Origin of the sequence: Vulcaniibacterium gelatinicum (genome assembly GCF_008033445.1) — a bacterium.
Classification (GTDB): domain Bacteria; phylum Pseudomonadota; class Gammaproteobacteria; order Xanthomonadales; family Xanthomonadaceae; genus Vulcaniibacterium_B; species Vulcaniibacterium_B gelatinicum.
Genome location: NZ_VNKO01000017.1, coordinates 1 through 55,608 on the forward strand (window position 1 = coordinate 1; position 55,608 = coordinate 55,608).

Annotated in this window: 53 protein-coding genes and 1 pseudogene (1 of these 54 only partly in view); 36 read left to right on the forward strand and 18 right to left on the reverse strand. The window is 71.9% G+C overall.

The features are described from left to right. The 3 genes from FPV26_RS12665 to cydB form a co-directional block, all read left to right on the forward strand. Window positions 1–667 (forward strand): XVIPCD domain-containing protein (locus FPV26_RS12665; RefSeq protein ID WP_181952626.1); only part of this gene is annotated, 667 nt, incomplete at its 5' end. 131 nt (window positions 668–798) lie between these two features. Continuing rightward, entirely contained in the window at window positions 799–2,202 is a 1,404-nt protein-coding gene (locus FPV26_RS10165) for a cytochrome ubiquinol oxidase subunit I (protein WP_147653771.1), read from the forward strand. A 3-nt stretch (window positions 2,203–2,205) separates the two neighbouring features. Beyond that, window positions 2,206–3,213 carry a cytochrome d ubiquinol oxidase subunit II gene (gene cydB, locus FPV26_RS10170; protein WP_147653772.1) on the forward strand — a complete coding sequence of 336 codons (1,008 nt, stop codon included), beginning with the start codon at window positions 2,206–2,208 and terminating at the stop codon, window positions 3,211–3,213. Between the two features lie 15 nt (window positions 3,214–3,228). On the opposite strand, the pseudogene FPV26_RS12670 reads toward cydB, so the two are convergent. The 4 genes and pseudogenes from FPV26_RS12670 to FPV26_RS10185 form a co-directional block, all read right to left on the reverse strand. Beyond that, window positions 3,229–3,420 (reverse strand): annotated as a pseudogene (locus tag FPV26_RS12670) (relaxation protein); the annotation flags it as partial. A 111-nt stretch (window positions 3,421–3,531) separates the two neighbouring features. After that, the gene (locus tag FPV26_RS10175; protein ID WP_147653773.1) at window positions 3,532–4,875 is read right to left on the reverse strand and encodes a Tle-like phospholipase domain-containing protein; all 1,344 of its coding nucleotides are present in this window, start codon (window positions 4,873–4,875) and stop codon (window positions 3,532–3,534) included. Beyond that, window positions 4,872–5,501, reverse strand: a complete 630-nt coding sequence (locus tag FPV26_RS10180) for a hypothetical protein (RefSeq protein ID WP_147653774.1) — start codon at window positions 5,499–5,501, stop codon at window positions 4,872–4,874. Before FPV26_RS10180 ends, FPV26_RS10175 begins: the two co-directional genes overlap by 4 nt. Then, window positions 5,498–5,803: a hypothetical protein gene (locus FPV26_RS10185; protein ID WP_147653775.1), complete on the reverse strand. Its 306-nt coding sequence runs from the start codon at window positions 5,801–5,803 to the stop codon at window positions 5,498–5,500. Before FPV26_RS10185 ends, FPV26_RS10180 begins: the two co-directional genes overlap by 4 nt. A gap of 290 nt (window positions 5,804–6,093) precedes the next feature. Between FPV26_RS10185 and FPV26_RS10190 the strand changes: the two genes are divergently transcribed. From FPV26_RS10190 to FPV26_RS10215, 7 genes are all read left to right on the forward strand, one after another. Further along, window positions 6,094–6,366 (forward strand): YcgL domain-containing protein, encoded by a 273-nt coding sequence (locus FPV26_RS10190; RefSeq protein ID WP_147653776.1) that lies wholly within the window; start codon window positions 6,094–6,096, stop codon window positions 6,364–6,366. Next, complete coding sequence (locus FPV26_RS10195; RefSeq protein WP_147653777.1) at window positions 6,359–9,649, forward strand: ankyrin repeat domain-containing protein; 3,291 nt, start codon at window positions 6,359–6,361, stop codon at window positions 9,647–9,649. Before FPV26_RS10190 ends, FPV26_RS10195 begins: the two co-directional genes overlap by 8 nt. Window positions 9,650–9,794: 145 nt before the next feature. After that, window positions 9,795–10,808, forward strand: a complete 1,014-nt coding sequence (locus FPV26_RS10200) for a 3-oxoacyl-ACP synthase III (RefSeq protein ID WP_147653778.1) — start codon at window positions 9,795–9,797, stop codon at window positions 10,806–10,808. Window positions 10,809–11,149: 341 nt separating this feature from the next. After that, the gene (locus FPV26_RS10205) at window positions 11,150–12,319 is read left to right on the forward strand and encodes a Fic family protein (protein WP_181952628.1); all 1,170 of its coding nucleotides are present in this window, start codon (window positions 11,150–11,152) and stop codon (window positions 12,317–12,319) included. Continuing rightward, window positions 12,316–12,489, forward strand: coding sequence for a type IIL restriction-modification enzyme MmeI (locus FPV26_RS13015; RefSeq protein ID WP_181952629.1), 174 nt, complete (start codon window positions 12,316–12,318; stop codon window positions 12,487–12,489). The genes FPV26_RS10205 and FPV26_RS13015 overlap by 4 nt, the downstream gene beginning before the upstream one ends. 6 nt (window positions 12,490–12,495) lie before the next feature. Continuing rightward, entirely contained in the window at window positions 12,496–12,846 is a 351-nt protein-coding gene (locus FPV26_RS10210) for a type IIL restriction-modification enzyme MmeI (protein ID WP_147653779.1), read from the forward strand. Beyond that, the gene (locus FPV26_RS10215; RefSeq protein WP_147653780.1) at window positions 12,843–13,751 is read left to right on the forward strand and encodes an alpha/beta fold hydrolase; all 909 of its coding nucleotides are present in this window, start codon (window positions 12,843–12,845) and stop codon (window positions 13,749–13,751) included. Before FPV26_RS10210 ends, FPV26_RS10215 begins: the two co-directional genes overlap by 4 nt. A 60-nt stretch (window positions 13,752–13,811) precedes the next feature. Here the strand turns inward: FPV26_RS10215 and FPV26_RS10220 are convergent, their stop codons facing one another. The 3 genes from FPV26_RS10220 to FPV26_RS10230 all read right to left on the reverse strand — a co-directional run bounded on the left by FPV26_RS10220 (window position 13,812) and on the right by FPV26_RS10230 (window position 14,993). Continuing rightward, window positions 13,812–14,042, reverse strand: a complete 231-nt coding sequence (locus FPV26_RS10220) for a helix-turn-helix domain-containing protein (RefSeq protein WP_147653781.1) — start codon at window positions 14,040–14,042, stop codon at window positions 13,812–13,814. Beyond that, window positions 14,039–14,467, reverse strand: coding sequence for a hypothetical protein (locus FPV26_RS10225; protein ID WP_147653782.1), 429 nt, complete (start codon window positions 14,465–14,467; stop codon window positions 14,039–14,041). Before FPV26_RS10225 ends, FPV26_RS10220 begins: the two co-directional genes overlap by 4 nt. Before the next feature lie 169 nt (window positions 14,468–14,636). Next, window positions 14,637–14,993, reverse strand: coding sequence for a YkgJ family cysteine cluster protein (locus tag FPV26_RS10230; protein ID WP_147653783.1), 357 nt, complete (start codon window positions 14,991–14,993; stop codon window positions 14,637–14,639). A gap of 213 nt (window positions 14,994–15,206) precedes the next feature. Between FPV26_RS10230 and oleC the strand changes: the two genes are divergently transcribed. The 11 genes from oleC to FPV26_RS10280 all read left to right on the forward strand — a co-directional run bounded on the left by oleC (window position 15,207) and on the right by FPV26_RS10280 (window position 26,059). Further along, a complete protein-coding gene (gene oleC / locus FPV26_RS10235; RefSeq protein WP_147653784.1) occupies window positions 15,207–16,859 on the forward strand; it encodes an olefin beta-lactone synthetase in 1,653 nt (550 codons plus the stop codon). Then, the gene (gene oleD / locus FPV26_RS10240) at window positions 16,856–17,866 is read left to right on the forward strand and encodes a 2-alkyl-3-oxoalkanoate reductase (RefSeq protein ID WP_147653785.1); all 1,011 of its coding nucleotides are present in this window, start codon (window positions 16,856–16,858) and stop codon (window positions 17,864–17,866) included. The genes oleC and oleD overlap by 4 nt, the downstream gene beginning before the upstream one ends. Continuing rightward, window positions 17,863–18,489, forward strand: coding sequence for a ubiquinone biosynthesis accessory factor UbiJ (locus tag FPV26_RS10245; RefSeq protein WP_147653786.1), 627 nt, complete (start codon window positions 17,863–17,865; stop codon window positions 18,487–18,489). The genes oleD and FPV26_RS10245 overlap by 4 nt, the downstream gene beginning before the upstream one ends. Beyond that, window positions 18,486–20,144 carry a ubiquinone biosynthesis regulatory protein kinase UbiB gene (gene ubiB, locus FPV26_RS10250; protein WP_147653787.1) on the forward strand — a complete coding sequence of 553 codons (1,659 nt, stop codon included), beginning with the start codon at window positions 18,486–18,488 and terminating at the stop codon, window positions 20,142–20,144. The genes FPV26_RS10245 and ubiB overlap by 4 nt, the downstream gene beginning before the upstream one ends. Continuing rightward, the gene (locus tag FPV26_RS10255) at window positions 20,141–20,869 is read left to right on the forward strand and encodes a pseudouridine synthase (RefSeq protein ID WP_147653788.1); all 729 of its coding nucleotides are present in this window, start codon (window positions 20,141–20,143) and stop codon (window positions 20,867–20,869) included. The genes ubiB and FPV26_RS10255 overlap by 4 nt, the downstream gene beginning before the upstream one ends. A gap of 196 nt (window positions 20,870–21,065) precedes the next feature. Continuing rightward, a complete protein-coding gene (gene arfB / locus FPV26_RS10260; protein WP_147653789.1) occupies window positions 21,066–21,482 on the forward strand; it encodes an alternative ribosome rescue aminoacyl-tRNA hydrolase ArfB in 417 nt (138 codons plus the stop codon). Between the two features lie 25 nt (window positions 21,483–21,507). Continuing rightward, complete coding sequence (locus tag FPV26_RS10265) at window positions 21,508–22,122, forward strand: lysophospholipid acyltransferase family protein (RefSeq protein ID WP_147653790.1); 615 nt, start codon at window positions 21,508–21,510, stop codon at window positions 22,120–22,122. Window positions 22,123–22,247: 125 nt separating this feature from the next. After that, window positions 22,248–23,276, forward strand: a complete 1,029-nt coding sequence (locus FPV26_RS10270) for an NAD-dependent epimerase/dehydratase family protein (protein ID WP_147653791.1) — start codon at window positions 22,248–22,250, stop codon at window positions 23,274–23,276. A gap of 13 nt (window positions 23,277–23,289) precedes the next feature. Beyond that, window positions 23,290–24,375, forward strand: a complete 1,086-nt coding sequence (locus FPV26_RS10275) for a glycosyltransferase family 2 protein (protein WP_246109263.1) — start codon at window positions 23,290–23,292, stop codon at window positions 24,373–24,375. Between the two features lie 5 nt (window positions 24,376–24,380). Continuing rightward, a complete protein-coding gene (locus tag FPV26_RS12865; RefSeq protein WP_246109264.1) occupies window positions 24,381–24,608 on the forward strand; it encodes a hypothetical protein in 228 nt (75 codons plus the stop codon). Continuing rightward, window positions 24,605–26,059 carry a tetratricopeptide repeat protein gene (locus FPV26_RS10280; RefSeq protein WP_246109265.1) on the forward strand — a complete coding sequence of 485 codons (1,455 nt, stop codon included), beginning with the start codon at window positions 24,605–24,607 and terminating at the stop codon, window positions 26,057–26,059. Before FPV26_RS12865 ends, FPV26_RS10280 begins: the two co-directional genes overlap by 4 nt. 13 nt (window positions 26,060–26,072) lie before the next feature. Here FPV26_RS10280 and FPV26_RS10285 read toward each other — a convergent pair whose 3' ends face one another. Then, the gene (locus FPV26_RS10285) at window positions 26,073–26,264 is read right to left on the reverse strand and encodes a hypothetical protein (protein WP_147653793.1); all 192 of its coding nucleotides are present in this window, start codon (window positions 26,262–26,264) and stop codon (window positions 26,073–26,075) included. A 61-nt stretch (window positions 26,265–26,325) separates the two neighbouring features. Further along, window positions 26,326–27,294, reverse strand: a complete 969-nt coding sequence (locus FPV26_RS10290) for a LysR family transcriptional regulator (RefSeq protein WP_147653794.1) — start codon at window positions 27,292–27,294, stop codon at window positions 26,326–26,328. 114 nt (window positions 27,295–27,408) lie between these two features. Here FPV26_RS10290 and aceB point away from each other — a divergent pair, with 114 nt between their 5' ends. From aceB to FPV26_RS10310, 4 genes are all read left to right on the forward strand, one after another. Further along, window positions 27,409–29,013, forward strand: a complete 1,605-nt coding sequence (aceB, locus tag FPV26_RS10295; RefSeq protein ID WP_147653795.1) for a malate synthase A — start codon at window positions 27,409–27,411, stop codon at window positions 29,011–29,013. A 212-nt stretch (window positions 29,014–29,225) separates the two neighbouring features. Then, window positions 29,226–30,518, forward strand: coding sequence for an isocitrate lyase (gene aceA, locus FPV26_RS10300; RefSeq protein ID WP_147653796.1), 1,293 nt, complete (start codon window positions 29,226–29,228; stop codon window positions 30,516–30,518). Window positions 30,519–30,625: 107 nt separating this feature from the next. Further along, window positions 30,626–31,654 carry a GGDEF domain-containing protein gene (locus tag FPV26_RS10305; protein ID WP_147653797.1) on the forward strand — a complete coding sequence of 343 codons (1,029 nt, stop codon included), beginning with the start codon at window positions 30,626–30,628 and terminating at the stop codon, window positions 31,652–31,654. Window positions 31,655–31,669: 15 nt separating this feature from the next. Continuing rightward, entirely contained in the window at window positions 31,670–34,303 is a 2,634-nt protein-coding gene (locus FPV26_RS10310) for a putative peptide modification system cyclase (RefSeq protein WP_147653798.1), read from the forward strand. Window positions 34,304–34,329: 26 nt separating this feature from the next. Here the strand turns inward: FPV26_RS10310 and FPV26_RS10315 are convergent, their stop codons facing one another. The 5 genes from FPV26_RS10315 to ubiK form a co-directional block, all read right to left on the reverse strand. After that, window positions 34,330–34,569 (reverse strand): NHLP-related RiPP peptide, encoded by a 240-nt coding sequence (locus FPV26_RS10315; protein WP_147653799.1) that lies wholly within the window; start codon window positions 34,567–34,569, stop codon window positions 34,330–34,332. Window positions 34,570–34,596: 27 nt separating this feature from the next. Beyond that, the gene (locus FPV26_RS10320; RefSeq protein WP_181952630.1) at window positions 34,597–35,811 is read right to left on the reverse strand and encodes a putative peptide maturation dehydrogenase; all 1,215 of its coding nucleotides are present in this window, start codon (window positions 35,809–35,811) and stop codon (window positions 34,597–34,599) included. Window positions 35,812–35,925: 114 nt separating this feature from the next. Continuing rightward, window positions 35,926–37,674, reverse strand: coding sequence for a potassium/proton antiporter (locus tag FPV26_RS10325; protein WP_181952631.1), 1,749 nt, complete (start codon window positions 37,672–37,674; stop codon window positions 35,926–35,928). 82 nt (window positions 37,675–37,756) lie between these two features. Next, the gene (locus FPV26_RS10330) at window positions 37,757–39,271 is read right to left on the reverse strand and encodes a YifB family Mg chelatase-like AAA ATPase (protein WP_147653802.1); all 1,515 of its coding nucleotides are present in this window, start codon (window positions 39,269–39,271) and stop codon (window positions 37,757–37,759) included. A gap of 10 nt (window positions 39,272–39,281) precedes the next feature. Then, on the reverse strand, window positions 39,282–39,560 hold the full coding sequence (gene ubiK / locus FPV26_RS10335; protein ID WP_147653803.1) for a ubiquinone biosynthesis accessory factor UbiK: 279 nt from the start codon (window positions 39,558–39,560) through the stop codon (window positions 39,282–39,284). 171 nt (window positions 39,561–39,731) lie between these two features. On the opposite strand from ubiK, the gene FPV26_RS10340 reads away from it, so the two are divergent. Then, on the forward strand, window positions 39,732–40,070 hold the full coding sequence (locus FPV26_RS10340; protein ID WP_147653804.1) for a P-II family nitrogen regulator: 339 nt from the start codon (window positions 39,732–39,734) through the stop codon (window positions 40,068–40,070). An 81-nt stretch (window positions 40,071–40,151) separates the two neighbouring features. Then, on the forward strand, window positions 40,152–40,628 hold the full coding sequence (locus FPV26_RS10345) for a hypothetical protein (protein ID WP_147653805.1): 477 nt from the start codon (window positions 40,152–40,154) through the stop codon (window positions 40,626–40,628). Here FPV26_RS10345 and FPV26_RS10350 read toward each other — a convergent pair. From FPV26_RS10350 to speE, 3 genes are all read right to left on the reverse strand, one after another. Then, entirely contained in the window at window positions 40,601–41,254 is a 654-nt protein-coding gene (locus FPV26_RS10350) for a protein kinase domain-containing protein (RefSeq protein WP_147653806.1), read from the reverse strand. The genes FPV26_RS10345 and FPV26_RS10350 overlap by 28 nt on opposite strands. A gap of 182 nt (window positions 41,255–41,436) precedes the next feature. Further along, complete coding sequence (locus tag FPV26_RS10355) at window positions 41,437–43,329, reverse strand: GGDEF domain-containing protein (protein WP_147653807.1); 1,893 nt, start codon at window positions 43,327–43,329, stop codon at window positions 41,437–41,439. Window positions 43,330–43,430: 101 nt separating this feature from the next. After that, window positions 43,431–44,288 (reverse strand): polyamine aminopropyltransferase, encoded by an 858-nt coding sequence (speE, locus tag FPV26_RS10360; protein WP_147653808.1) that lies wholly within the window; start codon window positions 44,286–44,288, stop codon window positions 43,431–43,433. Window positions 44,289–44,470: 182 nt separating this feature from the next. On the opposite strand from speE, the gene speA reads away from it, so the two are divergent. From speA to FPV26_RS10405, 9 genes are all read left to right on the forward strand, one after another. Further along, window positions 44,471–46,360 (forward strand): arginine decarboxylase, encoded by a 1,890-nt coding sequence (gene speA / locus FPV26_RS10365; RefSeq protein ID WP_147653809.1) that lies wholly within the window; start codon window positions 44,471–44,473, stop codon window positions 46,358–46,360. 47 nt (window positions 46,361–46,407) lie between these two features. Next, window positions 46,408–47,166: a bifunctional demethylmenaquinone methyltransferase/2-methoxy-6-polyprenyl-1,4-benzoquinol methylase UbiE gene (gene ubiE / locus FPV26_RS10370; protein ID WP_147653810.1), complete on the forward strand. Its 759-nt coding sequence runs from the start codon at window positions 46,408–46,410 to the stop codon at window positions 47,164–47,166. 211 nt (window positions 47,167–47,377) lie between these two features. Continuing rightward, on the forward strand, window positions 47,378–47,917 hold the full coding sequence (locus FPV26_RS10375; protein ID WP_147653811.1) for a hypothetical protein: 540 nt from the start codon (window positions 47,378–47,380) through the stop codon (window positions 47,915–47,917). A gap of 18 nt (window positions 47,918–47,935) precedes the next feature. Next, window positions 47,936–49,441, forward strand: coding sequence for an XVIPCD domain-containing protein (locus tag FPV26_RS10380; RefSeq protein ID WP_147653812.1), 1,506 nt, complete (start codon window positions 47,936–47,938; stop codon window positions 49,439–49,441). A 171-nt stretch (window positions 49,442–49,612) separates the two neighbouring features. Then, on the forward strand, window positions 49,613–51,547 hold the full coding sequence (locus FPV26_RS10385) for a M1 family metallopeptidase (RefSeq protein ID WP_147653813.1): 1,935 nt from the start codon (window positions 49,613–49,615) through the stop codon (window positions 51,545–51,547). A 132-nt stretch (window positions 51,548–51,679) separates the two neighbouring features. Further along, on the forward strand, window positions 51,680–52,051 hold the full coding sequence (locus FPV26_RS10390) for a VOC family protein (protein ID WP_147653814.1): 372 nt from the start codon (window positions 51,680–51,682) through the stop codon (window positions 52,049–52,051). A gap of 50 nt (window positions 52,052–52,101) precedes the next feature. Then, window positions 52,102–53,085, forward strand: a complete 984-nt coding sequence (locus tag FPV26_RS10395) for an alpha/beta fold hydrolase (protein WP_147653815.1) — start codon at window positions 52,102–52,104, stop codon at window positions 53,083–53,085. A gap of 41 nt (window positions 53,086–53,126) precedes the next feature. Then, window positions 53,127–53,852 (forward strand): hypothetical protein, encoded by a 726-nt coding sequence (locus tag FPV26_RS10400; RefSeq protein WP_425473090.1) that lies wholly within the window; start codon window positions 53,127–53,129, stop codon window positions 53,850–53,852. A 177-nt stretch (window positions 53,853–54,029) separates the two neighbouring features. Then, window positions 54,030–54,497 (forward strand): aminoacyl-tRNA deacylase, encoded by a 468-nt coding sequence (locus tag FPV26_RS10405; protein ID WP_147653816.1) that lies wholly within the window; start codon window positions 54,030–54,032, stop codon window positions 54,495–54,497. Window positions 54,498–54,697: 200 nt separating this feature from the next. Here the strand turns inward: FPV26_RS10405 and FPV26_RS10410 are convergent, their stop codons facing one another. Beyond that, a protein-coding gene (locus FPV26_RS10410; RefSeq protein WP_147653817.1) for a carbohydrate kinase family protein crosses the window boundary here: on the reverse strand, window positions 54,698–55,608 show its 3' portion. The gene runs 22 nt beyond the window's last position; 911 of the gene's 933 nt are visible here — the last part of the coding sequence; its start codon lies beyond the right edge, outside the window — the gene reads right to left on this strand; its stop codon occupies window positions 54,698–54,700.

The following is a 55,608-nucleotide window of genomic DNA, read 5'->3' on the forward strand; positions in this document are numbered from 1 at the left end:
GGCGCAGGTGCAGGCGATGGAGTCGCGGCACGGGGTGGCGCACGGGGCGCACAGCGAGCGGCTGGCGGCGGCGTTGCTGGTCGAGCTGGAGCGGGCGCGGGCGGGGACCGCGACGCGGGTCGAGCTGGATGGGGAGGGACGCGCGCACGCGGTGCTGCCGCGGTTCTACGCGGGCGAGGCGGAGCGGCGGGTGTCGGTGGAGGTGTCGCGTGCGCTCGCGGTGCCGGTGGAGGACAGCGCGGTGCAGTGGCGGCAGCTGCGCGCGCCGCCGCTGCCGGAGCCGCCGGCCGCGCCGCGCAGTGCGGAGCAGGCGCGGTTGCTGGAAGCGTTGCCGGAGGAGACGCGGGCGTTGTTCGCGACCCTGCGCGCGCGGTTTCCGCCGCAGGTGCCGGACGCGCAGGTGGCGCGTGCGATGCGGGCGGCGGAGCAGGGCGGGATCGTGCGTGCCGACCAGGTCGCGGGGGTTGTGGTCCGCGGGCACGAGGCATTCGTGGTGGGGCGCACGCCGGGGGTGCGGGTGGCGATGGACCTGGCGGCGCCGGCGCCGTCGCGGGAGCAGGGGTTGGCGCCAGGGGGCGGGGAGGAGCGCGGCGCGATGCAGCGGGTGCAGGATCCCGTGCACGGGCACGGCCTGCGGCATGGGGCGTTGCTGCGGCGTCCGGATTAGCGCCCGACGGCGCGCCGGGCACGGCGTTCCCGCGACCCGGTCCCGATCGCGCCGGCACTGGCCCGTATCGCCGGCGCGGCGCACAATGCCGGCCGCGGCGCGCGCCCCCACGCGCGTCCGGAGCGGTGCCCATGGATGCGTTGCTGCTGTCGCGGATCCAGTTCGGGTTCGTGATCTCGTTCCACATCCTGTTCCCGGCCTTCACCATCGGCCTGGCGAGCTGGCTGGCGTTCCTGGAATGGCGCTGGCTGCGCACCCGCGATGCGCTCTGGCGCGACCTGTACTTCTTCTGGCTGAAGATCTTCGCGATCTCGTTCGGCATGGGCGTGGTCAGCGGGATCGTGATGAGCTTCCAGTTCGGCACCAACTGGGCGGTGCTGAGCGAGAAGGCCGGCAACATCCTCGGCCCGCTGCTGTCGTACGAGGTGCTGACCGCGTTCTTCCTCGAGGCCACCTTCCTCGGGGTGATGCTGTTCGGCTGGACGCGGGTGCCGGAGCGGCTGCATTTCCTGTCCACCTGCATGGTCGCGCTCGGCACCCTGATCTCGACCTTCTGGATCATCTCGGCCAACAGCTGGATGCAGACGCCGCAGGGCTACACGCTCACCCCGGAGGGCGTGTTCGAGCCGGCGGACTGGTGGGCGATCATTTTCAACCCGTCGTTCCCGTACCGGCTGGCGCACATGGTGCTGGCGGCGTTCATCACCACCTGCTTCGTGATCGGGGGCGTGAGCGCGTGGTACCTGCGCCGCGGCGCGCACGGCGAGGCGGCGCGGCGGATGCTGCGGCTGTCGGTGCTGTTCGCGGCGATCACGGTGCCGGCGCAGGTGCTGGTCGGCGACCTGCACGGGCTGAACGTGCGCGACCACCAGCCGGTCAAGCTGGCGGCGATGGAGGGGCACTGGCGCAGCCACGGTCCCGGCGCGGGCGTGCCGCTGGTGCTGTTCGCGCTGCCGGACGAGGCCGCCGAACGCAACCGCTACGAAGTGGCGATCCCGCGCCTGGGCAGCCTGGTCCTGACCCACAGCTGGGACGGCGAGATCGCGCCGCTGACCGCGGTGCCGGCCGACCGACGCCCGCCGGTGGCGCCGGTGTTCTGGAGCTTCCGGGTGATGGTGGGGCTGGGCGTGCTGATGCTGCTGCTGGCGCTGGCTTCGCTGTGGGCGCTGCGGCGCGGGCGCCTGTACGACGCGCCGTGGCTGCTGCGCGGCTGGCAGTGGATGCTGCCGTCGGGCTTCGTCTGCATCCTGGCCGGCTGGTACGTGACCGAGATCGGGCGCCAGCCGTGGGTGGTGTACGGCGTGCTGCGCACCAGCGAGGCGCTGAGTCCCGGCGTGCACGGCGGCAGCGTGCTGGCCTCGCTGCTGGCGTTCGCGGCGGTGTATGCGGTCGTGTTCGGGGCCGGCATCTGGTACCTGGTGAAGCTGTTTCGCAAGGGCCCGCAGCCGCACGCACCGGTGCCGGAGCGCGTGCCCGGCGAGCGCACCCCGGCGCGGCCGCTGTCGGCCACGGACGAACCGCTCGAGGAGGGCTGAGCGATGGACACCGTGCTGCCGGTGGTGTGGTTCGCGGTGATCGGCTTCGGCGTGCTGATGTACGTGCTGCTCGACGGGTTCGTGCTCGGGCTGGGGATCCTGGCGCCGTTCGCCGAGGACGAGCACCAGCTCGACCACATGATGAACACCGCCGCGCCGATCTGGGACGGCAACGAGACCTGGCTGGTGCTCGGCGGCGCAGGGCTGCTGGCGGCGTTCCCGAAGGCCTATGCGCTGATCCTGTCGGCGCTGTACCTGCCGGTGCTGCTGATGCTGATCGCGCTGGTGTTCCGCGGGGTCGCGTTCGAATTCCGGTTCAAGGCCCGGCGCGGCAGGCGCTTCTGGGGCGCGGCGTTCTCGCTCGGCTCGATCTTCGCCGCGTTCGCGCAGGGCGTGATCCTGGGCGCGCTGGTGGAGGGCATGCCGGTGCAGGAGGGCAAGTACGTCGGCGGCGCGTTCGACTGGTTCAGCCCGTTCTCGATGCTCACCGGCGTGGCGCTGGTGTTCGGCTATGCGCTGCTCGGCTCGACCTGGCTGGTGCTCAAGACCGAAGGCCGGCTGCAGCAGGTGGCGCGCACCCTGACCCGGCCGCTGGTGCTGGTGACGGTGGCGTTCATGGGCCTGGTCAGCGCCTGGCTGCCGTTCCTGGACTCGCGGATCATGGCGCGCTGGTTCGAGGGCGGGAACTTCTGGTGGCTCTCGCCGGTGCCGCTGCTGGCGCTGCTCAACGCCTGGGCGCTGTGGCGTGCGGCGCTGCGCGAGGGCCGCGACGCGGCGCCGTTCGTGCTCGCGCTGACCTTCTTCGCGCTCGGCTTCGCCGGGCTGGTACTCGGGCTCTGGCCGTACCTGGTGCCGCCGGCGCTGACGATCTGGGACGCAGCCTCGCCGCCGTCGTCGCAGGGCTTCGTGCTGGTCGGGCTGGTCGTGCTGCTGCCGGCGATCCTGGCCTACACGTGGTGGTCGTACTCGGTGTTCCGCGGCAAGGTCGCGGCGGACGCGGGTTACCACTGAGCCGGCGCGACCGGTTCAGCGCGGGCGGACCGGCACGTACTGGCCGCGGTCGCCGTAGCGCGGGCCGTCGCGCTCGACGTTCGCGCACAGCCGCTCGCCGCACAGGGTCACGTCGGCGTAGTGCATCGCCGGCCAAGCGCCGCCGAGCAGCAGCGCGAGCAGGCTGCCGAGCACCACGGCGGACGTCTTCCAGAGCAGGCGCCGCTCATCGAGTCGCAGCGGCGTTCGAACTGCTCCATCAGCAGCGCGGCCCTGCCGATGAGCGCGGTCAATTCTTCCTGTTGCATGGGGGGGCTCCTGCCCGTGGTCGTGGACGGGTCAGCGCATGCGTGGCGCGGATCGCGCCCGGACGGGATCCTGCGTTTCCGGCATGACCGCTGGTTGGGTGGCGGCATGCCGGGTGGCGAGGGCCTCCATCGCGTCCAGCGTCGCCATGGCTTCGGCGCGCAGCGCACGGCCGGCGTCATGGTCGGCGGCGGCGCGCAATGCCTGGCGGAACGCGGCGTCGTCGCCGGAGCCGGCGGCGGCCAGCAGCCGCTGCACGAGCGCGGGCGGGTCGTCGCGCCCGCAGCGTTCGCCCTGCCCGATGCCGTCGTTGCGCAGCAGGGTCATGGGGACATCGTGACGCGGCGGCCGGGGCACGAAGTCGGGCAGCGTGAAGATGCCGCCGTCGCCGAACAGGCCGGTGTCCCGGTGGCGCACCGGCTCGCGCACCTGCGGCGCCCTGGGACTGGTGCGGCGCGCCGGTTCCCCGGGAGGGATCGGGCCGCGGATCTGGTCGAGGCGGTCGGCCAGCATCCCGGCAGCGCCGCGCGCGCCGCGGGTGACCGCTTCGCGGGCGAAGGCGACGTCGCCACGGAACTTGTCGAACAGCGGAGCCTGGGCGTCCGCCAGCCGGCGCGTCTCCGGATCGGCCAGCACCGAGCGGTCGGGCCGGCCATGCGCGCCCACGTCGAGGAAGTGGTGCATCGAATGCGAGGCGTGCACGCGTTCGACGAAGGCACCGATGAGGTTGCGCTGGTCGAACGGGTTGCGGTCGTTGCCATAGCCATGGCGGCGCAGCGCCTGCACTTCCTCCGGCAGCGCGTAGCGGACCACCCGGCCGTAGTGCGGACTGGCGGCGCTGACGCCATCGGCGGCCATCACGTGGTTGGTCACGGCATCGCCGCCAGCCGGGATTCGGTAACCCAGGCCGGCCGCGCCGTAGGCATTGAAGGTCTCCCCGCGCAGGGCGAAATGGTGCGCGGTGATCTGCGCCAGGGTGCCGCCGAGGGAGTGGCCGGTGACGGTGACGGTGGGAGCCTGCCCGGTGCGTTGTTCGATCGTCCGAGCGCGCTCCAGTGCACGTGCCGTCAACTCAATGGCATCCTTCGCCTGCGGGTTGACCCGCGCCAGCACCATCGCGCCGTCGGTGGCCACCAGATCGCGGAGGAACTGCGCGTCGAACTCGGTGCCGCGGTGGGCCACGATCAGCGCACCGGTGTCGTGGCGCTGGTAGAGCGTCCCCTGGTAGCCGGAGCGGCGGTGGATGTGCATCAGGGGTTCGTAGGTGACGCCGCTGAGAACGACATGCCTGTACTTGGTGGGATCCACAGGATCGCGTTCAGGTGCTTTGTAGCTGTGGTCTGCAAGCCACGCATAGTCGAGACTGCGCATGCTCATGGCGTCAGCGCCTCCGCCTTGAGGGTGATGCTGAAGAGTTCGTCACGCAGTTCGGGTTTGTAACGAAGGGGATCGGTGAATCCCGAGTCTGGAAAGTCGTCGATGTCTTCGCGCGGATAACCGCCCTTCCAGTAGTAATGGGTCACGCCTGCCGGATGCGTCAGATCCTTGGCGGGCAAGTGGGCGATGAAGGTGGTCTCTCCCGGCGCGCCGGTGGCGCGGAAGGTGAAGATGACCGAATTGAACATCCAGCGGCACACGCCGTGGCCGAAGTAATCCGCCTCGGCCATGCCGTCCACGTAGAACACGGCGACGTGTTCACCGGTGGGCGTGCGGGTGGGGGCAAGGGGCAGTCCCTCGGTGATCGGCGTGGTCTGCACGCCGGAGAACGTCTCCGCGGGCGGCAGGCAGGTCCAATCGGTGATCTGGTAACCCGCGTCCGCCATCACTTCGGCAAACGGCCCGGGCGCATCACGTACGGTGACGGTGACGCGGTAGGCCTGCTGCGGATGCGGGTTGGGGCGGTACGGCGGCCGGTCGTCGTGCATGGCGGGGGCGGATGCGCCGCAGGCGGTGGTGGCGAGGGCGAGCAGGGCGGGCAGGAGGAAGTGGTCGTGCACGGTCATTGCGGCGGCACCTCGGCATCGGCGAGGGAACATGCGGCGTAGGCGAGGACCTGTTCCCACGCCTGGGCCGGGTCGGACAGGGAGGGGGCGGCCGGAGGGTCGCCTTGCGTGACGCAGGCGGCGCTGGCCGGAGAGAGGTCGGTGGGCGCAACTGTGTTGCGGGCTTCGTCGGGCGCGATGCAGGCCGGATGGTGCGCGTCGTCGGAGCGATCTCCGGCGCGATGCGCGGGGATCTCCCCCGGGCCTTGCGCGGCGGCCAGGCCGGAGACGGCAAGCAGCAGGGCGATGACGGGGAGAGGCATGTGTTCCTGCGGAACGGGCGTGCACAAGGGGGATGGCCGCGTCCACCCGGTGGCGGAGCGGGGACGGCGGAACGGGAGAGCGGAACGGCGGCGCCGGCGCGCGCGAGGTGACGGGCGGTCCCTGCGAAGTGCAGCGGTTGCGCTGCCATGCCACTTCCTTGTCGGCAGAATCTGCCGTCGCAGGCTAGTCAGGAGGTCACGCATGGTCAAGCCGGGGCGCGGCCGCTTCCGGTTCCCGCCCCCGTCCTTTTCCAGCACAATCGTTTCCGGGTCTTCCCCGTTGCGGCCGCATGCACGCCTACGTCTACAAGAGCCTGAAAAGGGCCGACACCTACGTCTTTCTCGCCGCCCGCGACGATTTCGAGCGGCTGCCGGAGACGCTGCGCGCGGAGCTCGGGCCGCTGCGGTTCGTGCTCGAGGTGGCGCTGACGCCGGGGCGCAAGCTGGCCCGCACGGACGCCGACACGGTGCGCGAGCACCTGGCCGTGCGCGGTTTCCACCTGCAGCTGCCGCCGCAGGGCGTGGACGATCTGCCGTACGAACGCTGGGGGCGCGATGTCTGAGCGCCGACGCCGGGCGGGACGGATCGCGCTGGCGGCACTGGCGGGCACGGCACTGGCGGCGCTGGCCGGCTTCGGCGGCGTGGTCGCGGCGCTGGCCGGCGCGCTCGCGCAACCGGCCTTCGCGCTCGCGCTGTCCTGGGCGCAGGGCGCGCGCACGGAGCCGGCCGCGCTGCGGCCGGCGCTCGCGCTGGCCGGGGTGTGGGGGCTGGCGCTCGCCGGCAGCGCGGCACTGATCGCCTGGCCGCTGGCGGCGTTGCGCGACAGCGGCAGCCTGGCCGCGGCGATCGGCCTGAGCGGCATGGCCGGGGTGTGCGTGCTGGCGCTGTGGCGCACGTGGCCGCTGTGGCGCGGCCTGGAGCGCGGCGACGGCGGCGACTGGCGGGCGCAGGTGCGCGCGCTGGGCGAGGTCGAGATCGGCGCCTGGCGCGGACTCGGCGCGGCCGCATGCGTGGCCGCGGTGCTGGCGCTGGTGCTGCTCGCGGCGTGGCCGGAGCTGCTGCCGGCGGGCGACGTGCGCTGGGGCGTGGCGGCGCTGCTGGTGCTGCTCTCGCCGCTGGCGCACTGGGGCCTGCAGCGGATCGCCGCGCCGACTCCGCTGCCGGCCATGCCGGTGCCGGCGTTCGCGGCGGAGGCGCCGGCTGCCGACGGCGCCCCCGCCGACCTGCACGCCCACGAACTGGACGAGGCGCTGTACGCCGCGGCCCGCGCCGGGCGCGTGGACCGCGCCCTGGCCCTGCTCGAGGCCGGCGCCGACGCGCATGCGCTGCCGCCGCCGGGCGACCGCGACCAGCGCACCCTGCCGATGCTGGCGGCGGTGCTGCCCGACCTGCGCCTGCTGCGCGCGCTGATCGCCTGCGGCGTGGATCTCAACGCCGTGCACGCCGGGATGACGCCGCTGCTCGCCGCCACCCGCGACAGCTGGCACGGCCGGCCCGAGGCGGTGATGACCCTGCTCGCCAACGGCGCCGACCCGCGCCTCGCCGACGCCGAGGGCAACACCCCGCTGCACCACGCCGCGCGCAGCACCGACCCCGGTGTGGCCGCGCTGCTGCGCGACGCCGCGGCCGAACTCGACGTGGCCAACCGCGACGGGCTGACCCCGCTCGGCATCGCCTGCGCCTGCGGCAACTGGCGCCTGGCCAGGTTCCTGCTCGAGCGCGGCGCGCGGCCCGAGCCGCCCGGCGCCACGCCCGCGTTGCTGGCCGCGGCCGGCGGCGAGGAGGACGACCCCGCCGGCGTGCAACTGCTGCTGCGATACAAGGCTCGGGTGGACGCGCGCGACGCGCGCCGGCGCAGTGCCCTGCACGAGGCGGCCCTGGCCGGGCACGCCGAGATCGTCGGCGCGCTGCTCGCGGCCGGCGCCGACCCGCACGCCTGCGACGGGGACGGCCGCACGCCCTGGCTGGAGGCCGCGCGCGGCGGCCATGGCGCGGTGCTCGAGCGCCTGCTCGCGGTGCGCCCCGAGCCGCACGCGGCCGACCGCGAGGGCCGCACCGCCCTGCACCTGGCCTGCCTGGCCGAGCAGGCGAACCCGGCGCTGGTGCAGCGCCTGCTCGAGCTCGGCCTGGATCCGGCCCAGCCCGACCGCGACGGCCGCCGTCCCGCCGACCTGGCCGCCGAGGCCGGGCGCTGGCGCCTGGTGGCGCTGCTCGACCCCGACTATCCGCTGCCGGCCGCGGTGGCCGATGCCGGCGGTGCCGCGCACGCCCCCGACCGCAGCCCGGCGGTATTGCTGCGCGAAGGCCTGGCCGCCGGGCGTTTCGACGGCCTCGACGCGCTGACCCGGCTGCTGGCGCCGGCCGAACTCGGCGCGCTGCTGCACGAGCCCGAGCTGCAGCGCCGCCCGTCGTGCCTGGAGTGGCTGCTCGCGCACGGGGCCGATCCGGAAGCACGCGCGGACGGGGCGGGCGACACCGTGCTGCTGGCCCTGCTCGGCCAGGGGCCGGCCGGGCTGCCGGCGGCCCAGATCCTGCTGCGGCGCGCGGTCAGTCCCGCCGGCGCCGGCGGGCTGGCGCGTTTTCTCGCCGCCTGCGTCGCCGGCGACCAGGGCGCGCGCGGTCTGGAGGCCGCCGCGCTCGACCTGCTCGAACGCGGCGCCGATCCCTTCGGCGTCTCGCCGGCCGGCGACCCGCCGCTGGCGCTGGCGGTGCGGCTGGGCTGGTCGCGCCTGTGCGAACGGCTGATCGCGCACGGCGCCGACCTGGATGCCTGCGACGCCCACGGCATGACCGCGCTGCACCTGGCCGCCGCGCTCGGCCGTGAGACCGCGCTGAAACTGCTGGTGCGCCACGGCGCCAACCCCGGGATCCGCGCCGCCGACGGGCAGACTCCGCTCGGCGTGGCGCTCGCCTCCGGCCGCCGCGACCTGGCCGACTGGCTCGACTGGCGCGGCTGGCCGCTGCCGCGGCGCGCGCTGCACCCGGCCGACCTGCCGGCGGCGGCGATCGTCGGCGACGCCGACGCGGTGCGCCGCCTGCTCGACCTCGGCCTGGCGGTGGACGCGGTGGACGCCCAGGGCTGCAGCGCCCTGCTGCGCGCGGCCGGCGGCGGCCACCGCGCGGTGGTGGAGCTGCTGCTCGCGCGCGGCGCCGACCCCTGCCTGGCCGCGCGCTCCGGCGCCACCCCGCTCTCGGCCGCGGTGAGCATGCGCCATGCCGACATCGTGGACCGCCTGCTCGCGGCCGGCGCCCCGCTGGAACAGCGCCTGCCCGGCGGCGTCACCGTGCTGATGCTCGCCGCCGCGCTCGGCCTGCCCGACCTGTGCGCGCGCCTGCTCAACGCCGGCGCCGACGTCCACGCCTGCGACGCGCAGGGCCTGGCCCCGCTGCACTGCGCCGCGGTGTACGGTTTCACCGCGCGCGAGCGCCCGCGCCTGGTGGCCCTGCTCGATACCCTGCTGCTGGCCGGGGCCGAACCGGACCAGGCCGCCGCCGGCGGCGTCACCCCGCTGCTGCTGTTGCTCGGCGCCCGTGCCGAACCCGGCACCGCCTGCCACGAGGACGTGGTCCTGGCCGGCCTGGACCGGCTGCTGGACGAGAACGTGGCCCTCGACGCCCGCGACCCGCGCGGCTTCAGCCCCCTGCACCTGGCCGCCCTGCACGGCCTGCCGGGGGTGGTCCAGCGCCTGCTCCGCGCCGGCGCCGACCCCAACCAGCGCGACGCCCTCAACCGCACCCCGCGCGAGATCGCGGTCATGCGCGGTTTCGTGGACATCGCCGCCGAGTTCGCCCCGGCCCCGCCGGGCGGGGTCTCCATGGCCCGGTTCCTGCGCGATCCGGAGTGAGCGCCCCCGGCGCATCGGGCCCAGCGGGTTCACCAGCCTGAACCGCGGCCGCGGCGGGCGCGGGCGCTGGATCCGCCAGCCGGCGACCGGAGCCGGTATCCTGTCGCGTTCCCCGTACCAGCCGGTACGCCGTCGTCGCCGCCCCATGCTGTTCCAACACGTCGCCATCGCCGGTCTCGCCCATGTGGACGCCCCGCGCCGCCTGACCTCGGCCGAGATCAACGCGCGCCTGAAGCCCACCCTCGACCGTCTCGGCATCAAGGCCGACATGCTCGACATCGCCGGCGTGCACGCGCGCCGGCTGTGGGACGGCCCGGTGCAGGCCTCCGACGCCGCCACCCTGGCCGGGGTCAAGGCGCTGGCCGACGCCGGCGTGGACCCCAGCCGGATCGGCCTGCTGGTCAACACCTCGGTCAGCCGCGACTACCTCGAGCCGTCCACCGCCAGCATCGTCAGCGGCAACCTCGGCCTGCCCGACACCTGCCAGAACTTCGACGTCGCCAACGCCTGCCTGGCCTTCCTCAACGGCATGGACATCGCCGCGCGCATGATCGAGCGCGGCGAGATCGATTACGCCCTGGTCGTGGACGGCGAGACCGCCGACCTCGCCTACGAGAAGACGCTCGAGCGCATGACCCGCGCCGACGTCACCGAGGACGACTTCCGCAACGAGATGGCCACCCTCACCCTCGGCTCCGGCGCCGCCGGCATGGTGCTGGCCCGCGCCGAACTCGCCCCCGGCGCGCCGCGCTACAAGGGCGGCGTCACCCGCGCCGCCACGCAGTGGAACAAGCTCTGCCGCGGCAACCTCGACGGCATGATCACCGACACCCGCATGCTGCTCCAGGAAGGGGTCAAGCTCGCGCACAAGACCTTCCAGGTCGCGCGCCAGAAACTCGGCTGGGCGGTGGAGGAACTCGACGAGTTCGTGATCCACCAGGTCAGCAAGGTGCACACCGCCGCCTTCGTCCGCGCGATGGGCATAGACCCGAAGAAGGTCATGACCATCTTCGGCGAACACGGCAACATCGGCCCGGCTTCGGTGCCGATCGTGCTCTCCAAGCTGCGCGAAATGGGCCGCCTGAAGAAAGGCAGCCGCGTCGCCCTGCTCGGCATCGGCTCGGGGCTGAACTGCTCGATGGCCGAAGTGGTGTGGTGAGGGGCGGCGGTCAGCGGCTTGCTTGGCCTGACCGCAGGTGCCTCGCCCTGCCCCCCTCCCGAATCGGGGGCGGTGACCCGCAAGCGGGCAGCGGTTAAGCCAAGTGCTCTTTCACTAACCCGGAAGTCCGGTGAAAGTCATTTCGGATCAAGAGGTTGGAGAGCACCTTAAGCGCCTGAACCGATGGTGGTCGGGGCCGCCCCGGATTGACGAGGCCCCGTCCGTCTTGGCCGATGCTTTGCAAAGAATCTTGCGTAAGCGAGGCCCTTCTCGCGTTCTAAGAAAAAAATTGTTAGAAATCTTTCCTAACGCGGGTCTCCCTCGGGCGTAAGGAAAGAAAGATGCCGGCACGTACTACCGGGCGTTACGTTCCGGGTTCGTTGGCGGGGAGTCGCTACCAGGCCTTCATCCCGGACCCGCTGCCGCCGGATCCGCCGCTGGATCTGGCCATGCACGATCTGCTCTCCCGCAAGGAACGGGCCGACCAGGCCCTGGGCCGGTTGGACGGCATCACCCTGATGCTGCCCGACCCGGAACTGTTCCTGTACCAGTACGTACGCAAGGAGGCGCTGCTGTCGTCGCAGATCGAAGGCACGCAGTCTTCGCTGTCGGATCTGTTGCTGTTCGAGCTGGACGAGGCGCCGGGTGTGCCGATTGACGATGTGGAGGAAGTGTCCAACTACGTCGCGGCACTGAATCACGGTTTGAAGCGGCTGCGCGAGGACGATTTCCCGTTGTCGCTGCGCCTGATTCGCGAAATGCATGCCCTGCTGCTGCATGGCGGACGCGGCGCCGACAAGACCCCGGGCGAGTTCCGCAGGGGGCAGGTCTGGGTTGGTGGCCCATCGCCGGCGCTCGCGCAGTTCGTACCGCCCCCCCCCGACGCGCTCGATGCAACGCTTGCCGCGTTCGAGCGGTTCCTGCACGCTCCCGCCTCCGATGCCTCTCCGCTCATCAAGGCTGCGCTCGCGCACGTGCAGTTCGAAACCATCCATCCCTTCAGCGACGGCAACGGCCGCCTCGGCCGGTTGCTGATCACGCTGATCCTCTGCCACGAAGGCGTGCTGCGCGAACCCAGCCTGTACCTGAGCCTGTACTTCAAGCAGCGCAGGTCCGACTACTACGACCGGTTGAACGCCGTGCGCATGCGCGGCGACTGGGAGGGCTGGCTCGGATTCTTCCTTGATGGCGTGGCCGACACCGCACAGCAGGCGGTGGAGACTGCGCAGCGTCTGCTCGCGCTGCTCGCCCGCGACCGCGCGCGCATCGCGACCCTGGGCGCGCGCGCCGGCAACGTTGGCCTGGTGTTCGAGCAGTTCGCCCGCAGGGTCCTGCTCGGCGTGCCGCAGGTGCAGCCGCATCTCGCGCTCAGCGCGCCCACCATCCGCGCCGCGATCCGCACGCTGGAGGAGATGGGGATCGTCAACGAACTCACCGGTCAGCGGCGGCATCGCGTGTTCGCCTACCGGCAATATCTCGACATCCTCAGCGAGGGAGCGCAGCCGTTGTGAACACGCGCCGTCTGGGCACCGCAGCGCCGCGTCTCAACCTCACTTGGGCCGACATCCGCGGCCGTGCTACCGCATTCGCACGCGAGTGGGCGGGCGAAACTGCAGAGCGCGCCGAGGCGCAGACATTCTGGAATGAGTTCTTCGCCATCTTCGGCGTCAATCGCCGGTGAGTGGCGGTGTACGAGAAGAAGGCCGAACGCTTCGGCAAGACGGGAAAAGGGCGCATCGACGTGTTCTGGCCAGGCACGCTGCTGGCCGAGCACAAGAGCGCCGGTCAGGACCTGGATGCTGCCTTCGAGCAGGCCACCGATTACTTCGCAGGCCTGAGCGAGGAAGAGCTGCCGCGCTACGTAGTGGTATCGGATTTCCGCAGCTTCCGCCTACACGACCTGGACGAGGGCAGCGTCACTCAGTTCGCACTTGCCGAACTTCCGAAGCACATCGCATGTCCGCTACGCTGCGTAACCAGTTGCTACGCACTATTTGGCGGCCGGCTCAGTAATTCAAAAAACCTGAAAAAACAATGAATTACCCCGACTACCCCTTCACCCCGCGCCGGATCGAGGTTCGCCCCGGGATCGCGATGTCGTACCTCGACGAAGGCCCGCCGGGCGGCGAGGTCGTCGTCATGCTGCACGGCAATCCGTCGTGGAGCTACTACTGGCGGCACCTGGTACTGGGCTTGCGCGACCGCTGGCGCTGCGTGGTGCCGGACCACATCGGCATGGGCCTGTCGGACAAGCCGGACGACGCCCGCTACCGCTACACGCTCGCCTCGCGCGTGCAGGACCTGGGCACGCTGCTCGATGCGCTCGGCATCGCCGGCCCGGTGACGCTGGCGGTGCACGACTGGGGCGGGATGATCGGGATGGGCTGGGCGCTGGCGCATCCGGAGCGGGTGCGGCGGCTGGTGATCCTCAACACCGCGCTGTTTCCGCTGCCGCCCGGCAAGCCGATGCCGTGGCAGCTCTCGTTCGGGCGCGACTCGCGGCTGGGCGCGCTGCTGATCCGCGGCTGCAACGCGTTCGCGGAACTGGCCTCGCACGTCGGCGTGGCGCGGCCGATGCCGGCGCCGGTGCGCCGTGCGTACGTGGCGCCCTACGACTCCTGGCACAACCGCATCGCCACCTTGCGCTTCGTGCAGGACATCCCGCTGCGCGAGGGCGACCCGGCGTGGGCGCTGGTGGCCGAGGCCGGCCGGCGCCTGCCGGAATTCGCCGACCGCCCGGCGTTCATCGGCTGGGGCCTGCGCGATTTCGTGTTCGACCGCCACTGCCTGGACGCCTGCACCGCGGCGCTGCCGCAGGCGGAAGTGCACGCCTTCGCCGACGCGCACCACTACGTGCTGGAGGACGAGCACGAACGGCTGGTGCCGGCGATCCGGCGCTTCCTCGACGCGCATCCGTTGCCGGGTGGCGGCAACGGGGCGTAGGACGGGCCTGCGCCGGCGCGTCGGGACAATGGGCTGCGGACACGACAGCCCCCGTTCCCGCTAGCGCGAGGCGGGGGCCTCGCGTTCCCAGTGGAACACCTGGTCCAGCGGCTTGCCGAAGACATCCGCGATGCGGAACGCCAGCTCCAGCGTGGGCGAGTACTTGCCGGCCTCGATCGCGGCGATCGTCTGGCGCGTGACCCCGACGCGCGCACCGAGTTCGGCCTGGGTCATCTCGCCGGCGAGGAACCGCAGCGTGCGGATCTGGTTGCTGAGCCGGCCGCTGCTCACGTGGCCCCCTGGCGGTAGCCACGGGCGATGAGGCCGTGGCGCACCACCTCGGCGATCGCGATCGCCAGCAGGGTGGCGTGCACGATCTGCCAGCGATCGGCGCTGAACGGCAAATAGCAGCCCACGAAGATCGTGCCGAACATCAACGTGTGGTAGCCCGCCGACGAGGCCCGGCCCTCGATGGCGTGGTCGCGTTCGTCCACCGGCTCGGCGGGGGCCCTGCCGCGTCGCACACGTGCCACGAGGCGGTCAATGCCGACCACCACGGCCATCAGCGCCAAGGGGATGGCGAGCAGGCCGATGCGCTGGCCCTCGGACAGGGCCTGCCATTCGCGCGCGTAGAACCCCACCCCGATGAAGTAGGTCCCGAGCAAGACCACCAGGGCGGCCATCCAGACCCATGCAAACCGTTCGCGTTGCACCATGACCGTTCTCCCGTTGAGGGGGCAGCAGTGTCAATCAAGATTTACTGAATGTCAATAAATATTAACACGATGTCATGCAAAGCCACCGTCGAGGGCGGGATGGCTCCCGGAGGCCTGGGCTTGCGGGGGCTCGCGGGACGGGAAGGTGCGGCCGGCGCGAGTTGCGCCCTTACGCCGCCTGCGCTTCCCAATCCGCCGGGGTGAGCGGCGGCAGGCCGTGGGCCTGGCGGGCCTTGTCGCATTGCGGGCTGGGGGCGCCGAATTCCCAGGAGGCGGGGACGTCGCGGCAGACGCTGGGGCGGACAGGGTGGATGGTGCAGCGGCTGCGGCGGCCGATGTCGGCGTCGAGGGCGATGCAGCGTGGCCGCGCCTGCGAGGTGCCGCGCATGGCCACTTCGTGCGTGCGCAGGGGCTCGGTGAGGGCGGGCGGGACCTGGCCGCCGAGGGTCGGGTCGGCCTCGGACCAGTGGAAGGACACGCGGAAGTAGGCGCAGCAGGCGCCGCACGACAGGCACGGGTGGGACATGTGCGGGTCGCGGAAGGGCAGGGTGGACGCGGGTGGCGACCCTCTGCCGGCGCCGCCGGGCGCGGGATTTTGCGGATCGGCGGGCGGAGTGCAAGGGGGGCGCCGAACCGGCCCCAACATCCTGGTTACCGCGCGGCGCGGCCGTTTCGTCGGCTCGAAAATTGGCGGGATCTTCGCAAGACCTTGGCCACCGCCAGCGGCGACAATGTGCGGATGGACGCTCCCTGCAACATCGCCGCCGCCCTGCCGCGCCTGGCGCACGCGCATCCGGCGCGCATCGCCATGCACTGCCCGGGCCGCGACGGCCGCTACGAGGTCGCGCTCACCTATGCCGAGCTGGACGCGCGCAGCGACGCGATCGCCGCGGGGCTGGCCGCGCACGGGGTGGGGCGCGGCACCCGCACCGTGGTGATGGTGCGGCCCACGCCCGAGTTCTTCCTGACCATGTTCGCGCTGTTCAAGGCCGGGGCGGTGCCGGTGCTGGTGGATCCGGGCATCGACAAGCGCGCGTTGAAGCAGTGCCTGGACGAAGCGGAGCCGGAGGCGTTCATCGGCATCCCGCTCGCGCACCTGGCGCGCACCCTGCTCGGGTGGGCGCGGTCGGCGCGGGTGCGGATCACCACCGGCGCACGCGCCTGGCTGGCCGATGCCACCCTGGCCCAGGTCGAGCGCGCCGGCGCGGGCGCGGGGCCGCAGCTTGCCGACACCCGCCCGGACGAGATCGCCGCGATCGCCTTCACCAGCGGTTCGACCGGCGTGCCCAAGGGCGTGGTCTACCGCCACCGCCACTTCGTCGCGCAGGTCGCGCTGATGCGCGCGGCGTTCGACCTCGAGCCCGGCGGCGTGGATCTGCCCACGTTCCCGCCGTTCGCGCTGTTCGACCCCGCGCTGGGGCTGACCTCGGTGATCCCGGACATGGATCCCACCCGGCCGGCGCGCGCCGATCCGCGCCGGCTGGTGCAGGCGATCGAGCGCTTCCGCGTCACCCAGCTGTTCGGTTCGCCGGCGCTGATCGCGGTGCTGGCGCGGCACGGCGTGCACCTGCCGACGGTGCGGCGGGTGACCTCGGCCGGTGCGCCGGTGCCGGCCGAGGTGGTGGCGGCGATGCGCGCGCTGCTGCCGGAGGACGCGCAGCTGTGGACGCCCTACGGGGCGACCGAATGCCTGCCGGTGGCGGTGATCGAGGGTCGCGAGCTGGAAGGCACGCGCGCGCTGACCGAGGCCGGCGCCGGCACCTGCGTCGGCCGCCCGGTGCCGCCGAACGAGGTGCGCATCATCCAGGTCAGCGACGAGGCGATCGCCGAGTGGGACGACGCGCTGCAGGTGGCCGCCGGACAGGTCGGCGAGATCACCGTGGCCGGGCCGACCGCGACCGACAGCTACTACAACCGCGCGCAGGCCACGCGCCTGGCCAAGATCCGCGAGCGCACGGCGGACGGACACGAACGCATCGTCCACCGCATGGGCGACCTAGGCTATTTCGACGCGCAGGGGCGGCTGTGGTTCTGCGGCCGCAAGTCGCAGCGGGTGATGCTCGCCGACGGCACCACGCTGTGCACCGAGCAGGTCGAGCCGGTGTTCAACACCCATCCGCAGGTGCGCCGCACCGCGCTGGTCGGGGTCGGCCCGCGCGGCGCGCAGCGTGCGGTGCTGTGCGTCGAGCTCGAACGCGGCGTGGCGGCGGCGCAGTGGCCGCGGATCGAGGCCGAGCTGCGCCACCTCGGCGAGGGCTTCGTGCACACCGCGAAGGTGGGCGCGTTCCTGCATTACCCGAACCCCTTTCCGGTGGACATCCGCCACAACGCCAAGATCGGCCGCGAGCGGCTGGCGGCGTGGGCGGCGCGCCGGCTGGAGCGACGTGCATGAGGATCCTGGTCACCGGCGGCGGCGGTTTCCTCGGCCAGGCGCTGTGCCGCGGCCTGGTCGAACGCGGGCACGAGGTGGTGAGCTTCAACCGCGGCCGCTATCCCGCGCTGGATGCGCTCGGCGTGCGCCAGGTGCAGGGCGACCTCGCCGATCCCGCGGCGGTGCTGCGCGCGGCGGAGGGGTGCGAAGCGGTGTTCCACAACGCGGCCAAGGCCGGCGCGTGGGGGCCGTACGCCGACTACCACCGCGCCAACGTGCTCGGCACGCGGCACGTGATCGCGGCCTGCCGCGCGCACGGCATCGCGCGCCTGGTGTACACCTCCACGCCGAGCGTGACCCACCGTGCCACCCATCCGGTCGCCGGCGGCACGGCCGAGACCGTGCCCTATGGCGAGCACCTGAAGGCGCCGTACGCGGCCACCAAGCAGATCGCCGAACGCGAGGTGCTGGCCGCCAACGACGCCACCCTGGCCACCGTCGCGCTGCGCCCGCGCCTGATCTGGGGCCCGGGCGACAACCAGCTGCTGCCGCGCCTGGTCGAGCGCGCGCGCGCCGGGCGCCTGCGCCTGGTCGGCGGCGGCGACAACCTGGTGGACACCACCTACGTGGACAACGCCGCGCAGGCGCATTTCGACGCCTTCGCGCACCTCGCCCCGGGCGCGGCCTGCGCCGGGCGCGCCTACTTCATCAGCAACGGCGAGCCGAAGACGATGCGCGAGACCCTGAACGCACTGCTCGCCGCCGCCGGCGCGCCGCCGGTGCAGCGCGCGCTGCCGTTCCCGCTCGCCTACGCGATCGGCGCGGTGTGCGAGGGGCTGTGGCATGTGCTGCCCCTGCGCGGCGAACCGCCGCTGACGAGGTTCCTGGCCGAGCAGCTCGCCACCACCCACTGGTACGACATGGGGCCGGCCCGGCGCGATTTCGGCTACGTGCCGCGGGTGTCCTTCGCCGAAGGGATCGAGCGGCTGCGGGCGGCATGGCGCGCCGGCCCTACAATGCCGCGATGAGCCCGACGCCGTTCAACTGGAAGGTGCCCGCCGGCCGCGCGCTGGAGGCGGCGCTCAACCACATGCTGGCGCTGGATCCGGACACGCGCGCGGCGCTGCGCACGCTCGACGGCCGGCGCGTGGCGCTGCAGGTGGACGCCCCGCCGCTGGCGCTGCAGGTCACGGTCGAGGGCGAGGCGCTGCGGGTGGGGCCGGCGGCGGACGCGCCCGACCTGCAGGTGCGCGGCACCCTGTCCGGGCTGATCGCGCAGCTGCCGTTCCTGCGCCGCGACGACGCCCCGCCGATCGGGAAGATGATGCTCTCCGGCGACGCTGACCTCGCCCGCCGCCTGCAGCGCCTGGCCGAACGCTTCGATCCGGACTGGCAGCGGCCGTTCGCGGCCGCGTTCGGCGACGTGCTCGGGGTGCAGATCGCGCAGGGCCTGGCGCGGGCGCTGCGCCAGGCGCGCGTGCTCGGCCGCGAACTGGCCGGCAGCACCGCCGAGTACCTGACCGAGGAATCGCGCGACGTGGTCGCGCGCGGCGAGGTGGAGGCGTTCTGCGACGACGTGGACGCGCTGCGCGACGACGTCGAGCGCCTGGCCGCGCGCATCGCGCGCCTGCAGCGCGGGGCGGCGGCGTGAGGTCGTTCGCGCGCGCGCTGCGGATCGGGCGGGTGCTGCTGCGCTACCGCCTCGACGCCCTGCTGGCCGAGACGCCTGCCGAACGCTGGCTGCGCCTGGCGCGGCCGTTCGTGCCGCGCGCCACCCCGCGCATCGCCGAGCTGCCGCGCGGCGCGCGCCTGCGCCTGGCGCTGCAGGAGCTGGGACCGATCTTCGTCAAGTTCGGCCAGATCCTGTCCACCCGCCGCGACCTGATGCCGCCGGACATCGCCGACGAGCTGGCGCTGCTGCAGGACCGGGTGGAGCCGTTCGACGGCGAGATCGCGCGGGCGCTGGTCGAGCGCGCGCTCGAGCGCGGCATCGGCGAGGCGTTCGCCCGCTTCGACACCACGCCGCTGGCCTCGGCGTCCATCGCCCAGGTGCACGCCGCGCGCCTGCACGACGGCCGCGAGGTGGTGGTGAAGGTGCTGCGGCCGCAGGTCGAGCGCGAGATCGCCGCCGACATCGCCCTGCTGCGCGGCATCGCCGCGATCGTCGAGCGCACCCACCCTGCCGCCGACAAGATCCGCCCGCGCGCGATCGTGGCCGAGGTCGAGAACACCCTGGCCGCCGAGCTCGACCTGCAGCGCGAGGGCGCCAACGCCAGCGTGCTGCGCCGGTTCTGGGAAGGCTCGCCCGACCTGTACGTGCCGGAGGTGATCTGGACCCACACCCGCGAGCGCGTGCTCACGCTCGAGCGCGTGCACGGCATCCCCAGCGACGACATCGCCGCGCTCGACGCCGCCGGCATTGATCGCCGCGCGCTCGCCGCCAAGGGCGTGCGCGTGTTCTACACCCAGGTGTTCCGCGACAACTTCTTCCACGCCGACGCCCACGCCGGCAACATCTGGGTGGACGCCGATCCGGCGCGCCGCGCCGATCCGCGTTTCATCGCCCTCGACTTCGGCATCGTCGGCCAGCTCTCGGACGAGGACCAGTACTGGCTCGCCGAGAACTTCATGGCGATCTTCAACCGCGACTACCGCCGCATCGCCGAGCTGCACGTGCGCGCCGGCTGGATGCCCGCGCACATCCGCCTGGACGAGCTCGAGGCCGCGGCGCGCGCGGTGTGCGAGCCGTATTTCACCCGGCCGCTGGCGGAGATCTCGCTGGCCGAGGTGCTGGTCAAGCTGTTCCGCACCGCGCAGCGCTACGAGCTGACCCTGCAGCCGCAGCTGATCCTGCTGCAGAAGACCCTGCTCAACATCGAGGGCCTGGGCCGCCTGCTCGACCCGAAGCTCGACATCTGGGCGGTGGCGCGGCCGGTGCTCGAGCGGATCCTGGCCGAACGCTACAGCCCGCAGCGCCTGGCCGGCGAGTTCCGCAAGCGCCTGCCGGAACTGGTCACGCGCGCGCCGGACATGCCGAGCCTGCTGCACGCGTGGCTGGCGCAGCAGGTCGGCGGCCGGCACGAGCTGTCCATGCGCTCGCAGGACCTGGCCGAGCTGGCGCGCGTGGCGCGCGACGGCCAGCGCCGCACCGTGGCCGCGATCCTCGGCACCGGCCTGCTGGTCGTGGCTGCGGTGCTGTACGCGCTCGAGGCCGGCGGCCCGCGCCTGTGGAACGTGCCGGTCTCGACCTGGATCGCCGCCTGCGGCGGCCTGTGGGCGCTGCTGGCGGCCTGGCCGCGGAGATGACCGCGCCGCTTGCCGGCGGCGGGGATGCGCCGTTGCCGATCCTGTACCGCGACGAGTCCCTGGCCGTGGCCGGCAAGCCGGCCGGGCTGATGGTCCACGACAGCAAGCTGGCCGGCGGCGAGACCGATTTCGTCGCCGACCGCCTGCGCGCGCAACTCGGCCGGCCGATCTTCCTGGTCCATCGTCTGGATCGCGCCACCAGCGGCTGCCTGCTGCTCGCCTTCGATCGCGACACCGCCGCGGCGCTCGGCTGCAGCCTGATGTCGGGCGCGGTGGAGAAGGACTATCTGGCGGTGTGCCGGGGCTGGCCGCCGGAGCATTTCGTGGTGGACCATCCGCTCGACGGCGGCCCCGGCAAGCCGGAGAAGAAGCCGGCGCGCACGCGGTTCACGCGCCTGGCGACCTGCGAGTTGCCGTTTCCCGCCGCGGGCTTTCCCACCTCGCGCTACGCGCTGCTGCGCGCGCAGCCCGAGACCGGCCGCTTCCGCCAGATCCGGCGCCATCTCAAGCACGCCTCGCACCATCTGATCGGCGACACCAGCCACGGCGACGGGCGGCACAACCGCCATTTCCGCATGCTCGGCATCCACCGCATGCTGCTGCACGCCGAGCGCCTGGCCTTCCCGCATCCGCACACCGGCACCCGGGTCGAGGTCGTCGCCCCGCTCGACGCCGAGTTCGCGCGCGCGGTGGCGTTGTTTGGCGATGGGGGGCTTGGGGGGTAGCGGGGCATGTGCGTGCACGGTTTCGGAGTGCGGGAGGCGCGAACCCTCGGGCAGCATCTCGGCGCCCCGCCCGAAGCAAGCTGACACACGCACACTGACACGCCTGCGCCGCAGGACGGCCTCGCCGCCCTTCGCGCGCCAGGCGGCGAAACGCACGCAGCGCTGATCGCCCATCCCCTGCCCGTACAATCGTCCCATGCTCCGCATCGGCGCCCTGGCCATTCCCGACGACGAACTGGTCGAACGCTTCGTGCGCGCCGCCGGCCCCGGCGGCCAGAACGTCAACAAGGTCGCCACCGCCGTCAAACTGCGCTTCGACGTCGCCCGCTCGCCCTCGCTGCCCGAGCCCGTGCGCGCCCGCCTGCTCGCCCGCCGCGACCGCCGCCTCACCGCCGACGGCGTGTTCGTCGTCAATGCCCAGCGCTTCCGCACCCAGGACCGCAACCGCGAGGACGCCCGCGACCGCCTCGCGCACTTCATCGAAGCCGGTCTGCGCGCCCCCAAACCGCGCATCGCCACCCGCCCCACCCGCGCCGCCCGCGAACGCCGCCTCCAGGCCAAGCGCGGCCGCAGTACGATCAAGCGCGACCGTACCCGCCGCGACTGGGACTGACGGCCCCCACGCACCAAGGCACCGCATGGCGCTTCCGCAACCCGGCCAGCCCGGCTACGTCCTGCCCCTGCCGCCCAACGCCCCGCGGGTGAAGCCCAACCGCTTCACCCGCTGGCTCGGCCGCACCCTCCTGCGCCTGGGCGGCTGGCGCATGGTCGGCACGTTTCCCGACATCCCCAAGCTGGTCCTGATCGGCGCCCCGCACTCGTCCAACTGGGACGGCATCTGGGGCTTCGCCGCCAAGCTCGCCCTCGGTCTGGAGATCAAGATCCTGGGCAAGCACCAGCTGTTCTGGTGGCCGCTGAGCGTGCTGCTGCGCCGGCTGGGGGTGATCGCGGTGGACCGCAGCGCCGCCAGCGGGGTGGTCGAGCAGGCGGCCGCGCTGCTGACCGCAAGTGACAAATTGTGGTTCGGACTGGCGCCCGAGGGCACCCGCAAGCCGGTCGAACGCTGGAAGCCCGGGTTCTGGAAGATCGCCCATCTGGCCGGGGTGCCGGTGCTGCCGGCCTACTTCCACTACCCCGAGAAGATCATCGGCATCGGCCCCTTGTTCACCCTGGGCGAGGACATGGAGGCCGACATCGCCCGCATCCGCGCCTGGTACCGCCCCTGGCAGGGCAAGCACCACGGCACCCCCTGAGGGACGGGCGGCGCCATCGCGCCGCCGGGCGTGGCCCCCGCGGCATGGCTTTTGCGTCATTCTGGCTACCCCGTCACAAAACGTGACGGGCATCCAACTTGGCCCCCTGAGGGGTGGGGCAATGCATGCACGTCCTGATCACCGGCGGCGCCGGTTTCATCGGGTCCCATCTGGCGGACCTGCACCTGGGGCGCGGCGACCAGGTCCATGTGGTGGACGACCTGTCCACCGGCCTGCGCGCGAACCTGGCCCAGCACGAGGACAACCCGGACTTCCGTTTCGACGAGGCCGACATCCTCACCTGGGACAAGCTCGAGCGCGCCGTCGGCTGGGCCGACCGCATCTATCACCTGGCCGCGGTGGTCGGCGTGTACCGGGTGATCGCCGAGCCGACCAAGGTGCTGGCGACCAACATCGCCGGCTGCGAACGGCTGTTGCGCGCCGCGCAAGCTGGCGGCTGGAAGCCGCAGGTCGTGCTCGCCTCCAGTTCCGAGGTCTACGGCCACAACGAGGAGGACGTGCTGCGCGAGGACCAGGACCTCTCGGTCAGCACCCGCGTCGGCACCCGCTGGGGTTATTCGGTCAGCAAGATCGCCGACGAGGCCTTCGGCCTGGCCTACGCCCAGCGCTTCGGCATCCCGGCGGTGATCGCGCGCTTCTTCAACACCATCGGTCCGCGCCAGGTCGGCCGCTACGGCATGGTGGTGCCGCGCTTCGTCGCCCAGGCGGTGCGCAACGAGCCGATCACCGTGTTCGGCGGCGGCCAGCAGACCCGCTCGTTCTGCGACGTGCGCGACACGGTCGAGGCGCTCGACCTGCTCGCCTGGCGCGCCGGGCGCAACACGCTGGTGGTCAACGTCGGCAACGACCGCGAGATCAGCATCCTGGAACTGGCCGAGCTGGTGATCGAGCGCGCGCAGAGCCGCTCGACGATCAAGCACGTGCCGCTGCGCGAAGCCTACGGCGAGGACTTCGAGGACATCCGCCGGCGCCGGCCGAGCCTGGCGCGGCTGCGCGCGCTGACCGGATTCGAGCACCGCTACACGCTGGAACGGACGATCGACGATTTGATCGCGATCGAACGCGCACGCCTGAACGAGGCCCGAGATGGCTACTGCACCCTGGTTCGTCCTGAGTCCGAACGCGCTGCTTAGCACGATCGGATTGATGCACGGTCCCGACAAGACCGTGCCCACGCCGGCCGAGGACTGGCACACGGTGGTGGTGGACGTGGTCATCCCCGCCTACAAGGAAGAGGACAACATCATCCACTGCCTGGCCTCGCTGGCCCGGCAGACCCTGCGCCCGCGCAACGTGATCCTGGTGGACGACGGCGGCCACGACCAGACCGTGCCGCGCGCGCGCGAATACGCCGCCGCGGCCGGGATCAAGCTCACCGTGATCGAGCGCGCCGCCTCGATCGGCAAGACCCCGACCATCAAGCGCCAGGCGCGCGAGTTCGACAGCGACGTCGAGTTCATCCTCGACGGCGACACCTTCCTGGAGTCGCCCAACTACATCGAGCGCTGCGTGCAGGAGCTGTACCAGGGCGTGGGCATCGCCAGCGCCTGCGGCGTGATCCTGCCGATGCGGCCGAAGCACCGCCATGCGCTGGCGCAGACCCCGGAGTTCCGGCTCTGGCATGGCGCCGACACCTATGACGACCCGCACGCGCGCCGCGGCAAGCTGCATGCGCTGTGGTGGTGGATCACCAACACCTACCGCGAGTGCCTGTACACGTTCCTGCAGCGCTTCGTGTACAAGGGGCAGATGGTGTTCTTCGGCACCATCACCAATCCGGTCGGCTGCGCGGTCGCCTACCGCCGGCGCTACGTCAAGGACCTGTTCGACAAGTACGAGCCGCTGTTCGGCGACGACCTGACCAATTCCGAGGACATCTTCATCGGCTTCGCCCTGTGCAACGAGGGCTACCGCAACATCCAGCTCCAGGACGTGACCGCGCGCTCGGAGGAGCCCGAGGTGCAGCGCCTGCCGCGGCAGATCTACCTGTGGTCGTCCTCGTTCCTGCAGAGCTGCTACTACTTCGATCAGCTGCTGCGCACCCCGTTCCGCGCCCTGCGCCGCTGGCGCAAGCGGCGCCAGGACAAGGCCAGCGGGGTGGAGAACCTGCGCAGGACAAGGAACAGTACCGGCAGCCGTTCGGCGAGCTGCACACCGCGCAGTACGGGCGGCCGATCGGCTGGGCCATGTTCATGTCCGCGGCGGAAAAGATCGGCTTCCCCACTGCGTTGATCATCATGCTGATCCTGCAGCTGTGGGAGCCGCTGGCGGTGACCGTGGCCGCGGAGGTGGTGGTGTCGCTGGCGGTGCTGTTCGCCGTCTCCAAGGGGCAACGCCTGGGCATGCTGGCCAAGGGCGTGCTGGTCACGCCGATCCGCTACACGCTGATGGTGGCCGACCTGTTCACCATCGGCCGCTTCGCCACCGACCTGTGGATCACGGGGAACCGCAAATGGCGCAAATGACCCGCCCGCGCGCGCGAGCCCTGTCGTTCGCGGTCGCGCTCTCGCTGCAGTTCCTGGCCGGCGCCGCGCTCGCGCAGCAGGCGCCGGACCTGGCCCAGCAGGCGCGCGAGGCGGCCTGGGCCGGGCGCACGGCCGAAGCGCTGCACCTGCTCGAGCGGCACCTGGCCGCGCACCCGGGCGACCGCGCCGCGCAGCTCGACCGCGCGCGCTGGCTGTCTTGGCGCGGCGACTACGCCGGCGCGATCGAGGCCCTGGACGCGCTCGGCGGCGACGACGACGAGGCGCGCGCGGTGCGCGCGCGGGTGCTGGCCTGGGCCGGCCGCCGCGACGCCGCGCTCGCGCTCAACACCCCGCTGTACGAAGCCGACCCGCAGAACTACGACCACGCCTGGACCCAGGCCGTCGCCGCGCGCCTGGGCGAGCGCCCGCAGGAGGCGCTGCCGGCGCTCGAGCGCGCGCGCGCGCTCAAGCCGGAGGGGCGCGACACCGAGATCCTGACCAAGGCGGTGCGGCTGCCGCTGTATTCCACGGTCGGCGCGCCGGTGTCGGTGTATTCCGATTCCGACGACATCGAGATCCGCAGCGCCGGCCTGGAGGCCGACGTGCGCGTGGCCGAGGATCTGCGCCTGCTCGCCTCGGCGGTGCGGCGCGACCATTCCGCGCCGGTCGGCGGCCCGTTCGCGCCGGTGACCGGCGGCGACTCGATCGACGAGGACCGCCTCCAGCTCGGCCTGCGCTACGCGTTCTCGCCGGACGCGGCGCTGGAGCTGATGCTCGGCCGTTCGCGCCTGGACGGCCTGACCGGCCGCGACGACAGCGAGACCATCGGCCGCCTGGCGTTCTCGCACCAGGCCAGCGACGCGTTCGCCTACACGCTCGCCTTCGAGCGCGACCGCATCGCCTATTCGCCGCGCGCGCTGTCGCTCGACATCGTCCGCGACGGCGTGCGCGCCGACCTGCAGTGGCGGCCGACGCTGCGCGACACGCTGCGCGCAGGCGTGGCCTTCGACGATTTCAGCGACGACAACCGCCGCCGCGCGCTCAGCGCCGACTACCGCCACGCCGTGTACCGCGGCGAACAGGCGCTGGTGGACCTGGGCGTGCAGGGCGAGTGGCTGGACTTCACCCGCGATCCCGGCAACGGCTACTACAGCCCCGACAACTACCGCCGGATCGCGCCGGTGCTCGGTGCCTACGTCCGCCTCGGCGAGGAGGCCGGGATGACCCTCACCGCCGCGCTCGGCGTGCAGCGCGACGACACCTTCACCAGCTGGCGCCGCGCCAGCGACGTCAGCGTGGCGTTCACCTTCGGCATCTTCACCCCGTGGCAGCTGGTGGCCACCGCCGGCTACAGCGAACGGCTCAACGAGTTCGGCCGCTACGAGGGCACCAGCTTCGGCCTGATCCTGCGCTACCGCTTCTGCGGCCACCGTCCCGCGCAGTGCCCGTGAGCGCGCGGCGCGCTCAGCGCCGCAGCGCCTCGTACTGGCGTTCCAGCCAGGCGGCGAAGGCGTTGATCTCGCGGTCGTAGCGCCCGCTCCAGGCGAGCCAGATCAGGCCGGCGAACACCGCCAGCACCAGCATCGCCAGCAGCCGCTGCCAGGTGCTGGCGAAGCGCAGCCGGCCTCCGGACGGGTTGTGGTTCTTCATCGGCATGTCTCCATTCCCCGCAACACGGCAAGCGCGCCGCGACGGGGCCACGGCGGGGCAGGGCGCTTCAGCGCGCCGAGTGCCCCGGCTCGTCGTACTCGCGCGGCGCGTACAGGTCGGGCTTGATCAGGGCCACGAACGCGCGTGCCTGCGGGCTGAGGTACTTGCCCTTGCGCATCACCACGCCGTAGCTGCGCGGCGGGAAGTAGCGGGCCAGCGAGCGCGCCACCAGGCGGGCGCGGTCGGCCTCGGTCAGGCAGATCGCGGTGACGATGCTGATCCCGAGCCCCATCGCCACGTACTGCTTGATCACCTCCCAGCCGCCGACCTCCAGCGCCACCGTGTAGGGCACGTGCGCGCGCTGGAACACCAGGTCCACCAGGCGGTAGGTGGTCAGGCGCTGCGGCGGCAGGATCAGGCCGTAGGGCGAGAGATCCTCCAGGCGCAGCTCCGGCTTGGCGGCGAGCGGATGGCCGGGCGGCACGATCAGCATCGGGTCGAAGCGGTACACCGGCGCGTAGTCGAGGTCGGCCGGCACGTCGAGCATCGAGCCCACCGCCAGGTCCACCGCATCCGAGCGCAGCAGGTCCAGGCCGCCGGCGCCGGTGACGTTGTGCAGGGTCAGGCGCACCGCCGGGTGCGCAGCGCGGAACGCCTCCACGATCCGCGGCAGCAGGTAGAGGATGGTCGAGCTGCCGGCGGCCACGTGCAGCTCGCCGGCGTCCAGGCCGCGCAGGCGCTCGCGGAACGCGGCCTCGAGCCCGTCCAGCCCCTCCACCAGGGGCCGCGCCAGCGCGTACAGCGCCTCGCCCTCGCGGGTCAGGGCCAGGCGCCGCCCGCTGCGCTCCAGCAGCCGCACCCCGTACTCGCGTTCCAGCGCCTGCAGCTGCAGGGTCACCGCCGGCTGGCTCAGGTACAGCGCCTCGGCCGCGCGCGAGACCGAGCCCAGCCGCGCCACCTGGCAGAACGCCCGCAGGGGCTTGAGCCGGCTGCCCTTGTACGAGAACCGCGGCGCGGCTGGGGTGGGGCGGGCCATGGACGTCGGCTCATCATTTGATTTTCAAATCATATATATTGATAAGTCTTGTTTGTCAAATACCGTACCCGCGCGCATGGTGTCGCCCGACCCCCCGAACGGAGCAGGCGATCCATGGTGGCAGTGCTGGAAGCGGTGGACGGCGGCATCGAGCTGCGGGCCCAGGCCCCCGGTCAGGAGGAGCTGCTGACCCCCGCCGCCCTGGCCTTCCTGGCCGGGCTGCACCGCCGCTTCGAGCCGGCGCGGCAGGCGCGCCTGGCCGCGCGCCGGATCCGCCAGGCGGGGTTCGATGCCGGCGGCCTGCCCGACTTCCGCGCCGACACCGCCGCCGTGCGCGCCGGCGACTGGCAGGTGGCGCCGATCCCGCCCGCGCTGCGCGACCGCCGGGTCGAACTGACCGGCCCGACCGACCCCAAGACCGTGCTCAACGCGCTCGGTTCGGGCGCGCAGGGCTACATGGCCGACTTCGAGGACGCGACCGCGCCGACCTGGGCCAACCTGGTCGCCGGCCAGCGCGCGCTGCGCGCGGCGGTCGCCGGCCACCTGGAGTTCGTCGCCGCCACCGGCAAGCGCTACGTGCTGCCGCCGCGCGAACGCCAGGCGGTGCTGCACGTGCGTCCGCGCGGCTGGCACCTGGACGAGAAGCATCTGCACGTGGACGGGCAGCCGATCGCGGCCGGCCTGTTCGACCTCGGCCTGTTCGCGTTCCACAACGCGCGCGCGCTCGCCGCACAGGATCGCGGCCCGTACTTCTACCTGCCCAAGCTCGAGTGCATGGAGGAGGCCGCGCTGTGGGACGCGGTGCTGGCCCACATCGAGCACGCGCTCGGCCTGCCGGCGGGCCAGTGCAAGGTCACGGTGCTGATCGAGACCCTGCCGGCGGCGTTCGAGATGGACGAGATCCTGCACGCGCTGCGCACGCGCGTGGCCGGCCTGAACTGCGGGCGCTGGGACTACGTCTTCTCGTACATCAAGACCTTCCGCGCCCATCCGGACAAGGTGCTGCCCGAGCGCGGTCAGGTGACGATGGAGCGGCCGTTCCTGCGCGCCTGTGCCGACCTGCTGGTGCAGACCTGCCATCGCCGCGGCGCGCACGCGATGGGCGGGATGGCGGCGCAGATCCCGGTCGCGGACGACGCCGCGGCCAACGCCGCCGCGCTGGCCGCGGTCCGCGCCGACAAGCTGCGCGAGGTCACGGCCGGCTTCGACGGCACCTGGGTCGCGCATCCGGCGCTGGTGCCGGTGGCGCGCGCGGTGTTCGACGAGCGCATGCCCGCGCCGCACCAGCAGCACGTGCGCCGCGAGGAGGTGCTCGTGACCCGCGACGACCTGGTCGCGCCCTGCGCCGGCACCATCACCCGCGCGGGGTTCGACGACAACGTCGAGGTCTGCGTGCGCTACCTCGCCGCCTGGCTCGACGGCATCGGCTGCGTGCCGATCCGGCACCGGATGGAGGACGCCGCCACCGCCGAGATCGCGCGCGCGCAGCTGTGGCAGTGGCTGCACCATCCGCACGGCCTGCGCCTGGACGACGGCAGCGAGCTCGACTTCGCCCTGCTCGAGCGCGCCCTGCTCAACCTGCCCGCGCGCCTGGGCGACCGCCGCCGCCTGCCCGGCGGCAGCCGCATCGCCGAGGCGATCGGAATGCTCGACCGCCTCACCCACGCCGACACCCTCGCCGACTTCCTGACCCTGCCCGCGTACGCGCGGCTGGATTGAACCTCTGACGCGGATTCACGCGGATGGACACGAATGCAACGACTGCCTGTCTGGAATCGGGGGATGCCTGAACCCGCCCTCATCCCGATTTTCGCCGGGATGGCGGAAGTCGTCCGGATCTTCCCTGGAAGTCTTGTCCTGATCCGCGCCCATCCGCGTTGATGCGCGTCTGAAACGACGCATTTCACCTTCACCCGACGGAAGCCCCGCCCATGACCCGCATGCTGCCCACCGCCGAACAGCTTCGCCTCGACTGGACCTGCAACCCGCGCTGGGCCGGCATCGTCCGCCCGTACTCGGCCGAGGAGGTGGTGCGGCTGCGCGGCACCGTCGCGGTCGAGCACTCGCTGGCCCGGCTCGGCGCCGAGAAGCTGTGGCGCTACCTGCACACCGAGCCGTTCGTCAACGCGCTCGGCGCGCTCACCGGCAACCAGGCCATGCAGCAGGTCAAGGCCGGGCTGAAGGCGATCTACCTGTCCGGCTGGCAGGTCGCGGCCGATGCCAACCTCGCCGGCGAGATGTACCCCGACCAGTCGCTGTACCCGGCCAACTCGGTGCCGCAGGTGGTCCGGCGCATCAACAACACCCTGCTGCGCGCCGACCAGATCCAGCATGCGGAAGGGCAGGCGGGCATTGATTACCTGCAGCCGATCGTGGCCGACGCCGAGGCCGGCTTCGGCGGCGTGCTCAACGCCTTCGAACTGATGAAGGCGATGATCGAGGCCGGCGCCGCCGGCGTGCACTTCGAGGACCAGCTCGCCAGCGTCAAGAAGTGCGGGCACCTGGGCGGCAAGGTGCTGGTGCCCACCCGCGAGGCGGTGGAGAAGCTCGTCGCCGCGCGCCTGGCCGCGGACGTGATGGGCGTGCCGACCCTGATCGTCGCCCGCACCGACGCCGAGGCCGCCGACCTGATCACCTCCGACATTGACGACAACGACCGCCCGTTCCTCACCGGCGAGCGCACCGTCGAGGGCTTCTGGCGCACCCGCAACGGCCTGGCGCAGGCGGTCAGCCGCGGCCTGGCCTACGCCCCGTACGCCGACCTGGTCTGGTGCGAGACCGGCAAGCCGGACCTCGCCTTCGCCCGCGCCTTCGCCGAGGCCATCCACGCCCGGTACCCCGGCAAGCTGCTGGCCTACAACTGCTCGCCCAGCTTCAACTGGAAGCAGCACCTGGACGACGCCACCATCGCCCGCTTCCAGCACGAGCTGGCGGCGATGGGCTACAAGTTCCAGTTCATCACCCTGGCCGGCTTCCACAGCCTCAACTACGGCATGTTCCAGCTCGCCCACGGCTACGCGCGGCGGCAGATGAGCGCGTTCGTGGAGCTGCAGCAGGCCGAGTTCGCCGCCGCCGCCCAGGGCTTCACCGCGGTCAAGCACCAGCGCGAGGTCGGCACCGGCTACTTCGACGCGGTCACCCAGACCATCCAGGGCGGCCAGTCCTCGACCGTGGCGCTGAAGGGCTCGACCGAGGAGGAACAGTTCCAGCCGCAGGCGGCCTGAGCGCGCGGACCGGCGCGGCCGGCTTCCGCGCCCGGTTCCGTATCTCCCGGGGGATGGTCCTGCGACGATGGTATGCTCGCCCCCCCATGCCCACGGGGGGGTCTGGAATGGAACGCGAACCGGCGCCCGCCGCCGCGCGCGCGGCCGCGCACGACCCGCATGCGTCGCCCGCCGCGCTGACCGCGGAGGAGTACGCCCTGTTCGCCCAGGTCGGCCGCGTGCGCCGCTGCGAGCCGGGCGAGCGCCTGTTCCGCCGTGGCGACCTCGGCACCACGATGTACGTCGTCACCCAGGGCGAGGTCGAGCTCGACTTCGGCGACGACCTGGCCGTCAAGCGCCTGGGGCCGCGCGAGTTCTTCGGCGAGCTCGGCCTGCTGATCGGCGACCATGCGCGCAGCGCCGACGCCACCACCGTCACCGCCTGCGTGCTGCTGGAGCTGTCGCAGGAGGAGTTCGAGCGCCTGGCCGAGCGCGACCCGCGCCAGCTCTCGCACTTCCTGCGCCGCTCGATCGAGCGCGTGGTGCGCAACGAGCAGAGCCTGATCGGGCGCCTGCGCCGGCGCAACCTCGACCTGCAGACCGCGCTCGACACCCTGCGCGCCACCAACCACCGGCTCAGCGTCACCGAGGAGCTGACCCGCACCGACGAACTCACCGGCCTGACCAACCGCCGCGGCTTCCTGCTGCACCTGCAGCAGCGCCGGCGCGAGGACGCCGCCCGGCGCCGCGGCCTGCTGCTGGTGGACTGCGACAGCTTCAAGCGCATCAACGACGAGTACGGCCACCTGGTCGGCGACCGCGTGCTGCAGGGCGTGGCCAACATCCTGCGCTCGGCGGCCGGGCCCGATGACCTGGCCTGCCGCCTGGGCGGCGACGAGTTCTGCCTGCTGGTGCGCGCCGATCACCCCGACGAGGTGCTGCGCATGGGCGAGTTCGTGGTCAACACCGCGCGCGCGCTGCACGCGCTGCAGTCCGACCCGCCGCAGATGGCCACCCTCAGCGTCGGTGCCTGCCTGCTGCTGCCCGGGCAGGACTGGGACGAGTGGTACGCGTACGCCGACGCCGCGCTGTACCGGGCCAAGCGCCTGGGCGGCAACCGCGTGGAGTGGCAGGACGGCGCGCTGGCGCCGGCGTGAAGGAGGCCGCGGCGCATGAACGACTTCGCCCACCCCGCCGGTGAGCAGCCGCAGCTGCGCACCCTGCTGCTCACCGACCTGTGCGACTCGACCACCCTGGTCGAGCGCCTGGGCGATGCCGCCGCGGCCGAGCTGTTCCGCGCCCACGACCGCCTGGTGCTGGAACTGCAGCAGCGCTGGCGCGGGCGCCTGATAGACCGCAGCGACGGCCTGCTGCTGCTGTTCGAACGCCCCATAGACGGCCTCGGCTTCGCCCTCGACTACGCGCGCGGCCTGCGCGAGCTCGGCCACACGCGCAACCTGCGCCTGGAGGCACGCGCCGGCCTGCACGTCGGCGAGGTGCTGACCTGGCGCAACAGCGCCGCCGCGGTCCAGGCCGGCGCCAAGCCACTCGAGGTCGAGGGCTTGGCCAAGCCGCTCGCCGGCCGCCTGATGGCGCTGGCGCGCCCCGGCCAGATCCTGCTCTCGGCCACCGCCGAACCGCTCGCCCGGCGCGCCGCGCGCGAACTCGGCGAACGCGCCGAACACCTGCTGTGGAAGTCGCACGGCCGCTGGCGCTTCAAGGGCCTGCCCGAGGCGCTGGAAGTGCACGAGGTCGGCGAGCCCGGCCTCGCCCCGCTGCGCGCGCCCAAGGCCAGCGGCAAGGCCTGGCGCGACACCCCGCTCTGGCGCCGCCCCGCCGCGCTCGCCGCCGAGGTGCTGCTGCTCGTCGGCATCGGCATCGGCGCCTGGTTCGTCACCCGCCCGCAACCTGCGATCGCGTTCAACGAGCGCGACTGGGTGGTGATCGCCGACCTGCAGAACCTGACCAGCAACGCGCGGTTCGACGATGCGCTCGAAACCGCTTTGCGGGTTGGCCTGGAGCAGTCGCGATATGTCAATGTCGTTCCAGACATGCGCATTGACGACACGCTACGGTTGATGCGGCGGGATCCGGCGGCCACGCGAGTAGACCGGGATCTCGGTGCGCAGGTTGCGTTGCGCAGCGGCGCGCGAGCAGTTTTGCTGCCGACCGTCGCCGAAGTCGGCGGCCGTCTGCGCGTGACGGTAGAAGTCGTCGATCCAGTTACCCATGGCACTGTTTTCGCCGAGTCCATGATGGAGCGGGATGCGGATTCTGCGCTCGCGGCCATTGGGCGGATCGGTGAATCACTCCGCGGACGACTCGGCGAGACACTTGCGTCCATCGAGCGCGATTCCGCGCCTGTCGAGCGGGTCACCACTGCCAGCCTGGACGCCTTGCGTGCCTACGCGCTCGGCCAGAAGGCGTTGGGATCAGGTCGCCTCGATGAGGCTGCGCAGCATTTCCAGCAGGCCTTGACGCTGGATCCAGAGTTCGCCTTGGCGCATGTCGCGATCGGACGTGTTGCCCATGCCCGCGGCGAGCATCCTCAAGCGATCGCCGCCATGCGAAAGGCTGCCGCGCTGCGCGAGCGCTTGAGTAATCGCGAGGCGCTGTACCTGGATGCCACCTTGGCGATGATGCAATGGCAAAAAGGCTATCCGGAGAAATGGTTGGCATTAGCCGAGCTGTACCCGGACTTTCACCAGGCCGCCCACAATTACGCCATCTCCGGAGGGTGGCCGTCGAACCGGTTCGATGTGATGGCTGAGTTTTCGGGACGGGCCAGCGTCCCGCAAAGTGTCACTCGCGCGGTGTCGGCATATCTGCTGGGTATCGCCCGGCTTGGCCAGGAACGTCACGCCGATGCACTAAAGGCTTTCCGGTCGGCGCGCAATCTTGGGTTTTCCGGCTATAGCGCAGAACAAGCGGCGGCCTATGCGGCGCGGCGCGAGTTTGCCCAGGCCAGGCAAAGCCTGGAGGCGGAACGTGCGCCCGCGCCCAAGGTCGAGTTGCAGCGCCGGTTGATGGCGGTGGCCATAAGCGGCGATCAAGGCCGCTTCACAGAGATGGGCATGCAGGCCAAGGCGCTGCGGGACATGATCGAAAGCCCTGTGCGAGCGGACGAATGGATCGTGTTGTCGGCGACGTTGGGAGCAGGCCGAGGCAAAACTTCCGTATCGCAGCATCTTGCAGGAGTCGTTGACGTCCTTGACGCAGCCCGTCGTGCCCTGGTTGATGCCAGTGGCCCCCCGCGCGAAAGCATCGCCCAAGCCTATCTGTATGCGGCTTATCTTGCGGTGGACGCAGGCGCCGTCCAGCTCGCGGAGAGAGCCTTGCGCGACACCGCAGCAGCCGTGGCCGAATCGCCTTACGAGACGCTGCCCAACCTCGCCGCCATCGTCCGCGCCAGGATCGCGATCGCGGAACGGCGGCCGGCCGATGCGATCGTTGCCGTCACTCCTTTTCTTGATGGCGACGAACTGTATCTGACCCATTCCGTGGCGGCAGATGCGTACACGGCATTGGGACGGCACGGGGAAGCCATCAAGCACTTGGAATGGTTGGTGCGCCATCGGGGGCGCGCCTACGCAGAGTGGTGCGGTGAGCACTTGCTGGTGATCGAGAATGTCCTGCGCTCCAACCTTGCCATGTTGCGTTTGGCCGAGGTGACGATGGAGGCTGGCCATCCAGAGCGCAGTGCCAAGCATCTGGCTGCGTTTCAGAAGGCTTGGCCGGATCTAGCGAACGCGCCAGAACTGCAGGCCAGAGTTCTAGCACTGCAGCGTCGGGTGTCCCCGAAGTGAGCGAAGCCGGCTCCCCGGGGGAGAGTTCAGGCTTTGAATACAATGATGCCCATTGTGGCATGAAGCTCATTGCTCAGGGTGTCGAGGTTCCTGGCGATCTGCTCCTTGCTTGGAAGGCGGACGCCACCAGGTGGCACTTGGCTGGGGTCGACCTCGATGCCGTAGGCTTTGAGCAGGCCGACCGGATCCGCCTCGAATTTCCTGCGGAAGTCGTCGTCTGTGGCCAACAGCTGCAGCAGCTTGCGGGCGTTGTCTTGCGCTGTCATGTTTGCCTTCCCTCCCCCGTGGTGGGCCTAAGTAGAGGTTCCGGCACCCGGTAAAGTCAAGGTGGGCGTGTACGGTTCCGGCATGAAATGCAGGATGTCCCGGGTGCCGTCGATCACCCCGATCCCGTTGGTGCCAACGGCGAGCGTCGCCAAGGGGTCTAGGTCGAGCAGTGAGACCAGGTCGGCGTCATTGATCGCAGCGGTGTAGAACGCGCCCAGCCCGCGATCCGCTGCGAGCAGATAGAACGTCTGGCTCAGATGGCCGGAATCCAGGAGTGCGGCCTTGTAGGCCTTCGCATGACGCCGGTATTTCCAGTGATGGCGGTCCAGACGCACCACATGGAAAACAAGGGCATGCGCCTCGGCGAAATAGATCTGCCCGATGGTAAGCGCCGACGCGAGTTCACGTGCGGCATGCTCGTCCATGCGCTTCACCAGGGCAAGCGAATGGGTATCAGCCTGGTAGTGGTAAAAGCCGGGCGCTAGCCCTTCCACCTTGATCACCAAGGGATAGGCTTCGGTCGGCTGCAAGGCGCCGCCGGAAGCGCTGGTGCGTTTGACTGCGACGACACCTGGGGCCAATGCACGCGTGCCGATTGCACCAAACGTGCCATAGAGCACTCGGCTCAGGTCGGAGAGCGCGAGTGTTGCGGCCTGGTCGAAGTGGCGCGTCGTGCGGCGCGCCTGAAGCAGGCGCGCGAAGGCGTCGTCGAACGGTTCGAGTGGCAGGGCGTACTCCGGGCCGGCGCACGGGTGGCGTGGGAAATGTGGCGGCGGTGGCCCATGCCGGGCGACATGCGCCTGTAGCCGTGCACGATGGGCGTCCTCGCCATGTTCGCGCGTGCCTTCGTCGCCGATCACGCCCTGCCAGCGGGTCATGGCGTGGTAGACAGCGGCAAGAGGGTGCCAACCGATGTCCGCGAGCTTCGCCTCGCGATCCAGCATGGTGGTATCGAACTCGCTGACCAGGATGCCGCGGCGTGTCATGGACTCGATGCTGGCGTGATCGAATGGGCCACGTTGTGCCAGCGCTTCCACCTCGTACCATTCCTGTGCGGTCAGCCCGGCTACGAACGCGAGTTCTTCGGGTGTGATACCGATGCGGCGACCCTCCAGCGGGCACAGGAGGGATGTGCTGGGTCGGGTCTGCAGCCGCATCTCGCCCTGTAGCAACGCGTTGAAGTCCGGCAGCAACTCGTCGTCAATTTCGATCAGGCAGGGTGAGCGGCGGCGTACGCGCATGACTGAGTAGGCGGACTGGCTTGTGAAGGGTGGATCCGTGCCAAAAGGCGTCATCCGTGGCGTCGGATTTGGGGAAGCCTAGCATCCGTTCCCGGCATGCACGGGATGCATCAATCACGATGGCTTCCCACCCGCAATCAACCGCTCGCCCACCCCGGCGAACTTCAGCCCGACCTGGGCCACGCGCTCGTCCTTGAGGCTGCGCACCACCAGCACCGCCTTGCCGAGCGCGAGGCGGTCGCCGATCTGGGGTTGTTCGTCGAAGCGTTCGTCGAACAGTTGCGCGGCGGTGGCATGGGCGAAGCGCGGCGGGATCGGCAGCCCGTAGAACTTCGCCAGTTCGCCCAGCGGCACGTCGCCGGGCAGCGTGAAGCTGCCGAAGAGATCCTGCTCGGCCAGGCGCGCGTCGCTGCCCTCGGCGAACAGCCAGTCCAGGCGCGGGGCCTGGCCGACCGGGGCGAGGAAGTAGGCGTAGTCGCCGGCCTGCAGCGTGCCGGCCTCGTCCGGCAGCAGCACCCGGCCCTCGCGCACCACCATCACCAGGCGCACCCGGCCCGGCAGCGGGGCGCCGCGCAGCGCGGCGCAGCCGGGGGCGATACGGTAGCCGACCATGTCGTAGTCGAGCTGGCCGGGCAGGTCGAGCTGGATGCGGCGGGTGTCGGGGTCGGCGCGCGGCACCGCCACGCCGAGCCGGTGCGCGGCCAGGCGCAGGGTCCAGCCCTGCACCACCAGCGAGGCGAGCACGACCACGAACGCGACGTTGAAGTACAGCGCGGCGTTCGGCAGTTCGGCGAGCAGCGGGATCGAGGCCAGGAAGATGCCGACCGCGCCGCGCAGCCCGGTCCAGGCGATGAACGCGATCTCGCCGGCGCGGTAGCGGAACGGCAGCAGGCAGGCCAGCACCGCCACCGGCCGCGCCACGAACATCAGGAACGCGGCCACGCCGAGCGCCGGCCACAGCACTTCGAGCAGCCGGCTCGGCGTGGCCAGCAGACCGAGCAGCAGGAACATCACCAGCTGCGCGAACCAGGTGGCCGCGTCCTGCACCGCGAGCACCTCGCCGCGCGCCCGCGCCGGCCGGTTGGCGACCACGATCCCGGCCAGGTACACCGCGAGGTAGCCGCTGCCGCCGAACAGGTTGGTCAGCGCGAACAGGGCCACCGCGCCCGACAGCGCGAGCCACGGATGCAGGCCGGACGGCAGCGCGTACTTGTTCAGCGCCCACACGATCGCGCGGCCGCCGGCGTAGCCCAGCGCCAGGCCCGCGGCCATCGCCCACACCAGCCGCAGGGACAGGGCCAGCGGGCCGCCGGCCTCGGCGCCGGCGAGCCAGGTGGTGAGGGCGATGGTGAAGAACACCGCCACCGGATCGTTGCTGCCCGATTCGATCTCGAGCGTGGCGCCGGTGCGGCGCTCCAGGTGCAGGCCGCCGGTGCGCAGCAGGAAGAACACGGCCGCGGCGTCGGTGGAGGCGACGATGGTGCCGAGCAGCAGCGCTTCGAGCCAGGGCAGCGCGAGCAGGTGCACGGCGGCGAAGGCGGTCAGCGCGGCGGTGATCACCACGCCGGCGGTGGCCAGCAGCACCGCCGGTTTGACGCTGCCGCGCACGTGCGCGGCGCGCGTGCGCAGGCCGCCGTCGAACAGGATCACCGCCAGCGCGAGCGCGCCGACGAGGTAGGTGAAGCGGGTGTCGGAATACCGGATGCCGCCGGGGCCGTCCTCGCCGAGCAGCAGGCCGAGCAGCAGGAACACCAGCAGCAGCGGCGCGCCGAAGCGCCGCGCGAGCAGGGACGAGGCGATGCCGGCCAGGATCAGCAGCGCGCCGCCGAGCAGCCGCCAGTCAATGGCGTGCAGGTGCTCCACACCAGTCCTCCGTGGGGGCGGAGGTTCGATGCTAGCAAGCGGCGGTGAATGCCTGGCCTTGCGCGGGGCAGGCCGGGTCCGCTCACATGACGATGGCCGGATCCAGCCGGTCCAGGCGGCGGTACCCGATCGCTTCGGTCAGGTGCGCGGTGGCGATGTCGGCGCTGCCGGCGAGGTCGGCGATGGTGCGCGCCACGCGCAGGATCCGGTGCAGCGAACGCGCCGACAGGTGCAGCGCATCCACCGCGCGTTCGAGCAGGGCCTGGTCGGCCGCGGCGAGGCGGCAGCTCTGGCGCATCTGCGCCGCGTCGAGCAGGGCGTTCGGCTTGCCGGCGCGGGCGTGTTGCACCGCACGCGCGGCTTCCACCCGCTGCCGCACCGTCGCGCTCGTCTCGGCGCAGGGCGCGTCGGCGCGCAGTGCGTGCGGCGGCAGGCGCGCCACCTCCACGTGCAGGTCGATGCGTTCGAGCAGCGGACCGGAGACACGGGCGCGGTAGCGCGCGATCGCCTCGGCGCTGCAGCGGCAGCGACCGGAGGGGTCGCCGGCCCAGCCGCAGGGACAGGGGTTCATCGCCGCCACGAGCTGGAAGCGGGCCGGGAACTCGCATTGCCGGGCCGCGCGCGAGATCGTGACCACGCCGCTCTCGAGCGGCTCGCGCAGCACCTCCAGCGCCGACCGGCTCCACTCCGGCAGCTCGTCCAGGAACAGCACGCCGTGGTGGGCCAACGAGATCTCGCCCGGGCGCGGCACCGTGCCGCCGCCGACCAGCGCCGCGGCGCTGGCGCTGTGGTGCGGGGCGCGCCAGGGGCGCTGGCGCCAGCGCGCCGGGTCGAGCCCGCGGCCGCTGGCCGAGGCCACCGCCGCCGATTCGAGCGCTTCCTCCTCGTCCGGCTCGGGCAGGATCCCGGGCAGGCGCGCGGCGAGCAGGGTCTTGCCGCAGCCGGGCGGGCCGACCAGCAGCAGGTGGTGCGCGCCGGCGGCGGCGATCTCGAGCGCGCGCCGGGCCTGCGCCTGGCCGTGCACCTCGGCCAGGTCCGGGCCGGCCACGGGCGCCGTCGCCGGGGCGACCGCCGGCGGCAGGCGGGTGCGCCCGGCGAGCGCGTCGCAGACCTCGAGCAGGGTGCGCGCGGTCAGCACCTCCACGCCGCGCGCGAGCGCGGCCTCGGCGCCGTTGCCGGGCGGGAGCACCAGCCGCCGCCCGGCCTGGCCGGCGGCGAGCGCGGCCGGCAGCGCGCCGTCCACCGGCCGCAGCTCGCCGGTCAGCGACAGCTCGCCGAGGAACTCGCATTCGGCCAGCGCCTCGCGCGGCAACTGCCCGCTCGCGGCGAGGATGCCCAGCGCGATCGGCAGGTCGAAGCGGCCGCCGTCCTTGGGCAGGTCGGCGGGAGCGAGGTTGATGGTGATGCGGCGCGCGGGGAACTCGAACTGCGCGCACTGCAGCGCCGCGCGCACCCGGTCCTTGGCCTCGCGCACTGCGGCCGCGGGCAGGCCGACCACCTGCAGCGAGGGCAGGCCGCCGCCGAGGTGCACTTCCACCCGCACCGCGGGCGCGTGCACGCCGGCGCGTGCACGGCTGTGCACGAGCGCCAGGGTCATGGCGGCCGGATCAGTGCGACTGCGGCGGCTGCTGCGGGCGCGCGGCGGCGAGCTGCGCCTCGAGCTCGGCGACGGTGCGTTCGAGCGCCTCGAGCTTCTCGCGCGTGCGCAGCAGCACCGCGCGCTGCACCTCGAACTCCTCGCGCGTGACCAGGTCGAGCCGGGACAGGCCCGACTGCAGCACGGCGCGGAAGTTCTGCTGCAGCTCCTCGCGCCCCTCGCGCAGGGACGGCGGCACCAGGTTGCTCAGGCGGCGGGCGAGTTCGTCGAGCTTGTCGAGGTCGATCATCGGGGCATTCCTGCACGGCCGGTGGGCGGGAGGCCAGCGTGCCGGGCCTGCGCCGCGGCGGCTGTCGGCGGCCGCTGCGGCAGGCTATCGGAAAACCGCCCGCGCGTCAGGCGCCGCGCGCCGGGTATCCTGCTGCGGTCCGAGGCTGCGATCCACGACGGGGGCGATGCGATGAAGATGGTCATGGCCGTGATCAAGCCGTTCAAGCTCGACGACGTGCGCGAGGCCCTGGCCGAGGCCGGCGTGGCCGGCATCACCGCCACCGAGGTCAAGGGCTTCGGCCGCCAGAAGGGCCACACCGAGCTGTACCGCGGCGCCGAGTACGTGGTGGACTTCCTGCCCAAGATCAAGCTCGAGGTCGCGGTCACCGACGAACAATGCGACGCGGTGGTGGAGGCGATCATGCGCGCCGCCGGCACCGGCAAGATCGGCGACGGCAAGATCTTCGTCTGGGACCTGGACAAGGTGGTGCGGATCCGCACCGGCGAGATGGATGCCGACGCGCTGTAGTCCGGCGGACGAAACGGAATCCGTTGTGCACACACGCGCCCGGCTGCGTGGCCGGGGAATGAGCCGAGAAGGAGGCTGACGGTGAAGACGCTGGTTCGGGTTCTTGCCGTCGTGACGCTGGTTCTTGTCGTGCCCGTGGTGCTTGCCGGCCGTGCCGGTGCAGAGGGGCAAGGGGCATCGCACGTGGTGGATGCGACGGTGACCGTCGCCGGGAAACCGGTGATCGCCGATGCGTTGCTGGAAGTGGCCGAGGGCCGGCCGGCGCGCCTGACCGTCTATGGCGACGAGGCGCGGACCTCCGGCTTCGAGCTGACGCTGGCCACGGCCGGGGTGCCTGCGGAGGCGCCGGCACAGGTGAAGTCGGGAGCGGTCTTCCTCGAGGCGACGGTGCATCGCCTGGAGGCGGGAGCGCGGTTGTCGCTGGCGGAGGCGGTGTTGGGAGTCAGGCCGGGCGAACCCGCGTCGGTGACGTTGCACCGGGACAGGGAAACCGTCGAAGTGCGGCTCACCCTGCGTGGCAGGCATGCACCTCAGGTCAGCGGCTTGAGCACGCGGTAGAGCCGCTTCCACGCCGCGCGCAGCGCGCGCACCCAGCCCGGCTCGGCCAGTTGTGCGGCGAGCGCGGGGTCGGGCGCGTCGCCGGTCAGGCGCTGGCGCAGCTTGGCCACGTTCTTGAGGTCGCCGCGGCGCAGCTGGCGGGCCAGCGCGCCGTGCCGCAGCGGGCCGGGCAGGCGCAGCGCGGCGGTGAAATCAATGAGCACCGGCACGCCGCCGCTGACCAGCACGTTGGCGGCGTGCAGGTCGTTGTGGGTGATGCCCTCGCGGTGCAGGTGCGCCACCGCGGCCTGCAGCTGCTCGAACACGTGGCGGGTGGCGAGCGTGGCGTGCGCGCCGAGGGTGTCGCCGGGCACGAACTCCATCGCCAGCCACAGCCCGCCGACCGTGCCGAGCAGGGTCGGCGCGTGGCGCCAGCCCTGCAAGCGGCGCAGGATCCGCGCCTCGCGCCGCACCAGCCAGCGCGCCAGCGGCGCCAGCGGGGTCCAGCGGTAGCGGCGGTAGTCCTTGACCACCGCCGGCCGGCCCTCCAGCGCGGTCAGGTACACGTCGGGCTCGAGCAGGCGTTCGCCGCGCTTGAGCAGGCGCGAGCCGGAGGACAGGCCAGAGGGGGGGGCAAACAGCAGCATGGCGGCAGGCGCAGCGGGGGGGTGCGCCGGGGACGGGAGGAAGGGGGCGCATTTTATGAAACCTTAACGTTGCCTTGGCGGTTTTCCGGCCGGCGCGCGAGGCCCCCATTCAGTCACCAGCAGGGGGAACGGTGGGGGAGATCGTCGGGGGCTCCGCCGCGATCCGGCCGCAGGGCGCCGGCTCAGAGTTCCACTTCGACCCGGTTGCGGCCGGCGGCCTTGGCCCGGTACAGGGCGGTGTCGGCGCGGTCGATGGCGTCGTCGAGGCTGGCGTCGTCGGCACGCAGCGCGGACAGGCCGAGGCTGATCGTGGTGCGCAGGCCGGGCGCGATGTCGTCGAAGGCCAGCCGCGCCACGCCTTCGCGCAGGCGCTCGGCCACCTGCAGCGCGGCCTCGTGCGAGGTGCCCGGCAGCAGCACCCAGAACTCCTCGCCGCCGACCCGGCCGAGCAGGTCGTCCTGGCGCAGCGCGGCCTCGCAGGCGCGGGTGACACGCACCAGCACCTGGTCGCCGGCGCCGTGGCCGTAGGTGTCGTTGATGCGTTTGAAATGATCGAGGTCGAAGGTCAGCACCGCCAGCGGGCGGCCCTCCGCACGCGCCTGCGCGGCGGCCTGCAGCGCGGCCTGTTCGATGTGGCGGCGGTTGGCCACGCCGGTGAGTTCGTCGGTCATCGCCAGGGCGCGGATCCGGCGCATGCGGTAGAGCTGGCGCAGCAGCAGCGCCAGCAGCACCAGCAACAGCACGGCGCTGGTGATGAGCGCGACGGTCTGCCAGCGGCGCACGCGTTCGGCGGCTTCGAGTTTCTGCGCCTGGCTCCGACGTTCGGCCTGCAGGCGCATGTTCTCCAGGTCGCGGCGTGCAGCGTCGAACTGGTGGCGCAGCAGCAGCGCCTGCTGGTCGCGCTGGTTGGCGTCGAGTCGGCGCTCCAGTTCGAGCTGGCGGCGCAGGTCCTGTGCCGCGGCGCGCCAGTCGCCGAGCGCCTCGTGGCTGCGCGCGCGCGCGGCATGCAGCTCGGCGCGGTAGCGCAGGTTGTCGCTGGCCTGCAGCGCGCGTTCCGATGCGGCGTAGCGCTGCAAGGCCTGCGCATGCTGCCCGCGTGCGGCCAGCACCTGGCCTTCGAGCAGGGACAGCATGGCCTCGTTGGAGGCATCGCCGACCCGCTCGAAGACTGTGCGCGCGGCGGCGAGCGAGCGCTGCGCGCCGGCGTGGTCGCCCTGCTTCACCTGCACCGAGGCGATGCCCAGGTGCGCGGCGCCGATGTCGTACTCGAAGTCCTGCTGACGGGCCACCTGGAGTGCCCGCTGCAAGGCCTCCAGCGCCTGCGGATAGCGGCCGAGATCCTCGTGCAGGAAGCCGGTCTGCAGCAGCGAGACCACCAGCAGGCTCCAGTAGCGGCCGCGCTCGGCGAAGGCGGTGCTCTGGCGCAGGTAGTCGGCGGCCTTGGCATGGTCGCCCATGCGCCGGTAGGCGATGGCGATGTCGAGCAGGGTCGCCTCGGCGTGTTCGCCGAGCTCGGCCTGGCGGTAGAGGCGCTCGACCTCGAGCAGGTCCACCAGTGCGGCGGCCTGTTCGCCGTTGAGCGAGCGGGCGTTGCCGCGAATGCCGAGCCCTTCCGCGATCAGGTGCGGATCGCCATGGCGGCGGGCCAGCGCGAGCGCGGCCTCCAGCGGCGCCGCGGCCTCGCCGCTGCGGCCGGAAGCGTCGAGGTACAGCGATTCGCAATAGCCGAAGCGCACCTGCGCCGGCACGTCGCCGAGCCGGCGCGCCTCGGCCAGGCCGGCGCGGGCGAAGGCCAGGCCGTTGTGCGCGGGGCCCAGGTCGTCGGTCAGGCAGCGGTAGGCGCGCAGGCGCAGCGCGCGGCGGGGGTCGTCGGGCGGCAGCAGTGTGCGCAGGCGGGCCAGGGCCTGTTCCAGCTCGCGCTTGTTGCGCGGGACGTCTTCGCCGCGTTCGAGCCGGCCGATGGCTTCGTCGAACCCGGCCGCCGAGGGCGCGGGCGGTGGCGCCTGCGCAAGCGCGACCGCGACGGCTGCCAGCAGGCAGGCGCCGAGGAGCGCGGACGAGAGGCGCTGGGACACGTGCCGACCTCCCCCTGGTCGAACCGGTGCGAACCCCCTTTGTAGGGGGTTTTCCCGACCGGCACCAGCGCCGCCCGACGGAAGCGTGCGGGCGGCCGCAGTTATCCGGCTGCGTCCAGAGCGGCGGCCACGAACGGCGGGGTGGCCAGGGCGCCGCGGTGCACGCCGGCGCTGTAGTAGGCGGTGGCGAACGGCCGGGCCTCGGCCTCGGCCTCGCGGAAGCCGAAGCCGTGGCCGGGCTTGCGCGCCAGGGTGCACGACCACCAGCCGGTGGGGTAGCAGGGCTGCGGGAACGGCAGGGTCTTGAACGCGGCGAAGCCGGCCTTGGCCATCTCGGCGCGCATCTGCCGGATCAGGGCGAGCTGCATCAGCGGCGACTCGGACTGCTGGACCAGGATCCCGTCGTCCTTCAGGGCGCGGAAGCAGCTTTCGTAGAAGGCGCGGTTGAACAGGCCCTCGGCCGGGCCGACCGGGTCGGTGGAGTCCACGATCACCACGTCCACGCTGCCGGGGGCGCAGTTCCGCATGTAGGCCACGCCGTCGTCGAACAGCAGCTCGGCGCGCGGGTCGGCGTTGCGCTCGCACAGCTCCGGGAACCACTTCTCGGCCATGCGCGTGACCTGCTCGTCAATGTCGCACTGCACGGCGCGCCGCACGCCCTCGTGCTTGAGCACCTCGCGCAGGGTGCCGCAGTCGCCGCCGCCGATGATGACCACGTGCTGCGGGTCGGCGTGGGTGAACAGCGCGGGGTGCGACATCATCTCGTGGTAGAGGAAGTTGTCGCGGCTGGTGAGCATCACCGCGCCGTCAATGAGCATCAGGTTGCCCCAGTCGGTCGTCTCGTAGATCTCGATCTTCTGGAACGGCGACTGCACCTCGTCGAGCTTGCGGGTGATGCGGTAGCCGATGGCCGAGCCGGTGGGCTCGAAGTGCTCGTAGTGCCAGCGGGGCTCGGTCATCGTCGGGGTCCGGGGAGCGTGCGGGGGGGCGCGGATTGTAGCGGACGGGCCGCCCCTGCCCGGATCCGTGTACCGGGCGGAGGCGCGCACGCCGGCTCCGGGGGACGCCAGCCCGCACCACCGGCCGCCGGGGGGTACACTGCGCGCCCCTCGCCAACCCCGCCCGCCGAAGGATCCCGCCGATGACCGCCTGGTCGCTCGACCACGCCCGCAAGACCTACTCGATCCCGCACTGGTCCGAGGGTTATTTCGACGTGGACGGGCAGGGCCGGATCGTGGTCCGCCCGCGCGGCGCGCAGGGGCCGGCGATCGTCCTGGCCGAGGTGGTCGAGCGTGCGCGCGGCAACGGCGCGCGGCTGCCGCTGCTGGTGCGCTTCCCCGACATCCTGGGCGACCGCCTGCGCCGCCTGCAGGCCGCGTTCGCCAGGGCCCAGGCCGAGTGGGACTACCGCGGCGGCTACACCGCCGTCTATCCGATCAAGGTCAACCAGCACGCCGGCGTCGCCGGCACCCTGGCCGGGCACGGCGGCGAAGGCTTCGGCCTGGAGGCCGGCAGCAAGCCCGAGCTGATGGCGGTGCTGGCGCTCTCGCGCCCCGGCGGCCTGGTGGTGTGCAACGGCTACAAGGACCGCGAGTACATCCGTCTGGCCCTGATCGGGCGCAAGCTCGGGCTTCAGACCTACATCGTGGTCGAAAAGCCCTCCGAACTGCCGCTGGTGCTGGAGGAGGCGCGCGCGCTCGGCGTGCGCCCGGGCCTGGGCGTGCGCATGCGCCTGGCCTCGCTCGGCGCCGGCAAGTGGCAGAACAGCGGCGGCGACAAGGCCAAGTTCGGCCTGTCCCCGCGCCAGCTGCTCGACCTGTGGAAGGCGCTGCGCGAGGCCGGCATGACCGACTGCCTGCAGCTGCTGCACTTCCACATGGGCTCGCAGATCTCCAACGTGCGCGACATCGCCAACGGCATGCGCGAGGCGACCCGCTACTTCGTCGAGCTCTCGCGCCTGGGTGCGACGATCCGCTGGATGGACGTCGGCGGCGGCCTCGGCGTGGACTACGAGGGCACCCGCTCGCGCAGCTTCTGCTCGATCAACTACGGCGTGGACCAGTACGCGGCCACCATCGTCCAGCCGCTGGCCGAGGCCTGCGAGCAGCACGGCCTGGCGCCGCCGCGGATCGTCACCGAGTGCGGCCGCGCGATGACCGCGCACCACGCGGTGCTGGTGGCGAACGTGTCCGAGGTCGAGCGCGCGCCGGAGGGCCGCGTGCCCGAGCCGCACGCCGACGAGCCGGCGGTGATCCGGCACCTGCGCGAGGTGTACGAGGAACTCGACCGGCGCCCGGCGGTGGAGCTGTTCCACGAGGCCCAGCACCACCACAGCGAAGGCCTGTCGCTGTACGCGCTCGGCCAGATCGACCTCGCCCACCGCGCCCGCATCGACGACCTGTTCTACGCCATCGCCCACGCCGTGCGCGCGCGCCTGACCTACGACGAGAAGAGCCACCGCCCGCTGCTCGACGAGCTCAACGAACGGCTGGTGGACAAGTATTTCGTCAACTTCAGCGTGTTCGAGTCCATGCCCGACGTGTGGGCGATCGACCAGGTGTTCCCGATCGTCCCGATCGAGCGCCTGCACGAACGCCCGGACCGGCGCGGCGTGATCGCCGACCTGACCTGCGACTCCGACGGCAAGGTGGACAGCTACGTCGAGAACGAGGACCTGGACAGCTCGCTGCCGCTGCACGCGCCGCGCCCCGGCGAGCGCTACTGCCTCGGCTTCTTCCTGGTCGGCGCCTACCAGGAGATCCTCGGCGACATCCACAACCTGTTCGGCGACACCGACGCGGTCGAGGTGCACCTGGACGGCGCAGGCTGGGCGATGAGCCGCCAGCGCCGCGGCGACACCACCGACGTGATGCTCGACTACGTCGGCTACCGCCTGGACGAGCTGCGCGCGGCCTATCGCGCCAAGGTCGCCGCCGCCGGCCTGCCGGCCGACGAGGCCGAGCGCCTGGCGGCCGCGCTCGAGGCCGGCCTGACCGCCTACACCTATCTCAGCGACGAGCCGCTGGGCTGAGCGCGGCCCGGGAGGGCGGCTCCCATCCACGGTGCGATAATCCCGCCATGATCGAGCAACCCCCCACCGCCACCACCCACTTCGGCTTCCGCGAAGTCCCCGCCGGCGAGAAGCGCAGGCTGGTCGGGCAGGTGTTCAGCTCGGTCGCGCGCCGCTACGACCTGATGAACGACCTGATGTCGCTCGGCGTGCACCGGGTGTGGAAGCGCTATTTCGTCGCCACCTGCCAGGTCAAGCCGGGCGACCGCGTGCTCGACCTCGCAGGCGGCACCGGCGACATCGCCGCGCTGCTGCACGCGCGGGTGGGCGAGCGCGGCGCGACCGTGCTCGGCGACATCAACGGCGACATGCTGCGCGTGGGCCGCGACCGGCTCACCGACCGCGGCCTGGTGCGTGGCCTGCAGTACGTGCAGTGCAACGCCGAGGCGCTGCCGTTCCCGGACGCCAGCTTCGACCTGGTCACCATCGCCTTCGGCCTGCGCAACGTCACCGACAAGGACGCCGCGCTGCGCGAGATGCACCGGGTGCTGCGGGTCGGCGGCCAGGCGCGCGTGCTCGAGTTCTCGGAAGTGCGGGCCGAGTGGTTCCGGCCGCTGTACGACTTCCACTCGTTCCAGGTGCTGCCGCGCCTGGGGCAGCTGTTCGCCGGCGACGCCGACAGCTACCGGTACCTGGCCGAAAGCATCCGCCGGCATCCGCCGCAGGAAGAGCTGAAGGCGATGATGGCGGCGGCCGGTTTCGCCCGCTGCGGCTACCGCAACCTCAGTGCCGGCATCGTCGCGGTCCACACCGGCTACAAGGTGTAAGGCGCATCCTGCGCACACCGTGGCAATGGGCCGGATGCCACGGCCTTGACGCAAGCGCTTGCGGGGTGCCTAGAATCCCCCGGATCGCCATGCGACAGGGATGACGCACGTGCCTTTCCGGAATCTCCCTCTTCTTCTCGTTTCGCTCGCGCTGGGCGCCTGCGTGCATGCGCCCCCGTCTTCCGGATCGCCTTCCAGGGAGGAACCCGCCATGACCACATCTGCCCCGTCCGACAGCGCCGCAGGCGGCGGCGCCCCGATCCGGCCCCGGCTGACGGCGGAACAGGCATTGACCCGCCTGCTGGAGCTGATCCGCACCAGCCGAACCTTGAACGATTTCACGCCCGAGCGGGTGAGCCAGGTCATGGGTGTCGAGGTCGAATTCGCGCGGGATGGCTCGGGCGGCTTTGGGTTTGGCGAACGCATCACTCCCGACTGGGTGCAGAACTTTGGAATGGATGGGCATCGGAGGTTCTTCGAATTCAGCTTCGATGCCGTTGATCCGGACGCATCTCCAGACATGACGGACATCTGCCAGTTCGATTTCGACCGGTTCTCGTCCGAACTGGAAGCGATGGGGTTCTCGAAGAAGCCGTACTACGCCGAGCACGGCCGGCTTCTCGAATACACCTTCGAGCGCATCAGGAATGACATCAATGACATGACGATCATGGTCTGGCCCGGTCAGTGGACCGAGGACGAGCAGGCGAGGACGCGTCGCCTGTGCATTCGGATGATTCGAGTTCTCTGATTTCAAGGAAGACGTGCGATGCCTACGCTCAGCCCGCACGCGCGGGCCATCGTCGCCGCGTTCGGCACGCAGCCCGGCGTCACCCCGGATCATGTGGGCAACCTGCAGGCGGCGATCGATGCCTCACCGGTGCTGATCGAACGAATCAACGCTGCCGTGGCGCAGGGCCATCTCAAGGCGATCATGCCGTTGACCCACCCGAATGCCGGCGGCGAGTACGACCCGGTCCACCGGGTCATGCGGCTGCCGTTGGAGCGATTGACCACGCCGCCGTATGGGCCTACGCAAGGTGATCGGGCGAAGCATAACGCGGGCGAGATCACCTTCGTGCTCGGCCATGAGCTGGAGCACGGCTTCAACCGCATCGCCACGCAGCAGGCGAATGCAGCGTTCGCGCAGGCCGTGCGCCGGATCGCCAAGCACGATCCCGCCCCGCGCGACTACACCGCACCGCTCGCCGCCCGGCTGGCGCAGAACCGCCGCGACGAGGCCGTCGCGCAGATCGCCGGCTGGAATGCCATCGTTAGCCGCGTCAGGAGCACGAATCCAAAACCTGGCCTGCAAGACATCTATGACGCCCAGCCCGGCAGGATGGCGGATTTCATAACCCGACAAGGCGCGCGGCCGAATTACACCTACACCCTCAAATCCGGCTTCACCCTCGACGCCGACCACACCCTGAGCCCCACGCCGGCCAACGTGGAGGCGATGGGACGCCATTTCTTCGACAAGGCCGCTTCGGATGCCCAGCTTGGCCCACTCGGCAACTCTGACTACGCCAACTACTACGCCCGCAGCGCGGTGAGCTTCATCGCCCAGATCGAGCGCCACTACCACCCGCCACGACCAGGGGTGAGCGCGCCGCAGCTGGGGCTGGATCTGGCGCGGTTGCGGTTGAGCGAGCAGTTGCTCGAAGAGAACGGCATCGACCTGGGCAGGCACACGCAGCCGCTGCCGTATTACGACCTCGGCAGCCAGCCGCCCGCCGCGCGGCTGTTCCAGCATACGAAGACGACGCACCAGCACGTCTGGCCCGTCGAAGCGGACCTCCCGGAGGCGGCGTCGGTGCACGACGGGATGCCGGCCCGCACGCCGGCCGACCCCGGCCATCCGGACCATGCGCTACTCGAGACGCTGCGCGTACACGTGCGTGCGCTGGACCGGCAGGCCGGCAAGGGCTGGGACGAGTACAGCGACCGCCTGGCCGCCAGCGCCCTGGTCATGGCCAAACGGATGGGCTTCACCGCGCGGGACGAGCTGCACCTGGCCTGCAACCGGGCCACGGAGCGGTACGCGGCCGGCGAGATCCTGCATCTGGCCCGCACCGGCCCGTACGCCAGTGCCGATCCGGCGGCCAATCTCGCGCGGATGCCCACGGCGGAGGCCTTGGCACAGCCGGCGGAAGCGCGCTATCGGCAGCTTGCCGCCACGGCCGAGGCGCAGCCATCGGCTTGGCAGGCGCAGAGAGGGCATGTGCCCGTGCCCGATGATGCGGCGCGGTGCAGGCCGGGCGTACGCATGTAAGCCGGGCTCGACGCCGACGGCGATCGGCCGTTGACCGAGAGGATCGGCCGGCATCGTCGCGGTCCACACCGGCGACCGCGTCTGACGTGGCCGTGACTCCCGGCCGGCGCGTGCCCCGCGCGCGGCCGCTACACTCGGCGGTTCCATCGTCCTTCCCGCCCGGAACCGCCCATGCGCCATCCGCTCCTGACGCTCGCCCTGTCCGCCGCGCTCGCCGCCGGCTGCGCGCGCGAGGCCGCCCCGCCCGCCGATACCGCGCCCGCCGCGGCTCCCGCCGCCACCGCCACGACCCCCGCCGAGGCCGACCGCGACGAGCACTCCTACGCCGAGCCGCACAAGGTCCGCATCACCGACCTCGCCCTCGACCTGGCGCTGGACTTCGCCGCGAAGACGCTCTCGGGCACCGCGATCTACACCCTGGAATGGCGGGATCCGACCGCGACCGAGCTGGTGCTCGACACCCGCGACCTGCGCATCGTCAAGGCCGAGGGGCTCGCCGCCGACGGCAGTTGGCAGCCGCTCGAGTTCGCGCTCGCCGAGAAGGACAAGACCCTCGGCAGCAAGCTCACCATCCGCGCTCCGCAGCGGCCGCAGAAGATCCGGGTGGGCTACGCCACCTCGCCCGAGGCCTCGGGCCTGCAGTGGCTGACCCCGGCGATGACCGAGGGCAAGAAGACCCCGTTCATGTTCAGCCAGTCGCAGCAGATCCACGCCCGTTCCTGGGTGCCGCTGCAGGACACGCCGAGCGTGCGTTTCACCTACAGCGCGCACGTGACCGCGCCGAAGGACGTGATGGTGCTGATGAGCGCCGACAACGACCCGAACGCGGCGCGCGACGGCGATTACAGCTTCCGCATGCCGCAGCCGATCCCCTCGTACCTGCTGGCGATCGCCGCCGGCGACCTGGTGTTCAAGCCGATCGGCGCGCGCAGCGGCGTGTGGGCCGAGCCGACGATGGTGGACCGGGCGGTGGCCGAGTTCGCCGACACCGAGAAGATGATCCGGACCACCGAGCGCCTGTACGGCCCGTACCGCTGGGACCGCTACGACATGCTGGTGCTGCCGCCCTCGTTCCCCTACGGCGGCATGGAAAACCCGCGCCTGTCGTTCATCACCCCGACCGTGGTCGTCGGCGACAAGTCGCTGGTGGCGCTGATCGCGCACGAGCTGGCGCACAGCTGGTCGGGCAACCTGGTGACGTTCTCGAACTCGAAGCACGCCTGGCTCAACGAGGGCTTCACCAGCTACGTCGAGAACCGGATCATCGAGGACCTGTACGGCCGCGAGCGCGCCGACATGGAGAACCTGATCGAGCGCAACGAGCTGCGCGAGGAGTACGCCACGCTCGACCCGAAGCTGCAGATGCTGGCGCTCAAGCCCGGCACGCTCGCCGACCCGGACGAGACCAGCACCGCCACCGTGTACACCAAGGGCGCCTGGTTCCTGCAGTTCCTCGAGCAGCGCTTCGGTCGCGAGGCCTTCGACGCGTTCCTGCGCGGCTATTTCGACAAGTTCGCGTTCCGCTCGATCCCCACCGAGACCTTCCTCGCGCACCTGAAGTCCGAGCTGATGGCCAAATATCCGGGCAAGGTGACCGAGGCCGAGATCGAGGAGTGGGTGTACGGCCCGGGCGTGCCGGCCTCGGCGCCGCAGGTGAGCTCGCCGCGTCTGGAAGCGGTGGATGCCGCGCGCAAGGCCTGGCTCGACGGCGGCGCGCTGCCGGACAAGGCGGTGACCGCGAAGTGGAGCACGCAGGAGTGGGTGCACTTCGTCGAGGGGCTGCCGGAGACGCTGCCGGTGGAGCGGCTGGCCGCGCTCGATGCGGCCTACCGGTTCACCGGCACGCCGAACGGCGAGATCGCGCAGCGCTGGTATCCGCTCGCGGTGCGCAGCGGCTACACCCGGGCCAACCCGGCGATCGCCGCGTTCCTGCAGAAGATCGGCCGGCGCAAGCTGATCATGCCGACCTACACCGCGCTGGCGAAGACCCCGGAGGGCCTGAAGTTCGCCGAGGAAGTGTTCGCCAGGGCGCGCCCGGGCTACCACCCGATCACCACCGCCTCGGTCGAGGCGGTGATCGCCAAGGCGAAGCAGGGCACGCCGTAAGCGCCGTGCGCCGCTGCCGCCGTGCCCGCGCGGACACGGCGGCGGCGGTTCCGCGCCGCGCCCGGCCGCACCGGGTGCCGCGCCGCGTTGACACCACCACCGTCCTCTCCACGTGCTCCGGAGCGCAGCGCCATGACCCACAATCCCGTCGGCTGGTTCGAGATCTACGTCCAGGACATGGCCCGCGCCCGGGCCTTCTACGAGGCCGTGTTCGGCGTGTCCCTGCAGGAGCTGCCGTTCCCGGAGCTGGAGATGTGGACCTTCCCGATGGCCCCGGAGGGCACCGGCGCCTCCGGCGCGCTGGTCAAGGCCGCCGGCTGCCCCTCCGGCGGCAACAGCACCCTGGTCTACTTCACCTGCGAGGACTGCGCGGTGCAGGCCGCGCGCGCCGCGGCCGCCGGCGGCAAGGTGTTCCGCGACAAGATGTCCATCGGCGAGTACGGCTTCATCGCCCTGGTGCACGACACCGAGGGCAACCTGATCGGGCTGCATTCGCTGCAGTGAGCGTGGCGTGACACACTGCGCGGGCCCTGGTCCGCGCGGTGAGGCTCCTGATGCATCCCGATCCGGCCCGCTCGCGCCGGTGGTGGCGCTGGCTGTGCGCCGCGCTGCTGGCCCTGGCCGCCGCGCTCGCGGCGGTGGTCGCCTTCGATCCCTACCGCATCGTCCGTGCCGAGTTCGCGCGCCAGCGCCTGGCCGCCGGGCTGGCGCGCGCGGAGACGGTCGCGGCCGGGCACCGCTGGGTCTACGCCACCGCCGCGGCGGCCCGCGCCGACGCGCCGGTGGTGGTGATGCTGCACGGCTACACCGGCAGCAAGGAGAACTGGTATCCCCTGGCGCGGCAGTTGCGCGGCCGCTACCGCCTGGTCATCCCCGACCTGCCCGGCTGGGGCGAGAGCGAGCGCCGCGCCGGCGCCGATTACGGTTACGCCGCGCAGGCCGCGCGGGTGGCCGCGTTCATCGAGACGGTCGCGCCCGGGCGACGGGTGGTGCTGCTCGGGCACTCGATGGGCGGCGGCATCGCCGCGGTGCTCGCCGCGCGCCGGCCGGAGCTGGTGGCGCGCGTCGGGCTGCTGGCCGCGGCCGGGGTGCGCTTCGACGAGAACCGCTTCGGCCGCGCGGTGCTCGCCGGGGAGAATCCGTTCGCGGTGCACGATGCGGCCACGCTGCAACGCTATCTCGACACCGTGTTCCACGACCCGGCGGCGAAACCGGCCGTGCCCTGGCCGGCCTCGCGCGGCCTGATCGCGCGCCGCCGCGCCGACGCCGGCTTCGAGCAGGCGGTGCTCGAGCGCATCGGCCGCGGCCGCGAGGCGCTGCTCCCCGGCGAGGCCGCGCGCGCGATCCGACAGCCGGCGCTGCTGCTGTGGTGCCGCCAGGACGCGGTGATCCATCCGAGTGCGCTCGCCCTGTATGCGCGGCGCATCCCGCAGGCCGATACTGTGCTGCTCGACGGCTGCGGGCACATGTCGCTGGTGGAACGCCCGCGGGCCGTGGCCGCTGCCGTGATCCGACTGATCGAACAGGAACGCCCCTGATGATGCTGCCCGCGATGCTCCCGCTCCCGTCCGCCCCCGTCCTGCGCCGGCTGGCGCAGACCGCCGTCGCCGGCCTGTGGCTGGCGCTCGCGCTGGCCGGTTGCGACAACAAGGAACGCGCCGCCGCCCAGGCCGCCGCCGAGGCCGCGGCCCGCGAGCGGGCGGCCGAGGAGATGGCGCAGCGCTTCGAGGAAGCGCGCGCGGCGCAGCAATGGGAGCTGGCGCGCGGCCACGGCGAGGCGCTGCTGATGGACCATCCGCGGAGCGCGGCGGCGGCGCGGATCGAGCCGCTGCTGGCGCAGGTGCGGGTGCAGGCCGAGGTCGCGCGCGAACAGCGCCGCCTGGCCGCGGCCTGGGCCTATGGCGCCGAACCGGTCGGCGATGGCACCCAGCTGTCGGCGGCGATCTACGCGCAGGCGCCGGTGGACACCGACGGCAGCGGCGCGCGCCCGGTGCGGCTGATCTTCCGCGACCATCCCGAATGGGGCCGCAGCAGCTACCTGGTGCTGGAGGCGGGAGACTTCGACTGCTACGGCGGGTGCCGGGTGCAGGTGCGCGCGGACGGGCAGCCGCCGCGGCGGATGGCGGCCTCGCGCCCGGACACCGACGAGGCGATCGCGATGTTCATCGAGGACGAGGCGGCGCTGTGGCGCCTGGCCAAGGGCGCGAAGACGCTGGCGATCGAGTTCCCGGTCAAGGCCGGCGGCACGCGCACGGCGGTGTTCGAGGTCGGCGGGCTGGATCCGGCCAAGCTGCCGGGCTGGTGAACGCGACGCGCGCCGACGAACGTCACGCGGCGCGCACACCGCCGGCGTATGCTCGATACGAGGCACCGGCCGCGCGGTGCGCGGCGGCGCCGGGTTGGCGCGCGGCAGGACGCGCGCGCCGGATCGCACAGCGCGCCGCGGCAAGGGAGCGCGGTGGCGCCGATCGTGGAGGCGACCATGCTTTCCCCGCGCCTGTACCACTTCCTCGACGAGCGCCACGGCCGTTACGAGACGCTCACCCACGACCGCACCGTCACCGCCGCGGCCACCGCGCATGCGGCGCATGTCGGCACCCAGCAGTTCGCCAAGACCGTGATGCTCAAGGTGGACGGCGAGCTGGCGATGCTGGTGATGCCGGCGGCCTACCGCGTGGACCTGCACCGGCTCTCGGCCGCGCTCGGCGGCAGCCACGTCGAGCTCGCGCACGAGCACGAGTTCCAGGACCGGTTCCCCGACTGCGAGGTCGGGGCGATGCCGCCGTTCGGCAATCTCTACGGCATGCCGGTGTACGTGGACTCGCGCCTGGCCTCGCAGCACGAGATCGCGTTCAACGCCGGTTCGCACACCGACGTGGTGCGCATGCCGTATGCCGAGTTCGAACGCCTGGCCGAGCCCAAGACGCTCTGGGTCACGCACGTGATGTGACCCGCGCGCCGGCACCGGGCCGGTGATCGTCGTCGAAGACCGACGCCCTCCCTCCACGTTGGGGGAGGGCGGTGTGGGCTTGTGTGCGTGTCGGTCGCTTCGGGCGGGGGCGCCGGTATGCCGGGGGTTCCGCGCACCGAACGCGGGACAACCGTACTTCCCGCAATCAATCCAGATCCGGGCCGGCCATCCCGCCCGCTTCAGAGCGCGTACCCGAACTGCTGCTTGAACTGTTCGGCGAACTCGTCGTAGTCGAAGCGCTGGTTCTGCGTCCCCGGATGCTCGACCTTGAGCGCGCCCATCAGATTGCCGATGCGGCCCACCGTCATCCAGTCGTAGCCCTTCTCGATGCCGAAGATCAGCCCCGCCCGGAACGCATCGCCGCAACCGGTGGGATCGGTCACCCGCCGTTCGTGCGCCGGCGGCACCTCGTACGTGCGCGCCTGCGTGTAGATCCACGCCCCGTGCGGCCCGCGGGTCACGATGTAGGCGCGCACCCGCTCGCGGATCTCGCGCTCGCTCCACCCCGTGCGCTGCTGCAGCAGGTTCGACTCGTAATCGTTGACCGTGACGTAATCGGCCAGCTCGACCATCGAGCGCAGCTCCGCGCCGCTGAACAGCGGCATCGCCTGGCCCGGATCGAAGATGAACGGAATGTCGAGCTCGCGGAACTCGCGCGCGTTCTGCAGCATCGCCTCGCGGCTGTCCGGACTGACGATCCCGAAACTCACCCCCGGCACGTCGCGCACGTGGTTCTCGTACGAACGCATCATCGCGCCGGGATGGAACGCGGTGATCTGGTTGTTGTCGTGGTCGGTGGTGATGAACGCCTGCGGCGTGTACAGCTCCTCGATCACCTTCACGTGATCGAGCGGGATCCCGAGTTCGGTGAACCACTCCCGGTACGGGCCGAAGTCCGAGCCCACCGTCGCCATCGGGATCGGCTCGCCGCCGAGCAGCTTGAGGTTGTAGGCGATGTTGCCGGCGCAGCCGCCGAACTCGCGTCGCATCCGCGGCACCAGGAACGACACGTTCAGGATGTGGACCTTGTCCGGCAGGATGTGGTTCTTGAACTGGTCCGGGAACACCATGATGGTGTCGTAGGCCAGGG

Coding starts and splice junctions, on each gene's coding strand:
- FPV26_RS10165 (WP_147653771.1), top strand. CDS start 799: ATGGATGCGTTGCTGCTGTCGCGGATCCAGTTCGGGTTCGTGATCTCG.
- cydB (WP_147653772.1), top strand. CDS start 2,206: ATGGACACCGTGCTGCCGGTGGTGTGGTTCGCGGTGATCGGCTTCGGC.
- FPV26_RS10175 (WP_147653773.1), bottom strand. CDS start 4,875: ATGAGCATGCGCAGTCTCGACTATGCGTGGCTTGCAGACCACAGCTAC.
- FPV26_RS10180 (WP_147653774.1), bottom strand. CDS start 5,501: ATGACCGTGCACGACCACTTCCTCCTGCCCGCCCTGCTCGCCCTCGCC.
- FPV26_RS10185 (WP_147653775.1), bottom strand. CDS start 5,803: ATGCCTCTCCCCGTCATCGCCCTGCTGCTTGCCGTCTCCGGCCTGGCC.
- FPV26_RS10190 (WP_147653776.1), top strand. CDS start 6,094: ATGCACGCCTACGTCTACAAGAGCCTGAAAAGGGCCGACACCTACGTC.
- FPV26_RS10195 (WP_147653777.1), top strand. CDS start 6,359: ATGTCTGAGCGCCGACGCCGGGCGGGACGGATCGCGCTGGCGGCACTG.
- FPV26_RS10200 (WP_147653778.1), top strand. CDS start 9,795: ATGCTGTTCCAACACGTCGCCATCGCCGGTCTCGCCCATGTGGACGCC.
- FPV26_RS10205 (WP_181952628.1), top strand. CDS start 11,150: ATGCCGGCACGTACTACCGGGCGTTACGTTCCGGGTTCGTTGGCGGGG.
- FPV26_RS10215 (WP_147653780.1), top strand. CDS start 12,843: ATGAATTACCCCGACTACCCCTTCACCCCGCGCCGGATCGAGGTTCGC.
- FPV26_RS10225 (WP_147653782.1), bottom strand. CDS start 14,467: ATGGTGCAACGCGAACGGTTTGCATGGGTCTGGATGGCCGCCCTGGTG.
- FPV26_RS10230 (WP_147653783.1), bottom strand. CDS start 14,993: ATGTCCCACCCGTGCCTGTCGTGCGGCGCCTGCTGCGCCTACTTCCGC.
- oleC (WP_147653784.1), top strand. CDS start 15,207: ATGGACGCTCCCTGCAACATCGCCGCCGCCCTGCCGCGCCTGGCGCAC.
- oleD (WP_147653785.1), top strand. CDS start 16,856: ATGAGGATCCTGGTCACCGGCGGCGGCGGTTTCCTCGGCCAGGCGCTG.
- FPV26_RS10245 (WP_147653786.1), top strand. CDS start 17,863: ATGAGCCCGACGCCGTTCAACTGGAAGGTGCCCGCCGGCCGCGCGCTG.
- FPV26_RS10255 (WP_147653788.1), top strand. CDS start 20,141: ATGACCGCGCCGCTTGCCGGCGGCGGGGATGCGCCGTTGCCGATCCTG.
- arfB (WP_147653789.1), top strand. CDS start 21,066: ATGCTCCGCATCGGCGCCCTGGCCATTCCCGACGACGAACTGGTCGAA.
- FPV26_RS10265 (WP_147653790.1), top strand. CDS start 21,508: ATGGCGCTTCCGCAACCCGGCCAGCCCGGCTACGTCCTGCCCCTGCCG.
- FPV26_RS10270 (WP_147653791.1), top strand. CDS start 22,248: ATGCACGTCCTGATCACCGGCGGCGCCGGTTTCATCGGGTCCCATCTG.
- FPV26_RS10275 (WP_246109263.1), top strand. CDS start 23,290: ATGCACGGTCCCGACAAGACCGTGCCCACGCCGGCCGAGGACTGGCAC.
- FPV26_RS12865 (WP_246109264.1), top strand. CDS start 24,381: ATGCTGATCCTGCAGCTGTGGGAGCCGCTGGCGGTGACCGTGGCCGCG.
- FPV26_RS10280 (WP_246109265.1), top strand. CDS start 24,605: ATGACCCGCCCGCGCGCGCGAGCCCTGTCGTTCGCGGTCGCGCTCTCG.
- FPV26_RS10285 (WP_147653793.1), bottom strand. CDS start 26,264: ATGCCGATGAAGAACCACAACCCGTCCGGAGGCCGGCTGCGCTTCGCC.
- FPV26_RS10290 (WP_147653794.1), bottom strand. CDS start 27,294: ATGGCCCGCCCCACCCCAGCCGCGCCGCGGTTCTCGTACAAGGGCAGC.
- aceB (WP_147653795.1), top strand. CDS start 27,409: ATGGTGGCAGTGCTGGAAGCGGTGGACGGCGGCATCGAGCTGCGGGCC.
- aceA (WP_147653796.1), top strand. CDS start 29,226: ATGACCCGCATGCTGCCCACCGCCGAACAGCTTCGCCTCGACTGGACC.
- FPV26_RS10305 (WP_147653797.1), top strand. CDS start 30,626: ATGGAACGCGAACCGGCGCCCGCCGCCGCGCGCGCGGCCGCGCACGAC.
- FPV26_RS10310 (WP_147653798.1), top strand. CDS start 31,670: ATGAACGACTTCGCCCACCCCGCCGGTGAGCAGCCGCAGCTGCGCACC.
- FPV26_RS10315 (WP_147653799.1), bottom strand. CDS start 34,569: ATGACAGCGCAAGACAACGCCCGCAAGCTGCTGCAGCTGTTGGCCACA.
- FPV26_RS10320 (WP_181952630.1), bottom strand. CDS start 35,811: ATGCGCGTACGCCGCCGCTCACCCTGCCTGATCGAAATTGACGACGAG.
- FPV26_RS10330 (WP_147653802.1), bottom strand. CDS start 39,271: ATGACCCTGGCGCTCGTGCACAGCCGTGCACGCGCCGGCGTGCACGCG.
- ubiK (WP_147653803.1), bottom strand. CDS start 39,560: ATGATCGACCTCGACAAGCTCGACGAACTCGCCCGCCGCCTGAGCAAC.
- FPV26_RS10340 (WP_147653804.1), top strand. CDS start 39,732: ATGAAGATGGTCATGGCCGTGATCAAGCCGTTCAAGCTCGACGACGTG.
- FPV26_RS10350 (WP_147653806.1), bottom strand. CDS start 41,254: ATGCTGCTGTTTGCCCCCCCCTCTGGCCTGTCCTCCGGCTCGCGCCTG.
- speE (WP_147653808.1), bottom strand. CDS start 44,288: ATGACCGAGCCCCGCTGGCACTACGAGCACTTCGAGCCCACCGGCTCG.
- speA (WP_147653809.1), top strand. CDS start 44,471: ATGACCGCCTGGTCGCTCGACCACGCCCGCAAGACCTACTCGATCCCG.
- ubiE (WP_147653810.1), top strand. CDS start 46,408: ATGATCGAGCAACCCCCCACCGCCACCACCCACTTCGGCTTCCGCGAA.
- FPV26_RS10375 (WP_147653811.1), top strand. CDS start 47,378: ATGACCACATCTGCCCCGTCCGACAGCGCCGCAGGCGGCGGCGCCCCG.
- FPV26_RS10380 (WP_147653812.1), top strand. CDS start 47,936: ATGCCTACGCTCAGCCCGCACGCGCGGGCCATCGTCGCCGCGTTCGGC.
- FPV26_RS10385 (WP_147653813.1), top strand. CDS start 49,613: ATGCGCCATCCGCTCCTGACGCTCGCCCTGTCCGCCGCGCTCGCCGCC.
- FPV26_RS10390 (WP_147653814.1), top strand. CDS start 51,680: ATGACCCACAATCCCGTCGGCTGGTTCGAGATCTACGTCCAGGACATG.
- FPV26_RS10395 (WP_147653815.1), top strand. CDS start 52,102: ATGCATCCCGATCCGGCCCGCTCGCGCCGGTGGTGGCGCTGGCTGTGC.
- FPV26_RS10405 (WP_147653816.1), top strand. CDS start 54,030: ATGCTTTCCCCGCGCCTGTACCACTTCCTCGACGAGCGCCACGGCCGT.